This window comes from Micrococcus flavus, assembly GCF_014204815.1.
Taxonomy (GTDB): domain Bacteria; phylum Actinomycetota; class Actinomycetes; order Actinomycetales; family Micrococcaceae; genus Micrococcus; species Micrococcus flavus.
The window spans coordinates 333,684-390,280 of record NZ_JACHMC010000001.1; the positions used below are offsets into that span (position 1 = coordinate 333,684).

The following is a 56,597-nucleotide window of genomic DNA, read 5'->3' on the forward strand; positions in this document are numbered from 1 at the left end:
TCTGCGAGACGTCGATGAACCCGGAGGTCACGCCCGCCACGCCGAGGCCGGTGGCCGCGCCCGCCGGGTCGAGCTCCCGGAGGGAGTGCACGAGCTCCTCGGTGGAGACCGCGTTCGGGCCCTCCTCCGGGATCACCTGGTACATCGCCATGGTGCGGTCCTCGTTGAACGCGGCGGGCACCACCGTCCGGGCGTGCTCGACGCCGGCCAGCTGCTCGCCCACGGCCAGCTGGGCCTCGACGGCCTCGTCCTCGGTCAGGTCCGCGGGCAGGTCCGCCGTCACCACGAGGGGGCCGTTGTAGCCCTCGCCGAACTTCTCCGCGGTGAGCTCGTACGAGACCTGCGAGTCCGAGCCCACCGGCTCGGAGCCGCCGTCGGGCAGCCCCAGACGCATCTGGGCGAAGGGCAGCGCCACGAGCACGAGCGCGGCCACGGTGGCCAGCACCGTCCCGAGGGCCACCGGGGTGGACATCGTGGGGCGGCGGTGCGCGGCGCGCACGGCCCGGGCGGCGTGGCTGCCGGCGCCGTGGTCGGCCGCCGCGTCCGCGGTGAGGGCGGCCCGCTCGCGGCGCGAGAGGATCCGCATCCCCGCCAGGGAGAGCAGGGCCGGGGTGAGGGTCACGGCCACGAGCACGGCGACCGCCACGCACACCGCGCCCACCGTGCCCATCAGGCCCAGGAAGGGGATGCCGGTGACGTTGAGGGCCACCAGGGCGATCACCACGGTGACGCCCGCGAACACCACGGCGTTGCCCGAGGTGCCGTTGGCCAGCCCGATGGACTCCCGCACGGGGACCCCGCGCTGGAGCTCCTGCCGATGGCGGTTGACGATGAACAGGGCGTAGTCGATGCCCACGGCCAGGCCCAGCATGACCCCGAGCACGGGGGTCACGGACATCATCTCGACGGCGCCGGAGAAGGCCAGCGCGCCCGCGGCGCCCACGCCGACGCCGATCATCGCGTTCACCAGCGGCAGGCCGGCGCCGATCAGGGTGCCGAGCATCAGCATGAGGACGATCGCGGCCACGACCAGGCCCACGATCTCGCCGGGGCCGATCAGCTGGGGCACCGTGGCGTTGAGCTGCTGCGTGGGGATCACCCGCACGCCGGGGATGTCCGCCTCCTCCAGGGTCCCGGTCACGGCCTCCTTGTCCTCGGTGGTGAGGTCGAGGCTGGGCTTAGCGAAGCTGACCGTGCCGAGGGCGGCGGAGCCGTCCTCGGAGACCGTGCGGTAGTCGCCCGCGAGCTCGAGCATGCGGGCGCCCTGCGCGGCCTGCACACGCCCGTCCTCCAGCTCCTCGCGGCCGGTGACGAGGTCCTCCTCGGCCTGGTCGAGCTTGGCGGCGTTGGCCTCGATCTCCTGTCGGCCGGCCTCGAGGTCGGCCACGCCCTGCTCGTACTGGGCACGGCCCTCGTCGATCTTCTCCTGCTGGGCGGCGAATTCGGCCTCGGCCGCCTCGCGGGCCTGTTCGCGGCCGGCCTCGAGCTGGGCCCGCCCGTCCGCGAGCTCCTGCTCGGCGGCGTCGAGACGGGCCTCGCCCGCCGCGAGCTGCTCGGCACCCTCGTCCGCCTGGGCCTGGGCCTCGGCGAGCTGCTCGGCCCCGGCGTCGGCCCGGGCCTGGGCCGCCTCCAGTTCGGTGCGGCCGGCGTCGATCCGCGCCTGCTCCTCCGCTGTGGCGGCCTCCGCCTGGGCCTGCGCCTGCTCGGGGGAGGCGCCGGCGGCCACGGCCTGCGCCACGGCCTGCTCACGTCCGGCGTCGAGCCGGGCCTGGGCCTCCTCGAGGTCGGCGCGTCCGGCGTCGATCTCGGCCTGACCGGCCTCGAGCGTCTCGCGCTCCTCGGCCAGACGGGCCTGCCCCGCCTCCAGCTCCGCACGGCGCTCCTCGAGCTCGGCCCGGCCGGCCTCGAGCTCGGCCCGGCCGTCCTCGAGGCGCTGCGCGGCCTCGGTCAGGGGTGCGGTGGCCTCAGCGGGCAGGGCGGCGAGGCCCTCCTCCTCGAACCGGGCGCGGGCCGCGTCGAGCTGCTCCTGACCCTCGTCCAGCCGGGCCTTCGCGTCCGCGAGCTCCTGCTCGCCCTCGTCGGCCTTCTGCCGCGCCTCCTCGAGCTGGGCGCGTCCGTCGTCGATCCGCGTGCGCCCGTCCGCGAGCTCCTGCTCGCCGTCGGCGATCTCCTGCCGGCCCTCCGCGAGCTCACGCTCCGCGTCCTCCTGCTGGTCGGCCACCTCGAAGGGGTCGAGGACGTCCGCCACGGGCTCCTGCCCGGCGACCTGCCCGAGGGCGGCGGCCACGCCGTCCTTCTGCTCCTGCGTGAACGGGGCGCCGTCCTCGGTGACGAAGAGGACCTGACCCGTGCCGCGTGCGGCGTCCGGGAACTGCTCCTTGAGCCGGTCCGTGACCTGCGCGGTGGGCGTGCCGGGGATGGTCACGGCGGACGTCAGCGTGCCGCCGAACGCGAGGAACGCGCCCACCGCGAGGGCGAGCGCGAGGAGCCAGGCGAGGATGGCCACGAGGGGGCGGCGGGCCGAGCCGAGCCCGAGCCGGTACAGCAGTCTTGCCATGGGAGCACTTCCGAGGGTGGGGGAGACGCCACGGTCCGAGCGGACCGGCGTGGGTCCAGCCTAACAACAACCGGAGCACTACGCTCCGTTTTTGTCCGGAGGCGAGGCGTGACGTCCCCCACGGGGTCGGCCCGGACTCCGGCGGGCGTGCCGCGACGCGGCCTCAGGCGGGCGTGCCGCCCTTGGCCTGCTCCTTGGTCAGCCACTCCTGGATGCCGACGGCGGCCTCGCGCGCCCGCCCCACCAGGAAGCCCAGCTGCGCCGCGTCCGCGGACACGGACAGCAGCAGCTGGCCCAGCGGGGGCTGCACGAAGCTGGCCAGCACCACGTGGCCCCGCCCGGTGGACAGGCTCACCATGGTCTGCTGCGGCGAGGCGGCGCCCTCCGCCACGATCTCCGCCTGGGAGGAGGCGATCGCGTACATGGACGAGTTCAGCGCCGCGAGCCGGCCCACGTCGGCCTGCGGCACCCCGAGGGAGGACAGGTTCATGCCGTCGGCCGTGCAGAGCATGGCGCTGCGGATCTCGGGGTCCGCGGCGAGCAGCGGCACATGCTGGAAGCGGGGGTCGAGGGCGCGGCGGGCGACGTCCACCGCGCGCTCGGGGTGCGCACCCTGCAGGCGGGTCAGGGCGCCGACGGTGCGGGCCCACACGGACTCGTCGCCGAGCAGCTCGAGCCACCGCCCGATCTGGAAGGCGGCGTCCGGGCGCTGACCGAACACCCACAGGACGATCCGGGCCCGGTGGGCCGTGACCGACTCGCGGGCCGAGGAGAAGCGCACCTGCCCCGGCGTGCCGAGCAGGGCCACCCGTCGGCCCGCGGGGTCCGGCCACTCGCCGTCGTCGATGCCCACGGTGGTGGTGGTCTTGCCGTCCTGCGGGGCCTCCGTGCAGGACGGGGTGGACTGGCGCACGTCCGTGCCCACCACGGGCACGTCGGACAGGGCGGTGACCGCGGTCGTCTTGCCCACGCCCGCCGTCCCCATCTCCCAGAGGAGACCCCATGGCCAGCCAGGACGAGCTGACGCGCATCATCGACAACATCAACTCGGACGTGAACGGCTTCATCGGCGCCGCGATCGTGGACATGGAGACCGGCATGCCACTGGCGTCCCGCTCCACCCGCTCCGACTTCGACCTCGAGGTCGCCTCCGCCTACAACGCGGAGATGGTCAAGGCCAAGCTCAAGACCATCCAGGTCCTCACCATCGGCACCAGCCTCGAGGACATGCTGCTCACCCTGGGCGACCAGCTGCACCTGGTGAAGATGCTCGACGAGCGCACCTTCCTGTACGTCGCCGCCGACCGCGCCGCCACCAACCTGGCGCTGCTGCGCTCGGCCGTGAACCGCCACTCCGCGAGCTTCCGCTGACCGGCGGCGCTCCGGCGCGCCGACCCCGGCCCGTCGCCCCGTCCGCCCCTCACCGGGCCGGCGGGGCCTCGTCGTCTCCGGCGCCGGCCGCTCACCCGCGGACGTGCACGTCCGCGGCCCGCTCGGGGTCCTCCGCCGCGAGGTAGCGGGCCTCCTGCCCGGCCCACCGCTCCCAGTGGGGGCGGTACGCCTCGCCGTCGCGGGCGAGGGCCCGGGCGCGCCGCGTCGCCGGGTCCAGGTCGGCCCAGACGCGCAGGTCGAGCCGGTGCCGGGCCGCCCCGCACAGGGCGCCGACGCCCTCGCAGACCACCAGGTCGACGCCGGTCGGATCCAGGACGCGCTCCGGCCCCGGGCCGGACCGGTACCAGTCCCAGGACCGCCAGCGGGCGGCGCGGCCGGCGGCGAGGGCGGCCACGGCCCGGGGGTAGGGGCCCTCGGGGGCGAGGGCCGCGGCGAGGCCGTCCCATCCGGGGTACAGGTCCTCGAGGGGCAGGATCGCCACGCGCGCGGCCGGAGCGAGGCGGGCGGCCAGGGCCGAGGCCAGCGTGGACTTCCCGGCGCCCGAGCGGCCGTCGATCCCCACGAGCACGGGGTGAGGCGCTCCGTTCACGGCCGGGACCCGCCGTGGGCGGCCGGAGCGGGGAGCGTCGCGGCCGGCCCCTCCGCGGGGGACGACGGGCGGTCGCCGCCGAGGGCGACCGTGGCGGCGACGATCACCCGGAGTGCGGCGTCGAGGTCCTCGTCCGAGAAGTCGTCCAGCGCGCCGCTGATGCGGGCGGCCAGTGGGAGGAACGCGGCGCGGCCGTCGGCGACGGCGGAGTCCGTGTGGTCCACGATCACCCGCCGCCGGTCCGCCTCCGAGCGCCGGCGGACCGCGTGGCCGGAGGCCACCAGGCGGTCCACCGCGGCCGTGGCCGCGGGCTTGGACAGGTGCAGGCCACGGCCCAGGTCGGTGACGGTGGTCTCCTCCCCGGCGGCGGCGCGGCGCATGAGCACCGCGAGGGCCCGCAGGTCGGTGCGGCCCAGGCCGAGGCCGCGGCCGGCGTCGTCCGCGGCCTGATCGGAGCGCTCGCTGAACGCGCGGAGGGCACCCACCACGGCCTGATGCCGAGGCGGGAGGGGTCCGCCGCTCGCGCTCATGGGTCCGCAGTCTAGTCCTGTGACGCAGATCGTTCGACCGTCGAACCTTTTGGTAGCCTCTCCACCATGTCCCAGAGCCCCGACCTCACGCCGTACCGCACCACCGCGGCGCGCGCCGCCGTCCGCCCCTCCGTCCCCCTTCCCGACGCGGCCTCCCACCCCGCCGGAACGCACCACGACGACGGCGTGGAGACCCCCTCCGCCCGTCGGCGCACCCGCTGGCTGCGGGCCGGCGTCGCCGCCGCGCTGTTCCTCGTGTGGCTGGCCGTGATGGGCCTGGGCGGGCCCACCTTCGGCAAGATCTCGGAGGTCTCCTCGAACGACCAGTCCACCTTCCTCCCCGCGACGGCCGAGTCCACCCTGGCCGGCGAGCGGGTCGCCGCGTTCCGCGACGGGGAGGCCGTGCCCGCCGTGATCGTGGGAGAGGCCTCCACGGCCGATCCGGCCGCCGCATTCCCGGCGCTCGCCGCCCTGGGCGAGCGCCTCGGGGAGGTCGACGGCGTGGAGCGCGTGGTGGGCCCCGTGCCCAGCGAGGACGGCGAGGCGGTCCAGTACCTGGCCTTCCTGCCCGCCGGCGAAGACGCGGAGCGGGAGGTCGCCGACGTCGTGGCGGACCTGCGCGCCGTCCTGGACGATCCTGCGGCGGCGGAGTCCGGGCTGGCCGGGACGGTCGCGGCGGACGCCGAGTGGCACGTGGCCGGCCCGGCGGGCCTGGCCGCGGACCTCGGCGGCGCCTTCGCGGGCATCGACGGCCTCCTGCTGCTCGTGGCCCTCGTGGTCGTCTTCGTGATCCTGGTGTCCGTGTACCGCTCGGTGCTGCTGCCCGTGCTGGTCCTGCTGACCTCCGTGGCCGCCCTGTGCGCGGCCATCCTGGCCGTGTTCTGGATGGCCCGGGCGGACTGGATCCAGCTCAACGGCCAGGCGCAGGGCATCCTCTCCATCCTGGTGATCGGCGCGACCACGGACTACTGCCTCCTGCTGGTGGCGCGCCACCGCGAGGAGCTCGAGCGCCGGGGGAGCGTCACCGAGGCCCTGACCGCCTCCGTCCGCGGCTCCTTCGGCGCCGTCTCCGCCTCCGCCGCCACCGTGGCCGCGGCCCTGCTGATCCTGCTGGTGTCCGACCTCAACTCGAACAGCTCGCTGGGCCCGATTGCGGCCTCGGGCATCGTCTTCGCGTGGCTGGCGGCGCTCACCCTGCTGCCGGCGATGCTGCAGCTGCTGGGCCGCGCCGCGTTCTGGCCCACCGTCCCCTCGCCCGCGAACGCCCGGCGCCGGGCCGAGCACCGCGCGGCGAAGGGCCGGGCCCACCGCCAGCCCGAGGACGCCCAGGGCCGGCCGATCGCCGGACTCGAGGAGGACCACGGCGTCTGGACGCGCGTGGCCGCCTTCGTGGCGCGCCGCTCCCGCCCGGTGTGGATCGTCACCGCGCTCCTCCTGGCCGCCTTCGCCGCCGGCGTCACCCAGCTGCAGGCCTCCGGCATCGCGCAGACGGACGTGCTCCTGGGCGAGTCCGACGCGCGGGACGGCGAGGAGGTCCTCGCGGCCCACTTCGCCGCCGGCGTCGGCTCCCCGGCGCAGATCGTCGCCCCCGAGCAGGACGCGGACCGCGTCCTCGACGCCGTGGCCGCCCACCCGGGCGTCGCCGAGGCCTCGTTCGAGACGGGGGCACCGGCCGGACCGCCCGCCGCCGGCGTCGCGCCCGGTGCCGACGCCGAGGGCGGCCCCCCGGCCGCCGGACCCGAGCCCGAGCCGCTCGTGCGGGACGGGCAGGTGCTGATCAGCGCGACCCTCACCGACCCCGGCGAGTCCCTCGAGGCCCAGCAGACCGTGGAGGGCCTGCGTGCCGCCCTGGATGCGCTGGACACCGCGGGCGAGGTGCTCGTGGGCGGCACGGCCGCCCAGGCGCTGGACACCAACGTCACCTCGCAGCGGGACCTCGTGGTGGTCATCCCGCTCGTGCTGCTCGTGGTGCTGCTGATCCTCATGGTGCTGCTGCGCTCGGTGCTGGCCCCGGTGCTCCTGGTGGCCGCCACGGTCCTCAGCTTCGGCACCGCGATGGGCGTCTCGGCCCTGGTGTTCGACCACGTGCTGGACCTCCCCGGCGCGGACCCCACCGTCCCGCTCTACGGGTTCGTGTTCCTCGTGGCCCTCGGCATCGACTACACGATCTTCCTGATGACGCGCACGCGGGAGGAGACGCCGAGGCTCGGCACCCGCGCCGGCGTGCTGCGGGCCCTCACCGTGACGGGCGGGGTGATCACCTCGGCCGGTGTGGTGCTGGCCGCCACGTTCGCGGCGCTGGCCGTCATCCCGCTGGTGTTCATGGTGCAGCTGGCGTTCATCGTGGCGTTCGGCGTCCTGCTGGACACCCTGATCGTCCGCTCGCTGCTGATCCCGGCCCTCGTCCGGGACATCGGCCCGCGGGTGTGGTGGCCCTCCCGCGCCGCCTGAGCAGCGCTCCGACGACGACGGCGCCCCCTCCGGATCGGAGGGGGCGCCGTCGTCGGTGGGCCGGCGTCGGACCGGCCGGCACCGGGGTCACTTCCTCGCGTCGGCCTTCTTGGCGCCCGGCTTCTTCGCGGCGGCCTTCCTGGCCTCCGACTTCTTGACGCGGGCCTTCTTCGCGGGGGTCTCCGCGGCGGGCTTCAGGTCCTCACGGTCCCGCACCCGGTCGGCGGCCTCGTGCAGCGCCTCGGCGTCGCCGTGCTCGAGCTCGCCGGCGGCGTTGGTCAGGAACGAGCGCATGAACCACTGGAAGAGCTCGAGCTCGTTCACCTCGCCGATCAGCAGGTCCTCGGTGACCGGGTCCAGGTCCCCGACCGTCTCGATGGCGGAGCGGTGGTCCGTGATGACGCCGTCGTACACCACATCCAGGGCGGCCAGGTGCTCGCGCACGCCCGCGCGGTCCAGGGAGTAGTCGTCCCACGTGCGGTCCGCCACGATCGCGCCGGGCGTGCCCTGCGGGGAGACGCCCAGGGTGGCCATGCGCTCGGCCACCTCGTCCACCATGGCGCGGACCTTCTCGATCTGCGGGTCGAGCATCTCGTGGACGCCGATGAAGCCGGGGCCCACCACGTTCCAGTGGGCATGCTTGAGGGTGAGCTGCAGGTCGTTGAGCGCGTGCAGGCGGCCCTGCAGCAGCTCGGCCACACGGTGGCCCTCCTCGAGTGCGAGGCCGGGGACGGTGTACGCGGCGTTCGTGGTCATCTTCTTCGCGGCCATGGGAGGTCTCCTTCGGTGCTCCGGGGGACGGTCGGCCGAGGGGACCACCGTCCTGGGTGTGATGGGCCCACCCCAGCACGTGGGCGGGACGCGGGCAAGGAGCACGGGCCTGCGGCGGCGTTCGCCGGTGGCGGACCATCGGCCCTCGGTGCCGCGGGAATGGATCGGCCGGGGCCGCGGTTGTGCCCCGTGACAGATGAAATTGAGCGAGGATCGCTCAGGTTCTTTGACAGCCACCGCCCCGGGTGGCAACCTGAGTCCGGATGGCTCACATCGGGCCGCGGCACCCCGCGGCACGGAGCCCGATCCCCGTCAGACAGGAAAGGACACCCCATGTCTCGTGCAGTCGGCATCGACCTCGGCACCACCAACTCCGTCGTCTCCGTGCTGGAGGGCGGCGACCCCGTCGTCATCGCCAACGCGGAGGGCGCCCGCACCACCCCGTCCGTCGTCGCCTTCTCCAAGGGCGGCGAGGTCCTCGTGGGCGAGGTCGCCAAGCGCCAGGCCGTGAACAACCCGGACCGCACCTACGCCTCCGTCAAGCGCCACATGGGCACGGACTGGACCACCGAGGTGGACGGCAAGAAGTACACCCCGCAGGAGATCTCCGCGCGCACGCTGATGAAGCTCAAGCACGACGCCGAGGAGTACCTCGGCGAGAAGGTCACGGACGCCGTGATCACCGTGCCGGCCTACTTCAACGACGCCGAGCGCCAGGCCACCAAGGAGGCCGGCGAGATCGCGGGCCTGAACGTCAAGCGCATCATCAACGAGCCCACCGCCGCGGCGCTGGCCTACGGCCTGGAGAAGGGCAAGGAGGACGAGCTCATCCTGGTCTTCGACCTCGGCGGCGGCACCTTCGACGTGTCCCTCCTCGAGGTGGCCAAGGACGAGGACGCCTTCTCCACCATCCAGGTGCGCGCCACCTCGGGCGACAACCGCCTGGGCGGCGACGACTGGGACCAGCGGATCGTGGACTGGCTGCTCCAGCAGGCGAAGTCCAAGGGCGCCGACCTGTCCAAGGACAAGATCGCCCTGCAGCGCCTGAAGGAGGCCGCGGAGCAGGCCAAGAAGGAGCTCTCCTCGGCCACCTCCACCAACATCTCCCTGCAGTACCTCTCCGTGACCGCGGACGGCCCGGTGCACCTGGACGAGCACCTGTCCCGCGCCAAGTTCCAGGACCTCACCAAGGACCTGCTCGAGCGGACCCGCAAGCCGTTCCAGGACGTCATCAAGGAGGCCGGCGTGAAGGTCTCCGACATCGACCACGTGGTGCTCGTGGGCGGCTCCACCCGCATGCCGGCCGTCTCCGACCTCGTGAAGGAGCTCACCGGCGGCAAGGAGCCGAACAAGTCCGTGAACCCGGACGAGGTCGTGGCGATCGGCGCCGCCGTGCAGGCCGGCGTGCTGGCCGGCGAGCGCAAGGACGTGCTCCTGATCGACGTGACCCCGCTGTCGCTGGGCATCGAGACCAAGGGCGGCGTGATGGCCAAGCTCATCGAGCGCAACACGGCCATCCCCACCAAGCGCTCCGAGACCTTCACCACGGCCGAGGACAACCAGCCCTCCGTGTCCATCCAGGTCTTCCAGGGCGAGCGCGAGTTCACCCGGGACAACAAGGCCCTGGGCACCTTCGAGCTGACCGGCATCGCGCCGGCCCCGCGCGGCATGCCGCAGATCGAGGTCACCTTCGACATCGACGCCAACGGCATCGTGCACGTCTCCGCGAAGGACAAGGGCACCGGCACCGAGCAGTCGATGACCATCACGGGCGGCTCCTCGCTGTCCAAGGAGGACATCGACCGGATGGTCAAGGACGCCGAGGCCCACGCGGACGAGGACAAGCAGCGCCGCGAGGCCGCCGAGCGGCGCAACCAGGCCGAGCAGGCCGCGTACTCCGTGGACAAGCTGCTCGCGGACAACGCGGACAAGCTGCCCGAGGACGTGAAGACCGAGGTGCAGGCGGACGTCGACGCCCTCAAGGCTGCCCTCGAGAAGCAGGACAACGACGACGAGGTCAAGGCCGCCTTCGAGAAGCTGCAGGCCTCCCAGGTGAAGATCGGCGAGGCGCTCTACAGCCAGCAGGCCCCCGCCGAGGGCACCCCCGAGGGCGCCGAGGCCGGCACCGGCACGGGCGACGAGGACATCGTCGACGCCGAGGTCGTCGAGGACGAGGACGACAAGAAGAACTGACCCGCCCCATGGCCCGGGGCGCAGGCCCCGGGCCTCCGGCGGCACCGGCGGGTCGGTCTCGACGGCGTGAGCCCGTCGGGACCGGCCCGTCGGCCGTCCCCGAGCACTTCCGGCGCCGCGTTCCGCGCGGTGCGAGACGAAAGGACCACCCCATGAGCACGGACCGCAACGACCAGCACCCCGTCCCCGGTGAGGACGGACCCGGCCCCGAGGAGCCGGTGATCCGCGACAACCGCCGGATCGACCCCGAGACCGGTCAGGCCCGCACCGCGGCCGGGGGCGCCGACGGCGACGCCCTCTCCCAGGCCGAGCAGATCCTCGACGAGGCCGGCGCCCAGGCCTCCGCCGAGGGCGAGGCGCCGGCGGAGGGCCAGGACGCCCCGGCCGCCTCCGACCGCGAGGCGGAGCTGCTCGAGGACCTGCGCCGGCTGCAGGCCGAGTACGTGAACTACAAGCGCCGCGTGGACCGCGACCGCGCGCAGGCCCAGGATGCCGGCATCCTCAAGGCGGTCTCCGCCCTGATGCCCGTCCTGGACGACGTCGACGCGGCCCGGGCCGCGGGCGACCTCGCCGACGGGCCGTTCGCGGCGATCGCCGCGAAGCTCGACACCGCCCTCGCGGGCCTGGGCCTGGAGCGCCAGGACCAGGAGACGCTGGCCGGCGTCGAGTTCGACCCGGCCGTGCACGAGGCCGTGATGCGCCAGCCGCACGCGGAGGTGCCCGCGGACCACGTGGTCCAGGTCTTCCGCAACGGCTACGTCCGGGACGGTCGCGTGCTGCGCGCCGCCCAGGTCATGGTCTCCGCCGGCCAGGACTGACCCCGGTCCGCCCACCGCGGACCCGCGACCCCACCCGAGATCGACAGAGAGGAGGCACCATGGCCTCGCAGGACTGGCTCGACAAGGACTTCTACGCGGTCCTGGGGGTGTCCAAGGACGCCTCCGAAGCCGACATCAAGAAGGCGTACCGCAAGCTCGCGCGCACCCACCACCCGGACCAGAACCCGGGGGACGCGGCCGCCGAGCAGCGGTTCAAGGAGATCTCGGAGGCGTACGACGTCCTGAGCGACCCCAAGGACCGCCAGGAGTACGACGCGCTGCGCGCGATGGGCGGCGGAGGCGCCCGCTTCACCGCCCCGGGCGGCTCGGGCGCGGGCGGCTTCGAGGACGTGTTCGGTGACATGTTCGGCGGCGGCGCCGGCCCCGGGTCCTTCCGGACGTCCTCCGGCGCCGGCGGCCCGGACCTGTCCGACCTGTTCGGCGCCTTCGCCGGCGGCGGGTTCGGCGGTGCGCAGGGCTTCGGCGGCCCGCAGGGCTTCGGGGGCGGCTACGGCCAGCCCCGGCCGACGAAGGGCGCCGACCGCACCGCCACCACCACCATCTCCTTCCGCGGCGCGGTGGAGGGCACCACGGTGTCCCTGCGCGCAGCGGACGGGGAGACCGTGGAGGTGCGCATCCCGAAGGGCATCCGCGACGGCCAGAAGGTGCGGGCCCGCGGCAAGGGCTCGCCCGGCACCGCCGGGCGGGGCGACCTGATGGTCACCGTGCAGGTGCGCGAGCACCCGTTCTTCCAGCGCGACGGCGACGACCTGCGGGTGCAGGTGCCGGTCACCTTCGACGAGGCGGCGCTGGGCGCCACCGTGGAGGTCCCCACCCTCGCGGGCCCGGTCAAGGTCAAGGTCCCGGCCGGGTCGCAGCCCGGGCGCGTCCTGCGCCTCAAAGGCCGGGGCGTGGCCTCCGCCAAGCACACCGGCGACCTGCTGGTGGAGCTGCAGGTGGCCGTGCCCGCCGAGCTCTCGGACGAGGCGCGTGCCGCCGTCGAGGCCTACGCGGCCGCCACCGCCGACCTCGACGTGCGGAAGGACCTGGCCCGGAGGGCGCAGTGGTGAGCCCGGCGACCCCGCGCGAGGAGCAGGGGGCGCCCCGCGCCCCCCGCCCGGGCGGCACGGGACGCCACGACCCGGTGTTCGTGATCTCCGTGGCGGCGGAGATGTCCGGCATGCACCCGCAGACTTTGCGCCAGTACGACCGGCTCGGCCTCGTGGTGCCCCAGCGTCAGGGGGGCCGACACCGGCGCTACTCCCGCGCCGACGTCGAGCTGCTCGGCACCGTGCAGGCGCTGAGCCGGGAGGGCGTCTCGCTCGAGGGCATCCGGCGGATCGCGGCCCTGCAGCAGGAGGTCGAACGCCTCCAGGAGACGGTCGTGGAGCTCGCCTCCCAGGTGGACCGGCTGCACCACACCTCCCGGCTGGCCCGCGTGTTCTCCGTGGGCGTGGCCGGGGAGGTCTCCGCTCGGTACGACTCCCCGGCCGGTGCCCGCGACCCGGGCGACGACCGCGCGGCGGGGGCCGACTCCTCGGATCGCACCGGAGGCGCAGGCTCCGCCGTCCGCCGCCCCGCCGACCCCGCGCGGCGGGTGCTGCGCGCGTTGCCTCCGGCTCCGGCACGCCACGGCCACGCCTCCGCCTGGCGGGCCCTCACGCGGGGCTGACGCTGTGGGCGGCCCGGCGTCCTGGGGACCCGATCCCCGCGCGGAGCTGCAGGAGCGGCTCCGCACCGACGTCGCCCGCCGTTCCGCGCTCTCCCGGCGCCAGGCCCGCGCCCTGGACGGGGTCCTGCACGCCCTGCGCCCCGACTCGATGCACGCGGACATCCCGCCGCGCACGCTCGTGGACTACGACCTCGACGCGCCGGACGGCCCCGTGGCCGCGATCGCCGTCGGCGAGCTCGACGCCCCGACCCACATGACCTGGCAGGTGTCCGGCATGGGCATCACCGCCCACACGGCCGCGTGGGGCAGCGCCCGGGAGGCGGGGGACCTGCTGCTCGCCCAGCGCCGCGCCGGCGCCCCCCGGCCGTGCGTCGTCGCCTGGTTGGGATACCCGGCCCCGCCGTGGTGGCGTGTGCTGGGAGAGGGCCCCGCCCGGCGCGGCGCCGTACGGCTGCACGCCCAGCTGCAGACATGGGCCCGCCGTCCCCGGCCTCCGCACGCGGCCGTCGGCCCCGCCGTCCACACCGCGATGGAGGCGCACTCGTACGGGACCCTCGTGGCGGCCCACGCGCTCGCGGGGGAGGCGGCCGGCGCGGCCCCCCGGCCGCGGGTGGACGTGCTGGCCCTCTCCGGCGCGGTGGGCCTGCCGCGGCGGCTGGCACGGACGCTGGCGGGGCCGGACCGGGCCGTGGGGACGGTCTTCGAGGCCCGCGCGCCCGGGGACCGGCTCGCATGGGTCGGACGGGTGCTGGCCGGCCGATCCCCGTGGGAGGGGGCCGCGGTGCTGCCGGTCCGTGCCGACGAGACCGCCGGGCTGACAGGCATCCGCGGGCACAACAGCGCCCGCTGGCGTCCCGAGGCCGGCGGGACCGCGCCGCGGGGGTATCGCGATCCGGGCACCGTCACCCTCACCGCCCTGGGGCGGGTCACCGCCGGACGGGGCCTCGACCCCCGGCCCTGAGCGGAGCGGGCGGACGGGTCACCCGCGGGCGGTGCCGTCCGTGGCGGGAGCGCCGTCGTCCGGCGGGGTCCAGCCGTCCGCCCACGTGCCGGTCTCATAGTCGTAGTCGACGTCCTGGCCGTCCTCGTCCGTGCGGCGGTACCAGTCGGTGACCCGCGGGGCGGTCGAGTCGAACTCGGCCCCGGCACCCCGGCCCGCGGGGGCGCGCCGAACGGCGATCTCGAAGTCGTCGCCGTACTGCTCGATGCCGCGCCGGGCCGCGTTGGACAGCGAGGTGGCCGCGTAGTCCCCGCGGATGGAGGCCGGGTCCGTGGCGAGGTCCTGGAAGAACGCGGCGATCATCAGCAGCAGGACCACCGAGAACGGCAGGGCGATGAGGATGGTGAGGTTCTGCAGCGCCGAGAGGGTGTCCTCGCCGCCGGCCAGCAGCATGACCACCGCGATGCCCATCATCATCACGCCCCAGAAGGCGATCACTGCGCGCCGCGGGGACGGGTCGCCCCGGGAGGACAGGGTGCCCATGACCACCGCGGCCGAGTCCGCGGACGTCACGAAGAAGATCGCCAGGATCACCATGACGATCACCGGGGTGATCCCGGAGAGCGGCATCAGGTCGAACAGGGCGAACAGCTGCGCCTGCGGGGAGAGCGTGCCGTCGAATCCCGGCGTGTCCTGACGGCTGAGCCAGATGGAGGTGCCGCCGAGCACGGTGAAGGCGAGCACGAGGATGGCGGTGGGCACGGCCATCACCACGAACACGAACTCACGCAGGGTCCGGCCGCGGGAGATCCGGGCCAGGAACACGCCCACGAACGGGGTCCAGGCGATCCACCACGCCCAGTAGAAGGCGGTCCACCAGGACTGGAACTCCACGGTGGACGCGCCCCAGGAGAGCGAGCGGCCCATCATGTCCAGGAAGCCGTCCGCGTACGCGAGGACGCCCGAGGGGATGAGGTTGAGCAGGAACAGCGTGGGGCCCGCCACGAACACGAAGAGGACCATGCCCAGGGTCAGCACGATGTTGGTGTTCGAGAGGTACCGGATGCCACGGGACACCCCGGAGACCGCCGAGACCACGAACGCCGCCGTCAGCACGGCGATGATCCCGATCAGCAGGGCGTTGGTGACCTCGCCCGCATCGGTCACGATCTGGATGCCCTGGCCGATCTGGATCGCCGCCAGGCCCAGGGTGGCGGCCGTGCCGAAGACCGTGGCCACGATCGCGAACATGTCCACGATCCGCCCGGCCAGGCCGTCGGTGTGGCGCGCCCCGAACAGGGACCGGAACACCGAGGAGATCAGCGTGACCCGGCCGCGCCGGTAGGAGCTGTACGCGATCGCGCCGCCCACCAGCGCGTACATGGCCCACGCGCTCAGGCCCCAGTGGAAGTGGGACTGGGCCATCGCCTGGTGGAGCGCCTCGGGCGTGCCGGCCGGCACGGTGTGCGGCGGCGGGGAGAGGTAGTGGGACAGCGGCTCGGACGGCCCGTAGAAGAAGACGCCCACGCCGATCCCCGCGCCGAACATCATGGCCACCCAGGAGAAGCGGGAGAACTCCGGCGCCTCGTCGTCCCTGCCCAGGCGGATCCGGCCGAACCGGGACAGTCCGATCACCAGCATCGCGACGACGGACAGCCCGGCGACCGCGTTCAGAAGCCACCCGGTGGTGGTCATGGCCCACGAGAACGCGGCGGAGGACGCCGCGCCCACGGAGGCCGGCGAGCTGATGCCCCACACCACGAAGGCGAGGACCAGGACGGCGGTCACCCCGAACACCACGGGGTCCACCCCGAAGCGGTGCCGGTTCTCGTCCACGCCGATGCCCGGCACGAGACCCGGGTGGGTGCCGTGGGGGTAGGCGGGCTCGGGCCCGCCGGCGGGGTCCGCCGCAGGGTGCGGGGTGGCATGCGACACGTCGGTCTCCGTTCGTGGGGTCGTCGCGGTCAGCGACGACGATAGGCCAGGTCGAACACCAGGCGACCCGCGCGCAGGGCCTTGCCCTCGAACTGCGTGAGGGGGCGGCCCTCGAAGCGGGGGGCCCAGCCGCCGTCGTGGTCCACGGGGTCCTCGGCGAGGGAGGCCGCCACGGCCTCCCCGAGCCCGGCCCGGTCCGGCAGGGACGAGGCCGGGTCGGTCTCGTCGAAGCCGCGGGGCAGGGGCTGTGCGCCGACCTCGAGCTCACGGCCCTCGCGGCGCACGCGTGTCAGCGGGGACTCCTCGCCCGCGGCGCGGCCGGGGTGCAGGTTCTCGAACTCGGCGTGCGCCGCCATGACCTCGCGCATCTGCACGGCGTAGCCGGACCAGTCCGTGGCCAGGCGGAGGACGCCGCCCGGGGCCAGGACGCGGGCCACCCGGTCCGCGAAGGCCGCGTTCACCAGGCGCCGCTTGTGGTGGCGCTTCTTGTGCCACGGGTCCGGGAAGAAGACCCAGACCTCCTGGACGGAGCCCGGGGCGAGGAGGTGGTCCATCAGCTCCGGGGCGTTCGCCTCCACCGCGCGCACGTTCGACAGGCCCCGGTCCTCCACCTGCGCCATCAGCGCGGCCAGGCCGGGGATGTAGACCTCCACGGAGAGCACGTTCCAGTCCGGCCGGTCGGCCGCGCCCTGGGCCGTGGACTCGCCCAGGCCGGAGCCCACGTCCACCAGCAGGGGAGCGTCCCGCCCGAAGACGGCCGCCCAGTCCAGCTCCGCGTCCGGGGCCACCGAGGTGGCGGCGCGGTGCCGGGGCACGTCCACCAGCACGGTGTCCGCGAGCCGGTCCCACACCGCCTGCCGGCCCGCGTTGAGGCGGGCGCCGCGGCGGACGAAGGAGACGGGCTCGCGGCGGTGCAGCTCCGGGTCCTTGTCCCGGTTGTGGTCGTGCGGGTGGGCGGGGGCAGGATGCTGGTTCATCCCGGCGATCCTCCCACGCCCGGCCGGGCCGGGATCACGGATGCAGGCCGCCGCGCACGGTGGAGCCGGAGGGGACGCCGCCGGTGAGGGTGTCCACCGTCACCAAGGTGTAGCCCTGCGCGCGCAGGTGGTCGATCACGGCCGGCACGGCGTCCACCGAGGTCGAGTGGATGTCGTGCATCAGGACGATCCCGCCCGGGGCGGCCTCCGCCCGGACCGCCGTGAGCGTGCTCGCGGGGTCGCGGTGCTCCCAGTCCCGGGTGTCCACGGTCCACGTGACGGACCCGGAGCCGGGCACGGTGCCGAACGCCGCCAGCACGGCCTCGTTCAGGGCGCCGTAGGGGGCACGGACGGTGCTCGGCTCCGCGACGCCCGCACGGATCGCGGCGGCGGTGGAGCGCAGCTCCTCCGCCACCGCCTCTGGGGTGAGCGTGGTGAGGTTGGGGTGCGACCAGGTGTGCCCGCCCACCTGGTGGCCCTCGGCGGCCATGCGCGCGATCAGCGCCGGGTTCAGCTCGGCGCTCCGCCCGATCACATAGAACGTGGCCGGCACCTCCTCCGCGGAGAGCAGGTCCAGCAGGCGGCCGGTGTGGCGGCCGGGGCCGTCGTCGAACGTCAGGGCGATGCACCGCGTCACGCGGCAGTCCACATCGGGCTCCGCCACGGGGTCGGCGTGCGTCGCCGGGGCCGTGGGGGACGCGGGAGCAGGCGCGGGGGAGGAGGCCGCCGCGGAGGACGACGGGCGGGCCGAGGCCTCCGTGGCGGAGGCGGACGGGGCCGGCTTCGGGGCGGCGGGCGCCTTCGGTGCCACGTCCGCGGCGGACACCTTCTCGACCACCGGCGGGGCCGCCGAGGCGACCACCACGGGGGTGTCGGCCGGGGCCACCCCCGCCTTCGGGCCGCCGAGGTCCGCGGAGGCGGGGGCCTTCGCCGCGACGGGCGCCGGCCGGGTCGGGCGTGACGGCGCGGCGGCACGGGTCGAGGCCGCGGGGCCGGAGGTGTCGGCCTCCCCTGCGGCCGCGGCTGCGGCCGTGGCCGGGGTGTCAGCCGTGGGCGAGCCGCCGGCGGGGGTCTCACCGGCCTCGGCGGCCTCGGCCGGGGCGGCGGAGACGGAGGGGGCGGAGGCCGCGTCGCTCTCCGGGGCCGCGGGAGCCGAGGCCGCGGTCCCGGCAGAACTCGCCGGCGTGGCAGCGGCGGACGCCGCCGCTGTGGTCGCGGGGGCGGGCGGCGTCGTCGGGGACTCCTCCGGGTCCGCTCCGCCGCAGGCGGTGAGGACGAGCGCCAGGGCCACGAGGCCGAGCGGCACGCGGAGACGGGAGGAGGGGGTCATACGGGCATGCTCCTGGGTGGGGCCGAACGGGGAGGGGGCGCCGCACCTGCGTGCCGCGCCCCCGTCCTTCCATTCCGGCACCCTCGGATCGGCCAGGGGAGGTCACGATGCGGGCACGATCACCGGCACTGCCCGCGGCCCCCTCCCCCGGGGGCGGGGTCACCCGATCTCGTTCGGCTCCAGCGTGGCCGTGGGCGAGGCCGTGGCCTCCACGACGGCAGAGGCGGAGGAGGCCCCCGACTCCGACGCGGGCGTGGGCTCCTCGGCCTTCGGGCTCGCACGACGCTCGGAGGCGGGGCCGCCCACCGGCTGGTCCGTGGGCCGTCCCCGGGTGCCGGAGCGGGTCTCCGATCGGGCCGCCGCGGTCGTGGCTGTGGCGGACGGGTCGGTCGTGGCTGTGGCGGACGGGTCGGGCGTGGCCGTGGGAGCGGTGTCGGACGGCGGCGGGGCGGGCGTCGACGGATCCACGGGCACGGGCACGGGCACGGGCACAGGCTCGGGGGCGGGCGCCGTCGTCGGGTCGGGCTGCGAGGACGAGGGGGGTGCCGGAGTGGGCGCCGTCGCGGACGACGTCGGAGCGGGGGACGGGGTCTCGCCCGGGGCGGTCGGCGTCGGGTCCTCCGCCGGGGCCGAGGGGCTGGTCGGCACGGGCACCGGCACCGGTGCCGGCGTGACGTCGGTCGGCGTCGGGGCCGGGGCCGACGTGGTGGGTCCGCCCGGGGCGCCCGAGGTGCCGCCGGACGAGGACGGTGCCGGCGGGGCGGGGGGCGCGGAGGAGGCGGACCGGCTGGAGGTGGACGGAGCCGGGGTGGACGGTGCCGGGGTGGAGGCCCCGACGTCCGTGCCGGCGTCGGAGCCCGAGGAGGACCCCGGAGCCGGGGCGGACCCCGGATCCGTCGCCGACCCCGGCGCCCCGGACCCGATCGGCCCGCCGGGGGTGCTGCTGGTCGTCCCGGGTGCGGGGGCTGCGCCACCGGGGACGCCCGTGGGGCTGCCCGGCGCGGTGGCGGGGGTGGAGGAGGACGGCGCCCGCTCGGGCAGGCGCACGGTGCCGGGCGTGCGCGCGGCGTCCTGCGCCGCGAGGCCGACCTCGGAGAGCCACGGGCGCACGATGTCCGCCGGGATGCGGGCGGTGAGGATGCCGGCGTCCGCCGGTGCCATGGCGGCCTGGTCCACCTCGAGCAGCGCGCTGCCGTCCGGCAGCAACGCGAGGGCGTCCCACACCCGGGCGTTCTCCACCCGGTCGGGCTGCTCCACGGCGGAGGTGAGACGGTCCTGCACGATCGCCGGGTCCGTGGTCATGCGCTCCCGCACCTCGTTGCGGAAGTCGTCCCAGCCGCGGTCGGTGAACAGGTCCCGGGTGGAGGCCACCCGGTCCTCGCGGGCCGAGTACCAGACGGTCTGCACGGCGGAGACGGAGCGGTCCCCGCGGCGCTCGGTGGCCAGGAGGCGGGTGGCGGCCGCGTCGGTGCCCGCCACCGCCAGGCGCGGCTGGATGTCCAGGACGGGGTCCGCGGCGCGGTCCGTGTCCCGCTCGTAGGCGGCCACCTGGTCCCGCACGGCGCGGTCCATCGCCCCGGTCCAGGCGGGGGCCCCGGGCACGCTCAGCCAGGCCGCGTGGTACTCGGGATCCTCGCCCTCGAGCACGGCGAGCGAGGCGCCGGGGACCTTCTCGAGGCCCAGGGAGGGCACGTCCAGGGTGAAGGGCGTCATGTCCATCGAGGGCAAGGCCTCGGTCGCGGTGGCCATCGACGGCGCGGGCACCGGCTCGGCGTCGTCGCGGCCGCAGGCCGTCAGGGCCAGCAGCCCGGCCATGAGGAGGCCGGCGCCGGCACGGGCACGGGCGGTCAGGAGGGGGCTGAGGGAGGACATGATGTTCACTTCCGGCGGTGGAGGGACAAAATCTCCGCCTCGACGCGGGCGGCGGCGGCGTCCGGGGACTCGTGCTCGCGGGCGGCGTCGTGGGCGCGCGCGCGGTCGCGGCGCAGGCGCAGCACGACCCACACGGCCAGGGATCCCAGGATCAGGACCATGACGAGGTTCGAGAACATGTCCGCGTAGTCGGAGATGAGGTGGAAGTTCTCGCCCAGGGCGTACCCGCCGTATACGAAGATCGCGTTCCAGATCAGGGAGCCGAGCGTGGTGAAGAGGGTGAACTTCGCCAGGTTCATCCGCTCGATGCCCGCGGGGATGGAGATCAGGGAGCGGAATACGGGCACCATGCGTCCGAAGAACACGGTCCAGTAGCCGTACCGGGCGAACCACTTCTCCGTGCGCTCGACGTCCTCGACGTCCACGAGCGGCATGCGGTCCGCGATCCGGTACATCCGCCGTCGGCCCAGGGCCGCACCGATCCCGTAGAGCGCCAGGGCGCCGACGACGGCGCCCAAGGTGGCCCAGAGCAGGGCGGCGTGGGGGCTGAACGCGCCGTTGGCGGCGGTGAACCCGGCCAGCGGCAGGATCACCTCCGAGGGGATGGGCGGGAAGATGTTCTCCGCGAGGACGGCCAGGCCCACGCCCACGGGGCCGACGGCCTCCATGATCGACACGACGGCGTTGCCCAACCAGCCGTAGTCGGCGGGCTGCGCGGCGGCGGTGGACAGGGCCCAGAGGGTGGGGCTGGCGGTCATGGCGTCCATTGTTCCACCATCGGGCCGTCCCGTGGTCGGGGCGGGGAGGGACGAGGGCCCGCGGTGCGCACCGGTTGATAGGGTGGGAGGGCTGACCGCTCAACCGATCGTTCGCGCCGCACTCACCCCGTGACGCGCCGCGGGCTCCACTGGAAGGAAGACTCCATGAGCATCATCCAGATTCCGCTGCGCCTGACCTCCGGCGCGTTCATCCTCAACTCCGGCCTCGGCAAGCGCACGCTGGGCGAGGAGCAGGCCGCGTACCTGCAGGGCATGGCCGTCAAGGGCGTCCCGGCCCTCTCCAAGCTGACCCCCTCGCAGTTCAAGAACTTCCTGGTGGCCGCCGAGGTGGGCACCGGCGCCGCCCTGCTGGCCCCCTTCGTGCCGGGCTGGCTGGCCGGCTCGGCCCTGACCGCCTTCTCCGGCGGCCTCATGTCCATGTACCTGAACACCCCGGAGATGACCGAGGCCGACGGCGTCCGCCCGTCCCAGGACGGCACCGCCGTGGCCAAGGACGTCTTCATGCTCGGCTCCGGCCTGGCCATCGCCGCCGACTCCGTGGTCAACCGCCCGGGCAAGCGCCGCAAGGCCGCCAAGAAGCGCGCGAACCTCATCGCCGACGCCCGCGAGGCCAAGGTGCAGGCCATCCGCGAGGCCAAGGACGAGAAGGTCGCCGCCATCTTCGCCGCCCGCGACCAGCAGACGAAGGCGCTGCGCGAAGCCCGCGAGGAGCTGGCCAAGCTGCGCAAGAAGGCCTGAGTCCCTCCCCGCATGCGAAGGGGCCCCGCACCGGCGTGCCGGTGCGGGGCCCCTTCGCATGCGGGGGGCCTCTGTCAGAGGTCCACCTCGGTGGGGTGGAGGACGCGACGCAGGAAGTCCTGCGTGCGGGGCTCCTGGGGGTCGGCGATGACGGCGGAGGCCGGGCCGGACTCCATCACCACGCCCCCGTCCATGAACACCACGCGGTCCGCCACCTCGCGGGCGAAGCCCATCTCGTGGGTGACCACCAGCATGGTCATGCCCTCCTCGGCCAGGTGGCGCATGATCGAGAGCACCTCGCCCACGGTCTCCGGGTCCAGCGCCGAGGTCGGCTCGTCGAACAGCATCAGCTGCGGGTCCATGGCGAGGGCGCGGGCGATCGCCACGCGCTGCTGCTGGCCGCCGGAGAGCTGGTCCGGGTAGCGCTCGGCGAGCTCGCCGAGGCCCACGCGCGCGAGCTGGCGCGCGGCGACCTCGCGGGCCTCGGCGGCGGAGCGCTTGAGGACCTTGGTCTGCGCCACCGTGCAGTTCCCCATCACCGTCAGGTGCGGGAAGAGGTTGAACTGCTGGAACACCATGCCCACGTGCTGGCGCAGGGCGTCCAGGTCCACGTCCTCGTCCGTCACGGTGAACTCGCCCACCTGTACGGTCCCCGACTCCGGGGTCTCGAGCAGGTTGACGCAGCGCAGCAGCGTGGACTTGCCGGAGCCCGAGGGCCCGATCAGGCACACCACCTCGCCGGGCGCGATCTCGAGGTCGATGCCCCGCAGGACGTGGTTGGCGCCGTAGGACTTGTTGAGCCCGGCGATCGTGACGCCGGCGGCGTCGACGGCGGACACCGGGGCGGCGGGGGTCTGCTGGGTCGTCATCACGAGACCTTCCGGGAGGAGCGGGCCTCGAAGCGGCGCGCCAGGAGGGACAGGGGGACGGTGATCACGAGGTAGCACAGGCCGGCCACCAGGATCGGCGTCATGCCCGCGTCGAGGGCGGAGATGCCGTCGCGGCCGAACTTGGTGAGCTCGTACTCGTGGGCGGCCAGGCCCAGGACGTAGACCAGCGAGGAGTCCTTGGTGAGCAGGATGACCTCGTTGGTCAGCGGCGGCAGGACGATGCGGAACGCCTGGGGGATCACGATGGTCACCATCGCGCGCCAGTGCGGCATGCCGAGGGAGCGGGCCGCCTCCATCTGGCCCTTCGGCACGGCCTGCAGGCCCGCGCGCAGCGTCTCCGCGATGTACGCGGCGGACACCATGCCCAGGGCCGCCATCACGACGACGGGGATCGGCCAGGTGACGCCGAACGCGAAGGGCACGCCGTAGCCGAACGCCAGGAACACCAGCAGGGCGGGGACGCCGCGGAAGAACTCGACGTACGCCGTCGCCAGCCACCGGTAGGGCGCGAACGAGCTCATCCGCATGAGGGCGAGCAGGATGCCGCCCAGCAGGCCCACCACGAACGAGGTGGCCGTGTAGAACAGCGTGTTGCCGAGCCCCACGAGGAGGATGTTCGGGAACATCGGGGCCACGGCCGCGAAGTTGAACACGTTCTCGGCGAGGGTGGACCAGTCGATCAGGAAGGCCAGGATCACGAGGGCGAGGACGAGGATCGCCGCCTGGACGGCGATCGACACGGTGCGACGGCGGCGCGCGCGGCCGGGGCGGGGCGCGGCGGCGGTCGGAGCGGGGGCCTGGGTGCTCACTGGTAGTCCTCCTGCACGGTCCCGAACCACTTCTGCTGCAGCTCCGTGAGGGTGCCGTCGTTGCGGAGGTTCTGGAGGGAGCGGTTGATCGCGGAGCCGAGCTGCGCCTTCTCCGGGGCCACGGCCATGCCGAGCTGCTCGCCGGTGGGCAGGGCCTCGACGACCTCGAAGCGCGGGTCGTCCTTCAGGGTGTAGAGGATGACCGACTGGTTGCCCAGCACGGCGTCGACGGTGCCGGCCTGCAGCGCCTGGACCTGCATGCCGCCGTCCTCGAACTGCACGGTGTCCAGGCCGGCCTGCTGGGCGTACTCCTCGCCCGTCGTGGCCGCCTGCACGCCCACGCGGGCGCCCCGGGCGGACTCCACGTCGGTGATGCCCGACTCCTTGTTCGCCACCAGGACCAGGTCGTCGTCGAGGTAGGGGAGCGTGAACGCCATGACGCGCTGGCGGGGCTCGGTGATGGAGATGGACGAGGCGTTCAGGTCGCAGCCGGTCAGGGAGGCGCCGGACTCGACGGCCTCGAACGAGGTGTCCACGATCTCCAGGCCGAGGCCGAGGTCCTCGGCGAGCGCGCGGACCAGCTCGATGTCGTAGCCGGTGAGCTCCCCGTCCTGTTCGAACTCGAACGGCGGATAGGGGACGTCCGAGCAGACCGTGAGGGTGCCGGGGCTGACGAGACCATAGGTCTCCGAGAGGTCGCCCTCGGCCGTGATCCCGGCCGTGGCCGAGTCGCCGCCGATGACGGCGCAGCCGCTGAGCGCCGCGGCGCTCGCGCCGAGGGCCAGGGCGCCGAGGGCGCGTGAGGTGAGACGAGACATGGGTGCCTTCCGAGGCGGCCGGGGCCGACCGGGGTCAGGGGCCCGCAGGGGCGGGCCTGTGAGGGACAGGGCGCCATCCTAGTGTCCGCCGCCACAGGCGAGGCGTGGTGAGACAGCCGAGGTCCGAATGTGTCAGCCGCGCTCGGCGGCGAGCGAGGCGAGGGACTGCAGGTGCTGGGCCACGGCCCAGGCCTGCGGCCAGCGGGTGGCCCGGTCCGCCAGGGCGTCCCGACGGCGCACGGTGCGGCGCACGCGGATCAGGCGCACGCGGGTGCCCTCGCCGCTGAGGACCTCGTGCCCCGGGTAGTCCACGGGGTGCTCCGGGGCGGGGCCCGCGTCCGGGGTGAGGACGAAGACGTAGGCGCCGGCCAGGGCTCCGGAGTAGTCGCGCGCATCCGGCGCGCGGGTGCCGTCCTCGCCCAGCGGGCCCGTGCGGTGCTCGTCCAGGACCTCGACCCACCGGATGCGGTGGGCGCCGTCCGGGCCGGCGGACTCCGAGGGGAAGAGCTGCCGGATGGAGCGGTGCGACCCGCCGCGGCCCGCCTTCTCCCGCACGGAGGTGACCACGCCGAAGGCGTCGTCGACCTCGGCCTCGGCGGGCTGGGCGGTGACCGCGCGGATCTGCTGCGCGTCGCGCAGCAGGCGTATGACGTGCTCCCGGGGGGCGGAGACGAACCACTCGGCGCCGAGTGCGCTCAGGCGGCCCGCGCGGCCTGCCATGGCGCCGGAGGTGCGGATGCCGTCCGGCGGGGTGAGGGCGTCCGCGGGCGTCCGGCAGCCCGCGGGGGTGACGGCCAGCTCCGCGTCCGGCAGGCGGACGTCCGAGGCGTCCCCGGCGGCCCGCAGGGATCGCCGCAGGGCGTCCACGTCCACGCCGGCGACGGCCACGAGCGCGGAGACGGTGCCGGCGGGCTCCTGCAGGAGGTCCAGCGCCCAGCCGGTCTCGGAGAGCGGCTGCCCGCGGCCGGGCAGCATCCCCTCGGAGGAGGAGGACAGCGGGACCGTGGACGCCCCGCCCCGGTCGAGCACGGCCAGCGGGGCACGCGGGATGCGGCCCTCCCGGGCCACGTCCGTCCCGACGGCGCGCAGCTGACGGCCCGCGCGCACGGCGGCGCCGCGGCGGGCGGCCTCGAGGGACAGTCCGTGCCGGGAGGCGACGAGGGCGGCCGGGCCGCCGGAGGTCAGGACGCCGAGGAACAGGTGCTCCGGGTCGACCCGAGGGGCCGAGACCCGCATGGCCTCACGCCACGCGCCGGAGAGGAGCACGGCGGTGCGGCGCCAGTCGGCGGTGTCCTGGGCCATGGCATTCCTTTCACCGGCGGGGCGGCCGGATCAGCGGGCGGCCCTGTCCCAGAGGGTATCGAATCCGTGAGCCCGTCCGCGCACGTCGGGCGCCGACCGGGCCCGGTGTGCGCGTCAGCGACCGATCTCGTGCTCGGTGTCGGGGCGGGGCCCGTCGGGGGCGGCGTCGGGGTCCACCCGCGTGCGCCCGAGGCGGGCCTCCTCGTGCTCGGGAGCCGCGTGGAAGGGTGTGCCCGAGGTGAGGTCCGCGGGGGAGCGGCGGGGGGCGTCGACGGAGAACAGCGTGCCCTCCTCCGCCAGCAGCGGGGTGCGGCGGGCCGTGAGGGGCTCACCCGAGCGCGCGGCCTCCGTGACCAGGTGGCCCAGCCGCCGGTAGCGACGCTGGGTCCGGTCCAGCTCCTCGAGCATCCCTGTGTGCCGCGTGGCCAGCTGCAGCTCGTCCGCCGCGTCCGCGCCGACGGCCAGCTGCCGGGCGCGCAGCACCTCCGCGTCCAGGGCCGCCCCGGCCATCATGACGATGCAGGCGAGCCACCCGAGCGCCAGGATGCCGATGGCCGAGTTGATCCGGCCCACGATCTCCAGCTCGCCGAACCGGTCCGTGATCCAGCCGAGCACCAGGGTGGCCGCGAACAGCATCACCACCACGCTGACCGCCCCGAGGGACAGGGGGCGGTAGCGCGGCGGCCGCACGTTCGGGCCGCGTCGGTAGGCCAGGGTCACCGCGAGCATGATCAGCACGAGGATGACGGGCCATTTGACGAGGTTCCACGTGCGCACGGTCTGCTCCGCCAGGCCCACGGCCTCGCCCAGCCGGGCGGAGAGGTCCCCGCCGAGCACCACCAGCACGATCACCAGGACGAGCCCCAGCATCAGCGCGAGCGTCTCGACGAACAGCACCAGCCGGAACCGCAGGAGCGTGCGCCCCTCGCGCGTGTCGTAGATGCGGTGCATCGCCCGGTGGAAGGCGCCCACGGCGCCGGAGGCGGAGAACACGGCCCCCAGCGCGCCCAGGGTGAGTGCGAGCGGCCCCGTGGCGGAGGCCCCGAGGCCCAGGATCCAGTCCCGGACGGCGTCGGAGGACAGGGCCGGCCACACCTCGGAGGCCAGGCCCGCCGCCGCGTCCACGGTGGTCTGGCGCAGGCCCAGGAGGGAGACCAGGGAGACCAGCGCGATCAGGGTGGGCAGCAGGGAGAGGGCGCCGAAGAAGGTCATGGCGGCGGCCACGTCCCACACCTGGATGTCCAGCAGGCGGTTCCACGTCCGGCCCAGGACGTAGAGGAGGGAGGGGCGCGGGCGCTCCCACGTGCGCAGGGGGCCGCGTCGGCCGGGCGGCGGGGGAGCGGCGGTGGACATGCGGCCACGGTAGCGCCCTCGGCCCCGCGGATCCGGACCGGGCCGCGGCCCGGGCCGTGCCCGCGGGGCGCGGCGGTGCCTAGGCTGGGAGGCCAGGGAGCGGCCCGGAGCCCGCGGACGGGCGTCGTCGTCCGACGCCGCCGGCCGCCGGGGCGCCCGATGTCGAGAGCCCAGGAGGACCCGTGTCCGAGCCCGCGAAGAACAGCCCGTCCCAGGAGCAGCCGGACCGGACCCGAGGGCCGCAGGCCCCCGCGGGCGCGGACGCGGCGATCGAGGCGGAGGTCAAGTTCGAGCTCGCCGAGGGCGCGGAGACGCCCGACCTCACCGGTCTGCTCACCCCCGGGGAGACGCGCGAGCACCGGCTGCGGGCCGTCTATCTGGACACCCCGGACCTGTTCCTGCTGCGCACCAGGGTGACCCTGCGCCGCCGGGAGGGCGGGGACGACGCCGGCTGGCACCTCAAGCTCCCCACCGGCACCGATCGGCTCGAGGTGCACGCCGGGCTCACCGAGGGTGACGGCCGCTGGCGGGTGCCGGCACCGCTGCGGGAGGCGCTTGACCGGCACCTGGGGGAGGCGTGGACCGGGCGCACGGGGGCGGACGCCGGCCTCGTCCCCGCCGCGGTGCTCACCACCCGCCGGGCCGAGACCGACCTGGCCGACGCGGACGGCGAGGTCGTGGCGGTGCTCTGCGACGACGTCGTGCACGCCCTGCCCGCGGACCGGCGCTGGCGCGAGCTCGAGGTGGAGCTGCGTCCCGGGGTGGACGGCGCCCTGCTGGAGCGGGTGGTGGAGCACCTGGCGCGACAGGGTGTGGCGGTGGCCGAGAGCCCCTCGAAGCTCGCCCGCGCCCTCGAGGACGACGTCTCCCGGATCGAGCGGGGCAAGGGGCCGCGCCGCACGGGGCCGGCGGCGCGCGTCGTCCTGGCCTATGCCGCGGAGCAGGTGGCCGTGCTGCACGGGCGCGAGGAGGACCTGCGCACGGACGAGCCCGGGGCGGTCCACAAGGCCCGCGTGGCCACCCGGCGGCTGCGCAGCGCGCTGCGCACCTTCCGCGACCTGTTCGACCGGGACGTGACCGATCCCCTGCGCGACGAGCTGCGGTGGTACGCCGGCGTCCTGGGCGGCCCCCGGGACGCCGAGGTGGTCCGCGCGCGTGTGCTCGAGCAGATCGATGCCGTGCCGCGCCGGGACGACGAAGGTCCCGTCAAGCGCAGCGCCACCGCCGAGCTGGACCGCGTGCACGCCGAGGCCCACGCCGCGCTGGTGGAGGCCCTGGACTCGATCCGCTACGCCGCCCTCCTGGACCGGCTCGCCGAGTTCCTCGCCGCCCCGCCGCTGCGCGGGAGGGCGGGCCGCCGCGCCGTGGACGTGCTGCCCCGGCTGGTGGACCGCGCCGCACGGCGGGCGCAGCGGGAGCACGCCGCGGCCCGCGCCGCCGCGGGTGACGAGCGGATGCACCTGCTGCACGAGACCCGCAAGCGCGCGAAGGCCGTGCGCTACGCCCACGAGCTGCTCGCGCCGGCCTTCGGTGAGGGGGCTGCCCGCCAGGCCGGGCTGTGGGAGCAGGTCACCGAGGGTCTGGGCCAGGTGCAGGACATCGACGTGGCGCTCGAGGCGCTGCGCGGTCTGCGCCGGGCGGCCGAGGCCGCGGGGGAGCCCACGTACACGTACGGGTACCTGATCGGGTGGCAGACCGCCCTGCAGGGCCCCGCCGTGGCGGCGGGCGAGCAGGCCCTCGAGGCGGCCCTGGCCGAGGCGCTCGCGGAGGCCTGAGGGGCGGCGGAGGACCCGATCCCGATGGAATAACCGCCCACCCGGCGAAGTTGAGCTGAACAGACTCAAGACCGACCCCGAAGGAGCACCCACCCATGAACGCCACCCCGCAGTTCACCACCAAGAGCCAGGAGGCGCTCTCGGCCGCGGCCATGAACGCCACCACCGCCTCCAACCCGAGCATCGAGCCCGCCCACCTGCTCAAGGCCCTCATGGACCAGCGGGACTCGGTGGCCGTGGCCGTGCTCAAGGCGGCCGGCGTGGACCCGGACGTGGTGTCCACGGCCGCCTCCACCGCCATCCACGGGCTGCCCAAGGCCTCCGGATCCACCGTGTCCGAGGCGCGGCTGGCCCCGGCCGCGGCCGCCGCGGTCAAGGCCGCCCAGCGCCAGGCGGACTCCCACGGGGACGCCTACGTCTCCACGGAGCACCTGCTGCTGGGCCTGGCCGCGGACGCCGGCGACGCCGGCCGCGCCCTCCGGGACGCCGGCGCCTCCCTCGAGGCCCTCCAGGCCGCCTTCACCCAGGTGCGCGGGGACGGCAAGGTGACCACCCCGGACCCCGAGGCCACCTTCCAGTCCCTGGAGAAGTACGGCACGGACCTCACCGAGGTCGCCCGCTCCGGCAAGCTGGACCCGGTGATCGGCCGCGACGCCGAGATCCGCCGTGTCGTCCAGGTCCTGTCCCGCCGCACCAAGAACAACCCCGTGCTCATCGGCGAGCCCGGCGTCGGCAAGACCGCCGTCGTCGAGGGCCTGGCCCAGCGGATGGTGGCCGGGGACGTCCCCGAGTCCCTGCGCGGCAAGACGCTGATCAGCCTGGACCTGGGCGCTATGATCGCCGGTGCCAAGTATCGCGGCGAGTTCGAGGAGCGCCTGAAGGCCGTCCTCGAGGAGATCAAGGCCGCCGAGGGTCAGGTCGTCACGTTCATCGACGAGATCCACACCGTCGTGGGCGCGGGCGCGTCCGAGGGCGCCATGGACGCAGGCAACATGCTCAAGCCCATGCTGGCCCGCGGCGAGCTGCGCCTGATCGGCGCGACCACCCTGGACGAGTACCGCGAGAACATCGAGAAGGACCCCGCCCTGGAGCGCCGCTTCCAGCAGGTCTACGTGGGCGAGCCCAGCGTGGACGACTCGATCGCCATCCTGCGCGGGCTCAAGGAGCGCTACGAGGCCCACCACAAGGTGGCCATCGCCGACTCCGCGCTCGTGGCCGCGGCCGCGCTGTCCGACCGGTACATCACCGGCCGCCAGCTGCCGGACAAGGCCATCGACCTCGTGGACGAGGCCGCCTCCCGCCTGCGCATGGAGATCGACTCCGCCCCGGAGGAGATCGACGTCCTGCGCCGCCAGGTGGACCGCCTGACCATGGAGGAGCTCGCCCTCGAGGGCGAGACGGACCCCGCGTCCGTCGAGCGGCTCGAGGCCCTGCGCGCCGAGAAGGCGGACCGCGAGGAGGAGCTGCGCGCCCTCACCGCCCGCTGGGAGTCGGAGAAGGCCTCCCTCAACGAGGCCGGCGACCTGCGCGTGAAGGTGGACGAGCTGCGCTCAGCCGCCGAGAAGGCCCAGCGCGACGGCGACCTCGCCGAGGCCTCCCGCCTGCTGTACGGCGAGATCCCCGCGTTGGAGAAGCAGCTCGAGGACGCGGACCGCCGCGCCCAGGAGCACGCGGGGGACGACGTCGAGACGATGGTCTCCGAGGACGTCACCGCGGACGACATCGCCGAGGTGGTCTCCGCGTGGACCGGCATCCCCGCCGGCCGCATGCTCGCCTCCGAGTCGGAGAAGCTGCTGACCATGGAGGACCACCTGGGCGAGCGGCTGATCGGCCAGAGGGACGCCGTCACCGCCGTCTCGGACGCGGTGCGTCGCTCCCGGGCCGGCATCGCGGACCCGGACCGGCCCACCGGCTCGTTCCTCTTCCTGGGCCCCACGGGCGTGGGCAAGACCGAGCTGGCGAAGGCGCTCGCGGAGTTCCTCTTCGACGACGACCGCGCCATGGTCCGGATCGACATGTCCGAGTACTCCGAGAAGCACGCCGTCTCCCGCCTGGTGGGCGCCCCTCCCGGGTATGTCGGCTACGACGAGGGCGGCCAGCTCACCGAGGCCGTGCGGCGCCGCCCGTACTCGGTGGTGCTGCTGGACGAGGTGGAGAAGGCCCACCCGGAGGTCTTCGACATCCTCCTGCAGGTGCTCGACGACGGCCGCCTCACCGACGGCCAGGGCCGCACCGTGGACTTCCGCAACGTCATCCTCATCCTGACCTCGAACCTGGGCAGCCAGTTCCTGGTGGACCAGTCCCTCGAGGAGCAGGTGCGCCGGGACCGGGTGATGGACGTGGTGCGCGGGGCGTTCAAGCCCGAGTTCCTCAACCGCCTGGACGAGGTGGTCATGTTCGACGCGCTCGGCGTGGCCGAGCTCGCCCGGATCGTGGACCTGCAGGTGGATGCGATGGCCGCGCGCCTGACCGGCCGCCGGCTGACCCTCGAGGTCACCGAGGCCGCGCGGGAGTGGCTGGCCCTCACCGGCTACGACCCGGCCTACGGCGCCCGCCCGCTGCGCCGGCTGGTGCAGCGCGAGATCGGCGACCGGCTGGCCCGGTCCCTCCTGGCCGGTGACGTCCAGGACGGGGACACCGTGGTGGTGGACCGCGCCCAGGGCGAAGACGTCGACGGCCTGACCGTCGCCACGCGCCGGGCCTGACGCGGATCAGGGGGCCGTGGTCAGGACCGCGGCCCCCAGACCGTGGGCCACGGCGGCGGTGAACCCCGTGGAGAGGACGATCGCCACGACCTGCCACGCCATGACCCGCTGCGGGGAGGCGCCGAAGGAGGCCATCGTGGGGGCGGCCACGTGCCCCGGGATGAAGAACCACGGGCCCAGCAGGCTCAGGCCCGCCACGCCTCACGCCCCGAACCGGCGCCGCGCACCCCGGAGGCGGCCCAGCGGGCGTGGGAGGCCGGCTGGATCTGACCTGGCGATCGGCCGTGGTGCAGGTGCGACGGCGCCCGTCCCGGGAAGGGGGCGGGCGCCGTCGTCGTGGGGACGCCGGGCAGGTGCGGCCGACGATCCGGGTCAGCGGGCGCCGAGGGCGTCCGTGTCCTGCTGCAGGGTGCCGATCGCGTGGGCCACCGCGCGGGCCGAGTGGGTCAGCGTGGTGAAGGAGACGTTGTCGATGTCGTCCTGGGGCGTGTGGTAGTTGTCGTCGTACAGGGAGAGCAGGCCCGTGGAGGGGATGCCCTCGGCCACGAACGAGGCGTAGTCGGAGCGGCCGTTGCTGCCGGCGGCCACCCACTCGTGGCCGTCCCGCTCGAGCTGGGAGGACAGCAGGGTCTCGCCGCCGCCCGACCAGTCGCCGGTCAGCACCCCGAGCGTGTCCTGGTGGTCCAGCGGGGCCACCATGTCCAGGTTGATGTACAGGGAGATGTCCTCGCGCGCCTCGGCCGGGAGGGTCTGCACGTAGTGCTCGGAGCCGAGCAGGCCGATCTCCTCCGCGCCCCACAGGGCGAAGCGGACCTGGGACTCGGCCTTGTTGGCCTTGGCCGCCTGGCGGGCGACCTCCAGGACGACGGCGGAGCCGGAGGCGTTGTCGTGGATGCCGGGGCCGGCGGGCACGCCGTCCAGATGGGCGCCCAGCATGACGACGTCGTCCTCGCTGCCCGTGCGGGTCTCCGCGAGCACGTTCCAGGTGGGACGCTGCTCCACGAGCTGCTCGAGGTCGAGGGTGACGGTGGCGCCGCCGGCGCGGGTCTGCGCCAGCAGCTCCTGGCCCAGCTCGCGGGTCACGCCCACCGTGCCCACGTAGTCCTCGGAGGGGGCGCCGAGGGTGCCGCTGAGGTCGCCGTCGGCGTTGTTGTAGATGATCACGGCTTCCGCGCCGGCCGCGGCTGCCGTCAGGGACTTCTGCGCGAACGTGCACTCGCCGCGGGAGACCAGGGCGACCTGGCCCGTCAGGTCGACGCCGGTCCAGGCCGCGGGGGAGCAGCCGGTGGCCGCGCCGGTCGGGGCGGTGAGCGGGGCGTCGGTGACGAGCGCCGAGGGCGAGTATGTGAACACCGTGTGTCCCAGCTCGCGGGAGACCGGGCTGGTCTGCGCGAGGGAGTCGCGGAGGGTCTCGGTGTAGGTGATCTCGAACTCCTGGAGCTCGACGTCGTAGCCGGCCTCTTCGAGCTCGTCCACCGCGTAGTCGACGGAGGCGCGGTAGCCCGCGGTGCCCGCGGCCCGATTGCCGTGCTCGTCCGCGATCGCCTGGAACGCCTCGATGTCCGCGCGCAGACTCTGCTCGCTGATGGAGCGCACGAACTTCTCCGGGGAGTTCGGGTTGCCGCCCGCACGGCTGAGACCGGGGCCCAGGCCGGCGTTCCCGGCGTGGGCGGGCGGACCGGCGAGGGCGGCTGGCGGGGCCGCCAGGGTGGCGGCCAGTGCTCCGGCGGCGAGGAGGGCGGACGTGCGACGCATGGTTCCTCCTGGGGTGCGGGGTGGGGGTGTGTCCGGACGCGGCGGGCGTCCGGTGGGACGGGCCGTCCGGGATGGATGTGATGCAGGCAACATAGCGGAGGGTGCCGCCGGTGCCCAGTGCGCCGTCATGTCGGGGTCACGCCGGAGTCGCCGGGCACCGGCGGAGGACGCGGCGCCGTCGTCGCCACGGAGGACGACCTCGGCGCGGGCGGAGCGGGGAGGGGCGCCTCCGAGCGCCTGGTCACCGCGCGTTCATGTACCCTGGTGCGCACGAACCATATTGACCAGTGACACCCGGCGGGCCTCTGTGCGCCCGGATCCCGGGAGACGAGAGATGCGAAGGGGGTCACGCTCATGGGGCGCGGCCGTCAGAAGGCGAAGGCCACGAAGCAGGCACGGGAGATCAAGTACATGTCTCTCGGAACGGACCTCTCGGCACTGGAGCGCGAGCTCACGGGCGGGCGCACCCGCGTCCCGGCCCCGGAGCCGGAGGTCGAGCAGGAGTCCGAGTACGAGGACCCCTACGCGGACCTCTACTCGGACGAGGACGAGGACGACGTGCCGGGCCGATGACGCCTGCCACGCATCCCGCACTGGACGGGCACCGGGCCGCGCTGCGGTCCATCGCCCGGGTGGTGGGGGAGAGCGCACCGCTGCAGGACCCCGAGACCGCGTCTCGGGGTCTTCTGCGGGTGCTGGGCGAGGGCCGGCCCCTGGTGATCACGGGCGCCGGCGTGTCCACCGACTCCGGGATCCCCGACTACCGCGGGCCGAACGGCTCGCTGCACCGGCACCGGCCCATGACGTACCAGGAGTTCCGCGACGATCCCGCGGCACGCCACCGGTACTGGGCGCGGTCCTTCGTGGGCTGGCGTCGCATGGACCGGGCCCGCCCCAACGCCGCGCACCGCATCCTGGCGAGGTGGGCCGCCGAGGGCACGGTGGCCGGGATCCTCACCCAGAACGTGGACGGTCTCCACGCCGAGGCCGGGCGGGACGCCGGCATGGACCCGGACCGGCTGATCGAGCTGCACGGCGACCTCGCGCGCGTGGCGTGCCTGCGGTGCGGCCACCGGGAGGGTCGCCGCGCCCTGGACGCGCGGCTCGAGGCGGCCAACCCGGGCTACCTGGAGCGGGTGGAGATCGACCCGGACGCCGTGAACCCGGACGGCGACGTCACGCTCAGCCCCCGATGGGTGCAGGAGTTCCGCATGGTCGGGTGTCTCGCCTGCGGGTCCGTCGAGCTCAAGCCGGACGTCGTGTACTTCGGTGAGAACGTGCCGGCCGAGCGGCGGGACGCGGCCCGCGCGCTGGCCTCCGCGGCCGATGGCATCGTGGCCGTGGGCACCTCCCTGGCCGTGATGAGCGGGTTCCGGTTCGTGCTCGACGCCGAGCGCGCCGGCAAGCCGGTGGCGCTCGTGAACCTGGGCCCCACGCGGGCCGACCCCAAGGCGCAGTGGCGCTGGCGTGCCCCCGTGGCCGAGGCGCTGGCCTGGCTCGACGCCCGCCTCTGACCTCCCCGGAACGTTGTCGTTCGGGAAACGGCGCCAGGCCAGGCGTTTTCGTTCGGGAAACGGCGGGTCACCGAGCGTTCTCGGGCGAGAACCGGCACGCCTGTCCCTCTCTGCGCTGGGGTCGCCCCTCCGATAACCGGCATAATGGATACGAGTATCATGGCCGGCATGGACCGCCCCCCGAAGTCAGACGATCAACGCCGCACGCACGAATCCGCCGACGTGATGACCGGTCCGCGGTGGGCACGGGGGCTGCTGTTCGTCGTGCCCGCGGTCTGGCTGGGGCTGCTCATCGGCATCTCATTGATCGAGGCGCCGCTGAAGTTCACGGCGCCGGGGATCACCATTCCCCTCGGCCTCGGGATCGGCCGCCGCGTGTTCGCGGCGATGAACGGCGTGGAGGTGGTGCTCGCCGTCGTCCTGCTGGTGGCGCTGACGCGCTCGTCCGGTCGCCCGCGCGCGCTCAGCCGGACTCCGGGCGGGCGATTGTGGCTCGCCGGGATCGTGGCGACGGCGACGCTCGCCGTGAAGGTCCTGGCCATCAGGCCCTTCCTCAACCGGCGCACGGACGCGGTGCTCGCGGGGATCGACGACGGCGGCTCCACCTGGCACTACTTCTACATCGCCGCAGACGGGGTCCTGATCCTGACCATGGTGGTCCTGCTGGTCGCCGCGACGCGTGCCCTGCTGCCGCCGGACGGAACGGCGTCGCTCAGCTGACGTCGCGGAGCTGACCCCGCGCGCCCCCGCCCCCCTTCCGTTCGAGAAACGGCACGTCTGCCGCCGCTTCTGTGCACAGAACGGCGCCGCCGCTCCTGCACAGGCCTCCCGCTCACGCCGTTCCTCCACACGGCGCGGGGGACCGGCGACGAGCCGTGATCGCGTCGAGCCACGCTGGCCCCATGACCAACGCCGCCTCCCCGCCAGTCCCTCCCGTGCCCCCTCATCCCGGAGGTGCGGACGACCTCCTCACCCGGGCGGGGCTGCGGGCCGCCGGCCTGCCCGAGGGGCGTGTGCGCTCCCGCGGCATCAGGCGGGTCACCCATGGCGTCCATCGTTCGGCCGCGCACGTGTCGGGCCGGTGGGTCGACCTCGGATACCCCGCTCCACCGGCACCGTTCTCTCCGGAGGACACCGCCGTGGTGGTCGAGGCCTCCGGGGGAGTGGCCTCCCATGCCACCGCGCTGCTGCTGCACGGGGTGCCGCTGCCGCCCTGGGTCTGCGAGGACGGGACCGTCCACATCTCCCGGCCGCATCCGCGGGGCGCGAGCGTCCGGGCCGAGGTCACCTCCCACGCCCGCACGGTGCCGGCCGTCGACGTCACCACGCTGCACGGCATCCGGGTGACCGGTCTCGAGCGCACGTGGGCCGACCTGGCCTCCCTCGTGCCCCCGCGGCTGATCGACCCCGTGGTCGCGGCGGGCGACGCCGTCGTGCGTCACCCGTGGACGGAGGGCGGACGGACAGCACCGCGGACCACGACGACGGCCCTTCGGTCCGCCCTCGACCGCGCCGGCCGCTTCAAAGGGGTCCGGACGGCCCGCGCCGCGCTCGACCTGGTGCGGGTCGGAGCGGACTCACCGCAGGAGACGGCGCTGCGACTCGCGCTGCTCCATGCCGGGCTGCCGGAGCCGCAGCTCCAGCTGGTGCTCCATCCGGACCGGGACCGCTCGCCCGATGCCGACCTCGGCTGGCGGGCCTGGCGGCTGGTGATCCACTACGACGGCGACTCGCACCTCGACCCGGGACAACGCCGCGTGGACCAGTGGCGCAACGACGGCTGGGACCGTGCCGGGTGGGCGCAGATCGTGGCCACCGTGGACGACGCACGGGACGACTTCCGGCGGGTCGTCGCCGACGTGCAGGCGCACCGGGCTCGGCTGGGTGGGCGGGTCTTCGGGACCTGCTGATGGGGCCGTTTCCCGAACGAAAGCACCGCGGGGGTGAGCTGTTTCCCGAACGAAAGCGCCCCGAGAGGTGCCGTTTCCCGAACGAAAGCGTCCGGCGTCAGGAGGCGTAGGCGCCCTGCATGAGGACGGCGCCGCCGTCGACGCCCTTGGCGCCCTGCACGTAGTCCTCGCCGGCGCCCTGGGCGCCCGCGGTGACCTCGCCGATCGAGCCCATGGTCCACGCCGGGATGCCGGCGGCCTCGATCGCGGCGACGGCCCGGTCCGCGGCGTCCGCCGACACCACCGCCACCATGCCCACGCCGAGGTTGAGCGTCCGCTCGAGGTCGGCCTGCGGGACCCGGCCGAGCTGCCCCACGAGCTGGAACACGGGCGGCAGCGCCCACGTGCCGCGGTCCACGGTGGCCATCAGGCCCTGCGGCAGCACGCGCGCGAGGTTCGCGGCGAGACCGCCGCCGGTCACGTGGGAGAACCCGCGCAACGGCAGGTCATCGCCGCCGTCCGTCCCGTTGAGGGCGTCCATCAGGTCCAGGCAGGCCCGCGTGTAGATGCGGGTGGGCTCCAGGAGCTCCTCGCCGAGGGTGCGGCCGAGCTCGTCCACCTCGCGGTCGAAGCTCCAGCCGGCGGCGTTGACCACGCGGCGCACCAGCGAGTAGCCGTTGGAGTGGATGCCGGAGGAGGCCATGCCGATCACCACGTCCCCGGCGCGCACCCGCTCGGCGCCGAGCACACGGTCCGCCTCCACCACGCCGGTGGCGGCGCCGGCGACGTCGTACTCGTCCACGCCCAGCAGGCCCGGGTGCTCGGCGGTCTCGCCGCCCACCAGCGCGGTCCCGGCGAGCCGGCAGCCCTCGGCCACGCCTCGCACGATGTCCGCGATCCGCTCGGGGACCACCTTGCCGCACGCGATGTAGTCGGTCATGAAGAGGGGCTTCGCGCCGACCACCACGATGTCGTCCACGACCATGCCGACCAGGTCCTGGCCGATGGTGTCGTGCTTGTCCATGGCCTGCGCGATCGCGACCTTGGTCCCCACGCCGTCCGTGGAGGTGGCCAGCAGCGGCTTCCGGCACCCGGTGAGCGCGGAGGCGTCCCACATGCCGGCGAAGCCCCCGACGCCGCCCAGCACCTCGGCGGTGTGCGTCGCCTTCACGGCGTCCTTCATGAGCTCGACGGCGCGGTCGCCCGCCTCCACGTCCACGCCGGCGGCGGCGTAGGTGATGGGGGCGCCGCCCGGGGCGGCCTCGGCGGGCTGGGCGGTGTTCTGGGCATCGGTCACAGCGGGGTCCTGTCCGTCTCGGTGAGCAGCTTCTCGTCCTCGGCGTCCGGGCCGGGCTCGCAGCCGGTGGACGTCACGGTGGTCACGATCCCGTCCTCGCCCACCACGGGGGTGGCGGCGGTGGTGGGGGCGCCGGTCTCGAGCACGGCCTTGCCGCGCTCCTTCTCGTCGACGAGCTCGATGGGGTAGCGGCCCGTGAAGCAGGCCGTGCACAGGCGCTCGCGCGGCTGCTCGGTGGCCGCGATCATGCCCTCCTCGCTGATGTACGCCAGCGAGTCCGCGCCGATCGAGGAGGCGATCTCCGCCACTCCGGCGCCGTTGGCGATCAGCTCGGCGCGCGTGGCGAAGTCGATGCCGTAGAAGCAGGGCCACTTCACGGGCGGGGAGGAAATCTTGACGTGCACCTCGGCGGCGCCGGCCTCCTTGAGCATCCGCACGATGGCCCGCTGCGTGTTGCCGCGCACGATCGAGTCGTCCACGACGACGACGCGCCTGCCCGCCACCACGCTGGGCTGCACGTTGAGCTTGAGGCGGATGCCGAGCTGGCGCAGGGTCTGCGACGGCTGGATGAAGGTGCGGCCCACGTAGGCGTTCTTCACGAAGCCCTGCCGGAACGGCAGCCCCGAGGCCTCCGCGTAGCCCACGGCGGCGGGTGTGCCGGACTCGGGGACCGGGATCACGACGTCGGCCTCCACCGGGTGCTCCTGCGCCAGCCGGCGGCCCATCTCCACGCGGGACTCGTACACGGAGCGGCCGTTGATCGCGGCGTCCGGGCGGGCGAGGTAGACGTACTCGAACACGCAGCCGGCCGGCTGCTCCTCGGCGAAGCGGGTCGAGCGGATCCCGTCCTCGTCGATCGCGATCATCTCGCCGGGCTCGACCTCGCGGATGAAGGAGGCTCCCACGGTGGCCAGGGCGGCCTGCTCGGAGGCCACCACCCAGCCGCGCTCGAGGCGGCCCAGCACCAGCGGGCGCACGCCGTGCGGGTCCCGCGCCGCGTACAGGGTGTGCTCGGTCATGAACACGAAGCAGTACGCTCCCCGGACCTTCGGGAGCAGCTCCAGGGCGGTCGCCTCCACGGAGATGCCCGGCTCGCCGTGCAGCAGGGCCGTGACGAGCGCGGTGTCCGTGGTGTTGCCCTGCTTGATCTCGCCGCGGGTGTGGGCGCCGTCCGTGGACTCCACCATGCGCAGCAGCTCGGCGGAGTTCACGAGGTTGCCGTTGTGCGCCAGGGCGACCGTGCCGTCGTCGGCGGTGGCGCCGAGCGTGGGCTGGGCGTTGGCCCACTTGTTCACGCCGGTGGTGGAGTAGCGGCAGTGGCCCACGGCCATGTGGCCGGTCAGGGCGGACAGGGTGGGCTCGTCGAAGACCTGCGAGACCAGGCCCATGTCCTTGTACACGGCGATCCGCTTGCCGTCCGAGGCGGCGATGCCCGCGGACTCCTGACCGCGGTGCTGCAGCGCGTAGAGGCCGTAGTAGGTCAGCTTGGCGACGTCCTCGCCCGGCGCCCACACCCCGAAGACGCCGCACTCGTCCTGCGGGCCGGCGTCCTGGGGGTCGAGCGCGGCGGTGAGGCGGCCGTCGCCGCGGCGGGTGCGAGCGGAGATCACGGCTCGGTGGTCCTTCCATCGGAGGGGTCCGTGTCGCGCCGGGGGCGCAGGGCCTCCGCCTCGGCGCGGTGCAGGGTGACGTCCGCCTGGGCGGGGTCGTCGGTGCGACGCAGGGTCACGGTGCGCGCGGTGCGGCGGGATCGGCGGTCCAGCAGGAGCCACACGAGCAGCCCCACCAGCATGCACGCGGCCATGGCGGCCACCAGCATGTAGCCGAACGTGGATCCGAAGCTCAGGGGCGCCCCGGAGTACGGGTCCACCGGCGGCCTGGGGGCCGCATGGACGAGGGTGGTGCCGATCAGGGCGAGGAGGAGGCCCGCCAGGACCGAGACCAGTACGGCGGCGGAGAGCCGGGGAGCACGGCGGAGCGTGTACTCCTGCTCGTCGGGGGCCGGGACGGGGCTGCGCTCGGGGCCGGAGGTCATGGGGGCCAGTCTATCGAGCCGGGCGGGCGCGCCGGTCACGGCCGCACCAGCGGCAGGTGCGCGGAGACGTCCGCACGCGTGCCGGAGGCGGACACCCGCCCGGCCGCTCGCGCATCCGTCCACGCGAGCAGCCCGGTGGCGAGCGCCAGCCACGTGGCCGCGTCCGTCTCCACCACGTTCGGCGGGGTGCCGCGCGTGTGCCGCGGCCCCGGGATGCACTGCGCGACGCCGAAGGGCGGCACCCGCACCTCCACCGAGTTCCCGGGGGCGCGGGTGGCCAGCTCCTCGAGGGCGAAGCGCACCGCGGTGGCGCGCGTCGAGCGGGGCAGGGCCGCGGCGGCGTCCGGGTCCTCGGCGTGCGTGCGCGCCCACGTCAGCAGGGCCGCATGGCCCTCCGTGACCGGCACGCGCCTCTTCGGGACGGAGCCGGTGGTCACGCCTCCACCACCGCGCGCACGGCCGCGGACAGCTCCACGGAGCCCACCGGATCGCCGCGGCCGAGGATCTTCGGGCGCACCTGCCCCACGACGGCCGCGAGCCGCTCGGCGTCCACGTGGTCCGGGGCGAACCGGCCCATCAGCGCGAGGGCCACGAGGTCGCCGGCGCGTGTGCCGCCGTCGAGGGCCTTGACGGCCACGGCGGTGCCGTCCGGGGCGCCCATCACCGTGACGCCGTCCGCGCCCAGCTTGGCCAGCAGGCCCAGTTCCCGCATCACCACGGTGTTCGAGTTCGTCTCGCCGTGCACGGCCCACGGGTGGGCGAGCATCGCCTCGGCGACGGCGGCCGCGTGCGGCTCCGCGTCCGGGCGGGAGGGGGCGCCGGAGACGCGGCCGATGCCGCGGGCCAGACCGGTCAGGGACACGACCGCCGCCGGCGCGCCGCAGCCGTCCACGCCGGTGTGGGCCACGGGCTCACCGCAGTACTCGGCGATCACGGCCTCCACCTCACGCTGGACCGGGTGCTGCGGGTCCAGGTAGGTGCCGACGTCGTGCCCCGCGGCCGCGCACGCGGCGAGGAAGCCGGCGTGCTTGCCCGAGCAGTTGTAGGCCAGCGGGGTCCGGCGGGCCTCCGAGCCCGCCTCGGCCGCGTACCGGACGAGCTCGTCCGCGTCGGCCGGCCAGTCCGGGGGGCACTGCAGGGCGGAGGCGTCCAGGCCGGCGTCGGCGAGCATGCGCGCGGCGAGCTCCTGGTGGCGCACCGTGCCGCGGTGGGAGCCGCACGCGATGGCCAGCGCCTCGCCCTCCAGCCGCGCGCCGTGCCGCAGTGCGGCGATCGCCTGGAACGGCTTGAGCGTGGAGCGCGGGTAGACCGGCGCGTCCACGGGCCCGAGCGCGGCCAGCACGGCGCCGTCCGGGCCCGTGACGACGGCGGCGCCCGCCGTGCGGGACTCCACGAACCCGTTGCGGACCACGTGGACGAGCTCGACGGCGTCGGCGAGGGCGAAGGTCTGGCCGGCGGGGGCGGCGGGGGAGGTCATGCCGACCATCCTAGGGAGGGGCCGGACCCTGTTGGCGTCGGCCCCATGAGCCTGCGACCCCGGCTGAAGCGGACCCTCACACGGGCCATGGCCCACCCCGCCGGGGCCCCGCTCCGCGCCGGGCACACGCTCCTCGCGCACACCGAGCTCGCCGTCCTCACCGCGCGGGACCGCGTGTTCGTCCCCGCCCCCACGCCCGCCGAGCGCGCCGACGTCGCCGAGCACCTCACGATCGTGGTCAAGACGTTCCTGCGCCCGGACGTGTGCCGGCGGTTCCTGCGCTCGGCGCGGACCGTGTTCGACGGGCGGATCGTCGTCGTGGACGACTCCCCGGAACCCCTGACGCCCCCGGACGGGCGCGTGGACGTGATCGCCCTGCCCTACGACTCGGGCGTGGCCGTGGGCCGCAACCGCGGCCTGGCCGCGGTGGACACCGAGTTCACCCTGATCACCGACGACGACCACGTGTTCTCCCGCGTCACCCGCCTGGGCCCCGTGCTCGACGACCTGCGGCGCAACCCCGAGGTGGACATCGTGGGGATGGGGCTGATGAACCTGCCGGAGCGGCGCGTCGCGGACGTCGGGACGCGGCGCATGACCGAGGGCTCCCTCGAGCCCCTGCGGGAGCACGGCGAGGTGATCGACGGCCTGCCGGTGCGGCTCATGGTGGCCCAGAACTACGTGGCCCGCACCGCGCCCCTGCGCCGGATCGGCTGGGACGAGGGCGTGCGGATGATGGACCACCGGGACTTCTTCCACCGCGCCTCGGGGCGGCTGGTCGCCGTCGTCGACCTCTCCGTGGGCGCCTACCACCTGCGCACCCCGCACCGGCGCGACGACATGGCGCGCCGCGGGGACCTCGCGAAGGACCGCGCCTACCTGCGCCGCACGTGGGCCGCGGTGGCCGCGGGCGAGGCGCCCAGCGACGTCACCTCGTTCCGGGGCTGACCTCGCCGATCAGCTCAGGCGACCGTCCACCATGGTCAGCGTCCGGTCCACGGCGTCGAGGAACTCGACGTCGTGGGTCACCATGAGCGTCGCCGCGCCCTCCTCGCGGGTCAGCCGTCCTAGCAGGTGGACGACGGCGGCCGAGCGCTCGCGGTCCAGCGCGGAGGTGGGCTCGTCCACCAGCAGCAGGGCGGGGGAGCCCATGAGGGCGCGCACGATGTTCACGCGCTGGCGCTGACCGCCCGAGAGCTGATGCGGGCGCTGGTCCGCCTGCCGGCCGAGGTCCACGCGCTCGAGCATCTCCTGCGCGCGGTCCCGGGCGGCGCGGCGGTCCGCGCGGGTGGCGCGCGGGTCCAGACGGACCGTCAGCTCCAGCTGCTCACGGGCCGTGAGGGAGGGCAGCAGGTTGGGCTGCTGGAAGACGACGCCGATCCGCTCGCCGCGCAGCCGGGTGCGGGCCGCGCGGGACAGGGCCGTGAGCTCGGTGCCGGCCACGTGGACGGTGCCGGAGGTGGGGGAGACCAGCCCGGCGGCCACGGCCAGCAGGGAGGACTTGCCGGAGCCGGACGGGCCGATCAGCGCGGTGAACGTGCCGGCGGCGAGGTCCAGCGAGACCTCGTCGAGGGCGCGCAGGGTGCGCCCCTCGCCGTCGGGGTACTCCAGCACCAGGTCCCGGACGGACAGGGCGGGGGCGTCGGGCCGGGCGGCACCGTGCGGGCGGCGGTAGGCGGAGAGGTCAGGGGTGTGGACGGTCACGGTCATGTCAGTTGCCTCCGAGGGCGATCAGGGGGTCGATGCGGGTCACGCGGGCCACGGCCAGCGCCGAGCCGGCGAGGCCGAGGGTGAGCACGCCGAGGGCGGGCAGGACGGTGGTGGTGGCGTCGAGGACGAATGGCACGGCGCGGGCGGCGAACGCCCCGGCGGCCATCGCCACACCGGTGCCGAGCGCCACGCCGAGCGCGAGGACGATCCCGCCCTGGAGGAGCGCGTCGCGCAGCACCCAGCCGGTGGAGCCGCCGAGCGCCTTGAGCACCGCGATCTCACGGGTGCGCTGGATGGTCCAGATGGACAGGAACGCCACCACCACGAGCGCCGAGATCCCGTATAGGAACCCCTGCATCATCGTCAGCGAGCCGTGCTCCGAGGAGTACGCGGGCAGGGCGGCATACGCGCCCTTCACGTCCGCGGCCACGGTGCGGGCGGCGGCGTCGCCCGCGGCGGTGACGGCGTCCGCGTCCGCGCCGGGGGCCAGGGTCACGAGGGCCGCGGTGCCCAGCACGTCCGGGTCGGCGGTGTGGGACAGCGCGCGCCAGTCGGTCGCCGTCGACCAGGCGACGGGCGTGTGGGAGTACCAGGAGTCGTCGACGACGCCGGCCACCGTGTACATGCGGCCACCGGACTCGACCCGGCCACCGGAGCCGACCCCCGCCTGGTCGGCCAGGGTGCGGGAGAGCACGAGCTCGCCGTCGCGCAGGCCGGCCGGGGCCTGCGGGGCGCCCGGGTCCAGGCCGAGGAAGGCGGCGGAGGCGACGCCGGCGACCTCCTCCCCGTCCCGGCCGGTCAGCCGCCCCTGGGACACCCCGAGCGGCTCGACCCGCTCGACGCCGTCCGTGCCGGCCCACGCCTCGCGCTGGGCGGCGGTGAGCTCGGCCTGGGTGAAGGAGGCGGTCGGGTCCTGGCCGGCGGCTCCGCCGAACACGATGCGGTCCGTGCCGCGCGCCCCGAGCTCGTCCAGGGCGGCGGTGTTCTCGTGGCCCAGGCCCGCGGTGAGGCCGGAGAGCATCACGAGCAGGACGGTGATGAGCGCGACGACGGCGCCCATGAGGCTGAAGCGACCGGTGGCGAACCGCAGGTCGCGCAGGGCGAGGAACATGGGGTGGGATCCGTTCTTCTCGGAGGGGGTGTGCGTGATACCTCCAGCCTCCCGCCGGGGTGTCGCACGCGGATCGCCCGCCGTGGAGGGTCCCCGGTCAACCGATCGGTTGATCCGGCCCTGCCGTCCCTGCGGCCCGCCCCCCGCGTTTTCGGGCGCGGAATAGGCCCTGTTTCGCGCTCGAAAGCACCCATTCGCCCGATTCCGTCCACGAAAACGAGGGTCTCGGTGGAGCTGCGCGCCGCCTACGCTGGCGTCATGCATGCCGCCCCCCCGCCCCGCAGCGCCCGCCTGGACACGCCCGCCCTGCTCGCCGCGCTCCGGGTGGTGCTGCACGTCTCCTTCGCCGGGCTCCTGACCCTGGGCCTCGCCCGCGCGCTGACAGGCGGCGACGGCGCCCCGCCCGCCCCGGGCTCCGCGCCCCTGCTCGGGGGCCTCACCGTGGTGCTGGCCGCCGTGTACCTGGCCGGGACCGTGCGCGAGCGCCGGCTCTGGTCCGCCGGCCGCGCCCCGGGCGCCGGTGCGGCCCTCGGCTGGCTCGCCGCCGTCCTGGCGCTCTGGGCCCTGCTGGTGCTCCACCATGCGGACTTCACCTGGCTCGCGTTCCCCCTCTTCTTCGTGTGTCTGCACGTGGTCGGGGTCCTGCTCCGCCGCCCCGCGCTCGCGGTGGCGCTCGTCGCGGCGGTGACCGGCGTCGTCGTGGGCGCCGGGCTCCTGCGGACGGGGGCGCCGTCCCCCGGCGCGGTGCTCGGGCCGGTGATCGGCGCGGGGGTCGCCGTGGTGATGAACCTGGCCTACCGGGTCCTCCTGGCCGACGCCGCCCACCAGCGGGCCGTGGCCGAGGACCTGCGGGCCACCCGCGCCGAGCTCGCCGAGTCCGAGCGGCACGCCGGCGTCCTCGCCGAGCGGGAACGGCTCTCCCGCGAGATCCACGACACCCTGACGCAGGGCCTGGCCTCGATCGTGCTGATCTCCCGCGCCGCCCAGGACGCCGTCCGCGCCGGGGACGTCGCCCTCGCGGACGAGCGCCTGGAGACCGTGCGGGCGACGGCGGCCGAGAACCTGGCCGAGTCACGCGCCTTCGTGCGCGGGCTCCGCGCGGCGGGGCCGGCCCCGGGACCCGACGGGGGCGATCCGGCCGTCGCCGAGCACCCGCTGGCCACGGCGCTGGCGTCGGCGGTGCGGGGCTTCCGCGCCCGCCAGCAGGCGGTGGGGGAGCCCGTGGACGCCGAGCTCACCGTGGTGGGCGAGCCCGTGCCCGTCGGGGAGGCCGTCGAGACCGCACTCGTGCGCGCCGCCCAGTCCTCCCTGGCCAACGTGGCCCAGCACGCCCGCGCACGTCGCTGCCGGGTCACCCTGACGTGGCTGGACGGGGAGGTCGCCCTCGACGTGGCCGACGACGGCGTGGGCGTCGACCCGGCGGCGGCCGCGGTCCCGAGCGGCGCGGGCGCCGTGGGGTGCACCAGTACGGCGGGTGGGACCGGCGTCGGGCTGGCGGGGCTGCGCGAGCGCGTGGCCGGCGTCGGCGGCGAGGTGAGCGTGGAGAGCGCCCCCGGCGAGGGGACCGTGGTGGCCGTGCGCGTGCCGCTGGGCCGCGCCGGCGGGGGGAACGCGCAGAGCGGATCGGACGTGGAGAGGAGCCGCCCATGAGCGTGCGCGTGATGCTGGTGGACGACCACCCGGTGGTGCGGGCGGGCGTGCGCGCCGTGCTCGAGGCGGACCCGGAGCTGACCGTGGTGGCCGAGGCCGGGGACGGCGCCGCCGCCCTGGCCGCGGATCCGGCCGGGGTGGACGCCGTGCTGATGGACCTGCAGATGGGCGAGGGGATGGACGGGGTGACCGCCACGCGTCGGATGCGCGCGGCCCACCCGCACGTGCCCGTGCTGATCCTCACCACGTTCGACACCGAGGCGGACATCCTCGCCGCCCTCGACGCCGGCGCTGCCGGCTATCTGCTCAAGGACGCCCCCGCGGAGGAGATCGCAGCGGCGGTGCACCGCGCGGTGGCCGGGCGACCGGCGCTCGCGCCCGAGGTGGCCGAGCGGCTGATCGGGCGCAGCACCGGGGTCGGCGCGGCCCAGGCCCTGAGCGGGCGGGAGATCGAGCTGCTCGAGCTGATCGCCCGCGGGGACACCAACCGGGAGGCCGCGCGCGCCCTGTTCCTCTCCGAGGCCACCGTGAAGACGCACCTGGTGCACATCTTCCAGAAGCTCGGCGTGGGCACCCGCACCGAGGCGGTGCACGCAGCGCGGGAGCGCCGGATCATCCGCTGAGGTGGTCGGTGTCGGACCCGGGCGCGCCGGGCGTGCGCCCGGGGCGGGTCAGCGCCGGCGGACCGCCCGGATGATCACGGCGGCCGCGACCGCGGCGCCCGCCACGATGGCCAGGGCCCATCCCAGGGCGAGGTCGCCCCTGCCGACGCCGAACAGCCGCAGGGTCCAGAAACCGATCAGCGCGCACACGAACGTCACGCCGACGAACGTGTAGACCGAGCGGAGCCCGTGTCCGGGACCGCCGGCACCGCGGCGGCCGGCGTCGTCGCGTCCGTGGTGGAGGGGAGGCAGGGTCATGACCTCCACCCTAGGGCGTCCGGGCGCGCCGTAGGCTGGGGGCGTGAAGATCCTCGTGCTCGGCAACGGCGGCCGCGAACACGCGCTGCTGCGCGCCCTCTCCCGTGATCCCCAGGTCCGCGAGCTCCACGCGGCCCCCGGCAACGCCGGCATGGCGGACGCGGCGACCCTCCACCCGGTGGTCGCCACGGACGCCGACGCCGTCGTCGCCCTGGCCGGCCGCCTGGCGGTGGACCTCGTGGTCGTCGGCCCGGAGGACCCCCTGGCCGCCGGCGTGGCCGACGCGCTGCGCGAGGCCGGGATCGCGGTGTTCGGTCCGTCGCGCGCCGCGGCCCAGCTGGAGGCGTCGAAGGCGTTCGCCAAGGAGGTCATGACGGCCGCCGGTGTGCCGACCGCGGGTGCGCGCGTGTGCACCACGCAGGCCGAGGCGGAGGCCGCCTTCGCCGAGTTCGGTGCCCCGCACGTGGTCAAGGACGACGGCCTGGCCGCCGGCAAGGGCGTGGTGGTCACCTCGGATCGGGCCGAGGCGCTGGCGCACGCCGCGGCGTGCTTCGCCGCCGGCGGCGCCGTGGTGGTGGAGGACTTCCTCGACGGCCCCGAGGTCTCCCTCTTCGTGCTCTGTGACGGCACGGACGCCGTCCCGCTGACCCCCGCTCAGGACTTCAAGCGCATCCACGACGGCGACGCCGGCCCCAACACGGGCGGCATGGGCGCCTACACCCCGCTGGAGTGGCTGCCGGCGGGCTTCGTGGACGAGGTCATGGACCGCGTGGCCCGGCCCGTGCTCGCCGAGATGGCCCGCCGGGGGACGCCGTTCACGGGCGTGCTGTTCATCGGCCTGGCCGTCACCGCGAAGGGCCCCGAGGTCATCGAGTTCAACGTGCGCTTCGGCGACCCCGAGACGCAGGCCGTCCTCGCCCGCCTGGAGACCCCGCTCGGCGGGCTGCTGGCCGACGCCGCCGCAGGCCGCCTCGGCGCGGACCGCGCCCTGGACTGGAGCGACGACGTCGCCGTGGACGTGGTGCTGGCCTCCGCCGGGTACCCCGCGACGTCCTCGTCCGGCGACGTGATCACCGGCGTCGAGGACGCGCTGGCCCTCGAGGGCGTGGACGTGCTCCACGCCGGCATCGCCCGGACCGAGGATGGAAATCTGGTGACGGCCGGCGGACGGGTGCTCGCCGTCGTCGGGCGGGGGGAGGACCTGGCGCAGGCGCGGGCCCGGGCCTATGCCGGCGCCGAGTGCATCCGGTTCGACGGCGCCCAGCACCGCACGGACATCGCGCTCAAGGCCGAGCGCGGAGAGATCGCCGTGCCCGCGCGTGCGGGCGGGACCGGTGGGACGGGCCAGGGCGTCGCGAGGGGCGGGTTCGCCGGCGCGCAGGCGCTCGACCTGCCCGGCTGGCGGCACGTCTACTCCGGCAAGGTCCGCGACCTCTATGAGCCGGCCGACGCCGCACCGGGGGAGTCGGAGACCCTGCTGGTGGTGGCCTCGGACCGGATCAGCGCCTACGACCACGTGCTCGAGCCGCCGATCCCGGACAAGGGCGCCGTGCTGACCCAGCTGAGCCTGTGGTGGTTCGAGAGGCTCGCCGAGGGCGAGGACGCCGTCGCCCACCATGTGGTGTCCACCGACGTGCCGGAGGCCGTGGCCGGGCGCGCGATGGTGGTGAAGCGGCTGGCCATGCACCCCATCGAGTGCATCGCGCGCGGCTACGTGACCGGCTCCGGGCTGGCCGAGTACCGCGAGCACGGGACGGTGACCGGCATCCCGCTGCCGGAGGGTCTCGTGGACGGGTCCCGGCTCGAGCCGGCGGTCTTCACCCCCTCGGCCAAGGCGGAGGTCGGCGAGCACGACGAGAACATCACGTACGAGCAGACCGTCGAGCGGGTGGGCGAGGACGTGGCCGCGGCGCTGCGGGACGCGACCCTGGCCGTGTACACGCGCGCCGAGGCAATCGCCCGCGAGGCCGGGATCATCCTGGCCGACACGAAGGTGGAGTTCGGTGTCGACCCGACGGGGGAGCTGGTGCTCGGGGACGAGGTGCTCACCCCCGACTCCTCCCGCTTCTGGGACGCCGAGGACTACGAGCCCGGCCGCGCCCAGGCCAGCTTCGACAAGCAGTTCGTCCGCGACTGGCTGACGAGTCCGGCCTCCGGGTGGGACAAGGCGTCGGGCGAGGCGCCGCCGTCGCTGCCGGCCGACGTCGTGGAGAAGACGCGCGCCCGGTACGTGGAGGCGTATGAGCGCCTGACCGGCCGGACCTTCGTGGCCCCGGGGGCCTGATCTCACGCCCCCGAGCGCTTTCGAACGTGGAAGAGGGCCTATTCCGCGTTCGAAAGAGGCCATTCGCCCGATTCCACGTTCGAAAACCCCGGGGGGGGTGGGGTGTGGTGGGTCGGACCGGTCCTGCACAGCCTGATGGACCCCGGCGTGTCGTCCCCGCTCGCGGCCCCGCGACCCGCTGACCGCAGCTCGCGCCTGCACGCTGGGCCCATGCCCCGCACCGCCTCGCCCCTGCCCGCCGCCCTCGCCGGATCCGTCTTCACCTGCGCCGAGGCGGAATCCGCCGGTGTCGGGCCTGACCGGCTGCGGTCGACGGCGGTCCGCCGGGTCACCCAGGGTGCCCACCGCGCGGTCGCCGACCGTCCCGGGACATGGGCCGATCTGGGCCTGCGCGAGCCGGTCGCCGAGCTGCCGCCCGAGGAGGCCGCGGTCGTCGTCGCCTTGACGCGCGGGGTGGCCAGCCACGTCACGGCGCTGCGCCTGCACGGGATGGTCCTCCCCGCATGGCTCGCGGAGGATCGGCGGCTCCACGTGAGTCGCCCTCACGGGAGGGGCCGCAGCGGTCGGGCCGGCGTCGTCACCCATCTCCGGGACGTGCCCGCGGCCGATGTCACCGAGGTGCGCGGGATCCGGGTGACGACACCGGAACGCGCCTGGGCGGATCTGTGCTCGCTCCTGCGACCGGGGCAGATCGAGCCCGCTGTGGTGGCCGGGGACGCGCTGGTGCGCCATCCCTGGGTGGACGGCGTCCGCACGGCTCCGGTGACCACGCCGCGACGGCTGCGCGAGGCCCTCGATCGTGCCGGGCGCTTCAAGGGCGTCCGCACGGCGCGGGCGGCACTCGAGCTGGTGCGGGTCGGGGCGGACTCCCCGCCGGAGACGGAGCTGCGACTCGCCCTGCTCGACGCCGGTCTGCCGGAGCCGCGGCTGCAGGTGCAGCTGGTCACGAGCACGGGTGAGCAGACGGACGCAGACCTCGCGATCGACGAGGCTCGCGTGGTGCTCCACTACGACGGCGGCCACCACCGCACTCCCGACCAACAGGCCCGCGACGCCCGGCGAGACCGGCTCTGGCAGGAGGCGGGACGACTCTCCCTCTCCGTGTCGGTGCTGGATCGGCGTGACGGCTACCGCGGCGTCGTCCGCGCGGTGCTGCGCCGCTGGGCGCAGGTGCGCGCCGGCGTCGTCTGAGGCCCTCCGGACGCCAGCCCCCCCGTTTTCGAACGTGGAATCGGCCGAATGGGCGCTGTCGAACGTGGAATAGGGCCGATTCCACGTTCGAAAACGCCAGGGGGGCGGGGAGAGGGCAGGGGGGAGAGGTCCGGCTCAGGCCTCGCCCGTGACCAGGGAGTCCTCCCACGCCCGGTGCAGCGCCGCGAACCGGCCGCCCGCGGCCACCAGCTCTGCCGGCGCCCCGTCCTCCACGATCCGCCCGTCGTGCACCACGAGCACGCGGTCCGCGATCTCCACGGTGCTGAGCCGGTGCGCGATGATCAGCGCCGTGCGGTCCCCGAGCAGCCGCTCGAGCCCGGCCTGCACGAGCCGTTCGCTCGGCAGGTCCAGGGAGCTCGTCGCCTCGTCCAGGATCAGCACCGCCGGATCCGCCAGGAACGCCCGCGCGAAGCTGATCAGCTGCCGCTGCCCCGCGGACAGGCGCCCGCCGCGCTGGTTCACGTCCGTCTCGTACCCCTCGGGCAGCTCCCGGATGAACGCGTCCGCGCCCACGGCCTGCGCGGCGGCCTCGATCTCCTCGAGACTCGCGCCGGGGCGTCCGAGCGCGATGTTGTCCGCCACGGACCCGGAGAACAGGAACGCCTCCTGGGTCACCATCACCACATTCCTGCGCAGGTCCTGCTGGGACAGCTCGCGCAGCTCCACCCCGTCCAGGGTGAGAGAGCCGGAGGTGAGGTCGTAGAACCGCGCGATCAGCTTCACCAGCGTGGACTTGCCCGCGCCGGTCTGGCCCACCACCGCCACGGTCTGCCCCGCGGGCACGGTCAGGTCGAACTCCGGCAGCACGACCTTGCCGGGGCCGTACCCGAACACGGCGTCGCGGAACTCGATCCGCCCGCTCGCCTCGCCCTCCCCGACGGGCGCCGGCCCGCTGCCGTCCGGGCGGGGCAGGGGCGTGGGGTGCGCGGCCTCGACGACGCCGGGCTCCTCCTCCAGCAGGCCCGAGACCTTCTCGAGGGCGGCCGTCGCGGACTGCAGCGAGGAGTAGAACATCGCCACCATCTCCATCGGCTGGAACACGCGCCGGCCCGCGAGCAGCAGCGCCACGAGCACGCCCACCTCCAGGTCCCCGGACAGCACCCGCAGGCCGCCGGTCACCAGCAGGGCGGCCACCGTCAGGTTCCCCACCGCGATCAGCGTCGGCTGCAGCACGCCGAACAGGTTCAGGGACTCCACCATGTCGTCCCGGTAGCGGGTGGCCAGCTCGCGGTAGCGGCGGTCGCCGTCGCGCTCGCGGCGGAACGCCTGCACGGCGCGGATGCCGGTCATGGTCTCCACGAAGTGCACGATCGACCGGGCCGAGGACACCCGCGACCGCCGGTACACCTCCTCGGAGCGCACCCGGTACCAGTGCACCACCGCGACCACGGGCACGGCGGCCCCCAGCAGCACCAGGAAGGACGGCGGGTCCAGGATCAGGATGGACACGGCTGTGAACGTCATGAACATCAGGCCGGAGACCAGCGCGGAGACGCCCTGGTCCAGCAGCTCGCGCAGGGCCTCGAGGTCCGAGGTCTGCCGGGAGATCACCCGCCCCGAGGTGTACCGCTCGTGGAAGCTCAGGCTGAGGCGCTGGGTGTGCCGGAACACGCGCAGCCGCAGGTCCAGGAGCATCGCCTGGCTGGCCTTGGCGGTGAGCCACGTGTAGACGCCCAGCAGGAGCCCGGAGGCCAGCGCGGTGAGCACGTACGCCCCGCCCACCAGGGCCAGCACGCCGGTGACGGGCTCGCCGCCGCGCACGCCCGCCACCACCTGGGGCAGGCCCCAGTCGATCGCCCACGCGATGAGCAGCGGGGCGGCGGCACGGGCCGCGTTGGACACGACGACGAGCACCGCCGTCAGCGTCAGCGTCCCGCGCACGGGACGGCCGAGCTCGGCCAGCAGCCGCCAGGAGCGGCGACGGACGTGGCGGCGCTCGGCGGGCGTGTAGTCGTCGGCCTCCTCCGCGCCGACGCCGGTGACGCGGGTGGCCTCCGCGGTGCTCATGACTGCTCCTCGGGTCGGCTGGAGATGATGTCGCGGTAGGCGGCGCTGCGGCGCAGCAGCTCGGCGTGCGTGCCGACGTCGGCCACGCGCCCGTCCTCGAGGACCGCCACACGGTCGGCGAGGGCCACGGTGGAGGGCCGGTGGGCCACGATCAGGGTGGTGGTCCCGGCGAGCACCTCGCGCAGCCGCGCGGTGACGGCCTCCTCGGTGCGCACGTCGAGGGCGGAGAGCGGGTCGTCGAGCACGAGGATGTCGGGGCGGGCCGCGATCGCGCGGGCCAGGGCCACGCGCTGGCGCTGCCCGCCGGACAGGCTCAGCCCCTCCTCGCCGATCTCCGCGTCGACGCCGTCGGGCAGGTCCGCCATGAAGCCGGCCTGCGCGGTGTCCAGGGCGAGGTCCAGCAGCGCGCGGGCGGCGGGGGAGTCGAGCCCGTCCGCGACGGTCTCGGCCGGGGCGCCGAGCAGGACGTTGGCCCGCACCGTGTCGGAGAACAGGGTGGCGTCCTCGAACGCGATGGAGACGCGCCGCCGCAGCTCCTGCAGCGGGTAGTCCCGCACGTCCACGCCGTCCACGAGCACCGCGCCGCCCGTGACGTCGTAGAGGCGGGGGACGAGCTGGACCAGCGTGGACTTGCCCGCGCCGGTGACGCCCACGAGGGCGAGCGTCTCGCCCGGGACCAGCGTGAGGTCCACGCCGCGGAGCAGCTCGTCCGCCTCACCGTCGCCCGCGTCCGGGAACCGGAAGCGCACGTCCCGGAACTCCAGGGCCCCGTGCGAGGGCGGCAGCACGACGCCGGGCCGCTCCCCGTCCCCGGTCCGCGCACCGGCCTCGGCTGACCGGGACCGGGCGGGGCGCGCGGGGCGACCCGACGCCTCCGCCCGCCCGGCGCGGGCCGCGGCGGCGGCGCGGCCGGCGTCGAGGGCCTCCTCCTCGTCCCGGTCCGCCCCGGCGGGCGAGGTGACGGTGGCGGGGGCGGAGAGGACGTCCAGGTGCCGGTCGATGGCGGTCTTGGCGGCGAGGGTCATGCCCATGAGCTGGCCGATCGACTCCACGGGACCGGAGAGCACGGCGGCCGTGGCGAAGTACGCGGCCAGCGCGCCCACGGTCAGCTCGCCCTGGGCCACGAGCCACACGCCCAGCGCCAGACCCAGCCCGAGCACCGCCTCCGGCAGGGCCACGATCAGCGCGATGAACCTGGAGAGCACGGACGCCTTGCGGACCTCGGTGCCGCGCAGGGTCTCCGCGCGCCCGCGGAAGCCCTCGAGCGCGTGTGCACCGCGGCCGAAAGCCTTGAGCACGCGGATGCCGTGCACGGACTCCTCCACCGTGGTGGCGAGGTCTCCGGCCTGGTCCTGGGAGAGGCGGGAGGCGGAGCGGAAGTCGTTGCGGAACCCGAACGAGAGCCACATGATCGGCACCGCCGCCGCGAGGTACAGCAGGGCCAGCTGCCAGGACAGTCCGAACAGCAGGACCATGCCCACCAGGATCGTCACGGCGTTGACCACCAGCATCACGGAGCCGAAGGCGATCCACCGCCGCAGCAGGGACAGGTCCGCCTGGGCCCGCGAGAGCAGCTGCCCGGAGGGCCATGCGTCGTGGAAGGCCGCGGGCATGCGCTGCAGCCGACGGTAGAGGGTGATCCGGGCCCGGTTCTCCACGTCCGCGGCGGGCGGGAGGATGAAGAAGCGGCGCAGGTACACGAAGAGCGCCTCGGCCAGGCCCAGGCCGGCGAGCAGGGCGGCGGCCCACCACACGTCCGCGCGGGCGGCGTCCGTGGGCGGGACGTTGTGCACCACGTCCGCGAACACCGAGTTCACGAGCACCTGGATCACCTGGGGGATCGCCAGGGCCACCAGGCCGGCGAGCATGGCGCTGAGCAGGCCCGCGGCCCACCGGAGGCCGACGCCGTCCAGGTACGGGGCGATCCCGCGCAGGGCGGCGCGCAGGGGCAGGGCGGTGGAGGAGGGGCGGGGCACGGGGGGACTCTACCGGGTGAGGCACCTCAGCCCGCACGGGTCGCCTCAGGCGCGGGGGAGCAGGTCCAGGACCACGGCCTCGGGGCGGCAGAAGGTGCGCACGGGGGCCGAGGGCGCCGTCCCGATCCCCGCGGACACCTCGAGCGGGACCGTCGGCCCCGCCGCCGTCCACGGGGACACCCCCGAGGCCTGGGATCGGGGGAGGTCGCAGTTGGTCACGAGGGCGCCCACGAACGGCAGGCACACCTGGCCGCCGTGGGTGTGGCCGGCCAGCAGCAGGTCCGCCCCGTCGGCGGTCATCGCGTCCAGCACACGTCGGTAGGGGGCGTGGGTGACGCCGAGGCGCAGGGCGGGGACGCCGTCGTCGTCCGGGCCGAACCCGGACCAGCGGTCCAGGCCCAGGTGTGGGTCGTCCGTGCCCGCGGCGCGCACGCGCACCGCGTCCGGTCCCGCGCCGAGCACGACGTCGGCGGACCGGTCCGTCAGGTCCGCCCAGCCCGCCGCACGGAAGGCAGAGAACAGCTCCTCGGTGGGCAGGCGGGAGCGCGAGGCCTCCAGCTCCGAGGGCCCGCGCAGGTACCGCAGCGGGTTGGCCGGCTTGGGGGTGTAGTAGTCGTTCGACCCGGGCACGAACACGCCCGGCCGCTCCAGCAGCGGGGCCAGGGCGTCGAGCAGGAGGGGGATGGAGGCGGCGTGGGAGATGTTGTCCCCGGTGTCCACCACCAGGTCCGGCTCGAGGTGGGCGAGCCCGCGCAGCCAGTCCAGCCGCCGGCGGTGCCGGGGGAGCAGGTGGATGTCCGAGAGGTGCAGCACGCGCACGGTCCGGGTGCCGGGGGCCAGCACGCGCAGGGTGTGCGTGCGCACCGTGCGCGCCTCGGCCTCCGTCAGACCCCACGCCAGACCGAGGGCGCCGAGTCCCGCCATGCCGACGGCGGCCCGGGCGCCGGAGCGCGCGAGCCGCCGAGCGGACGGACGGGGGAGGGCCGTCACCGGATGCCCTGGGAGGCCTCGTACTCGGCGCGCTTCTCGGCGCTGGAGAACGGGGTCTCGCCGGCGTCCTCGCCCAGCGTCGAGGTCGGGCCGTCCGCACCGCGGTCGATGTCCTCGGGACGGAAGAACGTGCCGTCCGGGTGGTCGCCCTCCTCGCCCGGGTCCAGGGACTTCGGGCCGTCGTAGGTGGGCAGGCGGCCGGGCACGTACGTGCGCTTGGCCAGGTCGTTGAACTCCAGCCAGGTGCCGCCGTTCACGGTGACGCCGTAGAAGTCCTCCTGCACCTCGCCGTTGATGGTCTCGCCGCGCATCGTCTTCTGGCTGGTGTAGCGGCCGGCCCATACGGCGGTGGCGAGCTCCGTGGTGTAGCCGACGAACCAGGTGGAGGACATGTTGTTGTTGGTGCCCGTCTTCCCGGCGAACTCGTAGCCGGTGCCGTCCGGGGCGATGTTCCAGGTGGCGATGTGGCGCAGCACCGGGGTCAGCTCGGCCACGTGCTCGGGGTCCAGGACCTGGCGGCACTCGGGGCCGCCGATCTCGTACTGGTTGCCCGCGCTGTCCGTCACCTCGGTGAGGGCGCGGGGCTCGCAGTAGAGGCCGTTCGCGGCGAGGGCGGCGTAGGCGCCGGCCAAGGACGTGGGGGCCAGGCTGTCCTTGCCCAGCAGGAACGAGGGCTCGGCGGGGCTCAGCGGGGTGCCGTCCCGGCCGTTCACGATGCCCAGCTGGGTCATGGTGTTCGCGACGTCGCACAGGTCCATCTGGTAGCCGAGCGCCACGGTGGGGGTGTTGACGGACCAGTAGAGGCCCTCGTCCACGCGGTCCCGCTTCTTCATGCCGTCCACCACGTTGTTGATCTCCCAGCCCTTCGAGCCGCCGCCGGCGGTGGTGAAGCCGCCAGGCAGGCAGGAGGCCGCGAAGCGCGACGTGGAGGGGTAGACGTCCTTGGAGCCGTCCACGGAGTCGATCAGGCTGTTGCCGTACCGCAGCCAGGTCAGCGCCACGAAGGGCTTCAGCGTGGAGCCGGCCGAGAAGCCCTCGCCGCCGCCCCATTCGGCGTCGACGTTGAGGTTCAGCGAGGTCTTGCCCACGTCGTCCGCGAGGGAGTACTCGGTGTTCTGCGCCATGGTCACGATGTCGCCCGTGCCCGGCCGCAGGGACAGCAGGGAGTGGCCGGCGCCGAGGGACTCGTCGTTGGGGATGATGCGGCGGGTGAGCTCCTCCGCCTTCTTCTGCAGAGCGGAGTCCAGCGTGGTGCGGATGGTGAGGCCGCCGCGGTCCAGGAGGGCCTGACGGGCGGCGACGTCGGGGCCGAAGGTGGGGTCGGCCAGGATCTGGCGCTCGACGTAGTCGCAGAAGTAGGCGCCGAAGGCGGCGTTGAGGCAGCCGGTGGGCTCGCCCTTCATGACCGCCTCGAGCGGTTGGGCCTTCGCGTGCTCGGCCTCCTCCGCGGTGAGGTAGCCGTTCTTCTCCATCGCGTTGAGCACGAGGTTGCGCCGCTTGGTGGTGCCCTCCGGGTTGCGGGCCGGGTTGAAGCGCGTGGGGGACTGCACCATGCCGGCCAGGGTGGCGGCCTC

48 protein-coding genes (2 of these 48 cut by a window edge) are annotated in these 56,597 nt (G+C 74.8%); 19 read left to right on the top strand and 29 right to left on the bottom strand.

The annotated features are described in order from the left end of the window. On the bottom strand, positions 1 to 2,557 hold the 5' portion of the coding sequence (locus BJ976_RS01635; protein WP_135029876.1) for an MMPL family transporter. Its footprint begins 668 nt before the window's first position; only the first 2,557 of its 3,225 coding nucleotides appear in the window; the start codon lies at positions 2,555 to 2,557; its stop codon lies off the left edge, out of view. 163 nt (positions 2,558 to 2,720) lie between these two features. Further along, a complete protein-coding gene (locus tag BJ976_RS01640; RefSeq protein WP_135029874.1) occupies positions 2,721 to 3,527 on the bottom strand; it encodes a hypothetical protein in 807 nt (268 codons plus the stop codon). Positions 3,528 to 3,559: 32 nt separating this feature from the next. Here BJ976_RS01640 and BJ976_RS01645 point away from each other — a divergent pair, with 32 nt between their 5' ends. Beyond that, entirely contained in the window at positions 3,560 to 3,928 is a 369-nt protein-coding gene (locus BJ976_RS01645) for a roadblock/LC7 domain-containing protein (protein WP_135029872.1), read from the top strand. A 91-nt stretch (positions 3,929 to 4,019) separates the two neighbouring features. On the opposite strand, the gene BJ976_RS01650 is transcribed toward BJ976_RS01645, so the two are convergent. After that, the gene (locus BJ976_RS01650) at positions 4,020 to 4,538 is read right to left on the bottom strand and encodes a nucleoside/nucleotide kinase family protein (protein WP_135029870.1); all 519 of its coding nucleotides are present in this window, start codon (positions 4,536 to 4,538) and stop codon (positions 4,020 to 4,022) included. Then, on the bottom strand, positions 4,535 to 5,068 hold the full coding sequence (locus tag BJ976_RS01655; protein WP_135029868.1) for a MarR family winged helix-turn-helix transcriptional regulator: 534 nt from the start codon (positions 5,066 to 5,068) through the stop codon (positions 4,535 to 4,537). Before BJ976_RS01655 ends, BJ976_RS01650 begins: the two co-directional genes overlap by 4 nt. A 66-nt stretch (positions 5,069 to 5,134) precedes the next feature. Between BJ976_RS01655 and BJ976_RS01660 the strand changes: the two genes are divergently transcribed. Continuing rightward, entirely contained in the window at positions 5,135 to 7,519 is a 2,385-nt protein-coding gene (locus tag BJ976_RS01660) for an MMPL family transporter (RefSeq protein WP_135029866.1), read from the top strand. A gap of 87 nt (positions 7,520 to 7,606) precedes the next feature. On the opposite strand, the gene BJ976_RS01665 is transcribed toward BJ976_RS01660, so the two are convergent. After that, positions 7,607 to 8,290: a Dps family protein gene (locus BJ976_RS01665; RefSeq protein WP_135029864.1), complete on the bottom strand. Its 684-nt coding sequence runs from the start codon at positions 8,288 to 8,290 to the stop codon at positions 7,607 to 7,609. A 333-nt stretch (positions 8,291 to 8,623) separates the two neighbouring features. Between BJ976_RS01665 and dnaK the strand changes: the two genes are divergently transcribed. From dnaK to BJ976_RS01690, 5 genes are all read left to right on the top strand, one after another. Continuing rightward, on the top strand, positions 8,624 to 10,483 hold the full coding sequence (gene dnaK, locus BJ976_RS01670; RefSeq protein WP_135029862.1) for a molecular chaperone DnaK: 1,860 nt from the start codon (positions 8,624 to 8,626) through the stop codon (positions 10,481 to 10,483). 152 nt (positions 10,484 to 10,635) lie between these two features. After that, a complete protein-coding gene (locus tag BJ976_RS01675; protein ID WP_135029860.1) occupies positions 10,636 to 11,301 on the top strand; it encodes a nucleotide exchange factor GrpE in 666 nt (221 codons plus the stop codon). A 59-nt stretch (positions 11,302 to 11,360) separates the two neighbouring features. After that, positions 11,361 to 12,371 (top strand): DnaJ C-terminal domain-containing protein, encoded by a 1,011-nt coding sequence (locus BJ976_RS01680; RefSeq protein ID WP_135029858.1) that lies wholly within the window; start codon positions 11,361 to 11,363, stop codon positions 12,369 to 12,371. Further along, positions 12,368 to 12,973 (top strand): heat shock protein transcriptional repressor HspR, encoded by a 606-nt coding sequence (locus tag BJ976_RS12150; RefSeq protein ID WP_308421560.1) that lies wholly within the window; start codon positions 12,368 to 12,370, stop codon positions 12,971 to 12,973. The genes BJ976_RS01680 and BJ976_RS12150 overlap by 4 nt, the downstream gene beginning before the upstream one ends. Before the next feature lie 4 nt (positions 12,974 to 12,977). Beyond that, positions 12,978 to 13,934, top strand: a complete 957-nt coding sequence (locus BJ976_RS01690; RefSeq protein WP_229667283.1) for an alpha/beta hydrolase — start codon at positions 12,978 to 12,980, stop codon at positions 13,932 to 13,934. Between the two features lie 18 nt (positions 13,935 to 13,952). Here the strand turns inward: BJ976_RS01690 and BJ976_RS01695 are convergent, their stop codons facing one another. The 5 genes from BJ976_RS01695 to BJ976_RS01715 all read right to left on the bottom strand — a co-directional run bounded on the left by BJ976_RS01695 (position 13,953) and on the right by BJ976_RS01715 (position 20,785). After that, positions 13,953 to 15,848, bottom strand: a complete 1,896-nt coding sequence (locus BJ976_RS01695) for a BCCT family transporter (protein WP_135029856.1) — start codon at positions 15,846 to 15,848, stop codon at positions 13,953 to 13,955. Positions 15,849 to 15,877: 29 nt separating this feature from the next. Further along, complete coding sequence (gene trmB / locus BJ976_RS01700) at positions 15,878 to 16,825, bottom strand: tRNA (guanosine(46)-N7)-methyltransferase TrmB (RefSeq protein WP_135029854.1); 948 nt, start codon at positions 16,823 to 16,825, stop codon at positions 15,878 to 15,880. A 34-nt stretch (positions 16,826 to 16,859) separates the two neighbouring features. Further along, the gene (locus tag BJ976_RS01705) at positions 16,860 to 18,155 is read right to left on the bottom strand and encodes a polysaccharide deacetylase family protein (RefSeq protein WP_135029852.1); all 1,296 of its coding nucleotides are present in this window, start codon (positions 18,153 to 18,155) and stop codon (positions 16,860 to 16,862) included. A 159-nt stretch (positions 18,156 to 18,314) separates the two neighbouring features. Further along, positions 18,315 to 20,027 carry a hypothetical protein gene (locus BJ976_RS01710; RefSeq protein ID WP_184231803.1) on the bottom strand — a complete coding sequence of 571 codons (1,713 nt, stop codon included), beginning with the start codon at positions 20,025 to 20,027 and terminating at the stop codon, positions 18,315 to 18,317. Between the two features lie 5 nt (positions 20,028 to 20,032). Beyond that, positions 20,033 to 20,785 carry a DedA family protein gene (locus BJ976_RS01715; protein ID WP_135029848.1) on the bottom strand — a complete coding sequence of 251 codons (753 nt, stop codon included), beginning with the start codon at positions 20,783 to 20,785 and terminating at the stop codon, positions 20,033 to 20,035. Between the two features lie 165 nt (positions 20,786 to 20,950). Between BJ976_RS01715 and BJ976_RS01720 the strand changes: the two genes are divergently transcribed. Continuing rightward, the gene (locus tag BJ976_RS01720; RefSeq protein WP_135029847.1) at positions 20,951 to 21,544 is read left to right on the top strand and encodes a hypothetical protein; all 594 of its coding nucleotides are present in this window, start codon (positions 20,951 to 20,953) and stop codon (positions 21,542 to 21,544) included. 74 nt (positions 21,545 to 21,618) lie between these two features. Here the strand turns inward: BJ976_RS01720 and BJ976_RS01725 are convergent, their stop codons facing one another. From BJ976_RS01725 to BJ976_RS01745, 5 genes are all read right to left on the bottom strand, one after another. Then, on the bottom strand, positions 21,619 to 22,413 hold the full coding sequence (locus BJ976_RS01725; protein WP_135029845.1) for an amino acid ABC transporter ATP-binding protein: 795 nt from the start codon (positions 22,411 to 22,413) through the stop codon (positions 21,619 to 21,621). Further along, complete coding sequence (locus BJ976_RS01730) at positions 22,413 to 23,243, bottom strand: amino acid ABC transporter permease (RefSeq protein WP_135029843.1); 831 nt, start codon at positions 23,241 to 23,243, stop codon at positions 22,413 to 22,415. Before BJ976_RS01730 ends, BJ976_RS01725 begins: the two co-directional genes overlap by 1 nt. Then, a complete protein-coding gene (locus BJ976_RS01735; protein ID WP_135029841.1) occupies positions 23,240 to 24,061 on the bottom strand; it encodes an ABC transporter substrate-binding protein in 822 nt (273 codons plus the stop codon). The genes BJ976_RS01730 and BJ976_RS01735 overlap by 4 nt, the downstream gene beginning before the upstream one ends. 132 nt (positions 24,062 to 24,193) lie before the next feature. Beyond that, a complete protein-coding gene (locus BJ976_RS01740) occupies positions 24,194 to 25,363 on the bottom strand; it encodes a Clp protease N-terminal domain-containing protein (RefSeq protein ID WP_135029839.1) in 1,170 nt (389 codons plus the stop codon). 114 nt (positions 25,364 to 25,477) lie between these two features. Further along, positions 25,478 to 26,716, bottom strand: coding sequence for a YihY/virulence factor BrkB family protein (locus tag BJ976_RS01745; protein WP_135029837.1), 1,239 nt, complete (start codon positions 26,714 to 26,716; stop codon positions 25,478 to 25,480). A gap of 182 nt (positions 26,717 to 26,898) precedes the next feature. Here BJ976_RS01745 and BJ976_RS01750 point away from each other — a divergent pair, with 182 nt between their 5' ends. Together BJ976_RS01750 and clpB are read left to right on the top strand one after the other, a co-directional pair. Next, the gene (locus tag BJ976_RS01750) at positions 26,899 to 28,491 is read left to right on the top strand and encodes a CYTH and CHAD domain-containing protein (RefSeq protein ID WP_135029834.1); all 1,593 of its coding nucleotides are present in this window, start codon (positions 26,899 to 26,901) and stop codon (positions 28,489 to 28,491) included. A gap of 95 nt (positions 28,492 to 28,586) precedes the next feature. Continuing rightward, positions 28,587 to 31,196 (top strand): ATP-dependent chaperone ClpB, encoded by a 2,610-nt coding sequence (gene clpB, locus BJ976_RS01755; RefSeq protein WP_135029832.1) that lies wholly within the window; start codon positions 28,587 to 28,589, stop codon positions 31,194 to 31,196. A gap of 6 nt (positions 31,197 to 31,202) precedes the next feature. Here clpB and BJ976_RS01760 read toward each other — a convergent pair whose 3' ends face one another. Further along, complete coding sequence (locus BJ976_RS01760; protein ID WP_135029830.1) at positions 31,203 to 31,394, bottom strand: hypothetical protein; 192 nt, start codon at positions 31,392 to 31,394, stop codon at positions 31,203 to 31,205. Positions 31,395 to 31,568: 174 nt separating this feature from the next. Next, positions 31,569 to 32,951, bottom strand: coding sequence for a M20/M25/M40 family metallo-hydrolase (locus BJ976_RS01765; protein ID WP_135029828.1), 1,383 nt, complete (start codon positions 32,949 to 32,951; stop codon positions 31,569 to 31,571). Positions 32,952 to 33,305: 354 nt separating this feature from the next. Between BJ976_RS01765 and BJ976_RS01770 the strand changes: the two genes are divergently transcribed. The 4 genes from BJ976_RS01770 (at position 33,306) to BJ976_RS01785 (ending at position 36,375) form a co-directional block, all read left to right on the top strand. After that, positions 33,306 to 33,524, top strand: coding sequence for a DUF3073 domain-containing protein (locus BJ976_RS01770; protein WP_135029826.1), 219 nt, complete (start codon positions 33,306 to 33,308; stop codon positions 33,522 to 33,524). Then, positions 33,521 to 34,465, top strand: coding sequence for a Sir2 family NAD-dependent protein deacetylase (locus BJ976_RS01775; protein ID WP_135029824.1), 945 nt, complete (start codon positions 33,521 to 33,523; stop codon positions 34,463 to 34,465). Before BJ976_RS01770 ends, BJ976_RS01775 begins: the two co-directional genes overlap by 4 nt. A 225-nt stretch (positions 34,466 to 34,690) precedes the next feature. Next, entirely contained in the window at positions 34,691 to 35,185 is a 495-nt protein-coding gene (locus tag BJ976_RS01780) for a hypothetical protein (protein WP_135029941.1), read from the top strand. A gap of 419 nt (positions 35,186 to 35,604) precedes the next feature. Next, positions 35,605 to 36,375 carry a putative endonuclease domain-containing protein gene (locus tag BJ976_RS01785; RefSeq protein ID WP_239286767.1) on the top strand — a complete coding sequence of 257 codons (771 nt, stop codon included), beginning with the start codon at positions 35,605 to 35,607 and terminating at the stop codon, positions 36,373 to 36,375. Positions 36,376 to 36,472: 97 nt separating this feature from the next. Here the strand turns inward: BJ976_RS01785 and purM are convergent, their stop codons facing one another. From purM to BJ976_RS01810, 5 genes are read right to left on the bottom strand one after another with little or no spacing between them, the layout of a single operon-like run. After that, positions 36,473 to 37,651, bottom strand: coding sequence for a phosphoribosylformylglycinamidine cyclo-ligase (purM, locus tag BJ976_RS01790; protein ID WP_135029822.1), 1,179 nt, complete (start codon positions 37,649 to 37,651; stop codon positions 36,473 to 36,475). Continuing rightward, positions 37,648 to 39,261 (bottom strand): amidophosphoribosyltransferase, encoded by a 1,614-nt coding sequence (gene purF / locus BJ976_RS01795; RefSeq protein ID WP_135029820.1) that lies wholly within the window; start codon positions 39,259 to 39,261, stop codon positions 37,648 to 37,650. Before purF ends, purM begins: the two co-directional genes overlap by 4 nt. Then, positions 39,258 to 39,686: a hypothetical protein gene (locus BJ976_RS01800; protein WP_135029818.1), complete on the bottom strand. Its 429-nt coding sequence runs from the start codon at positions 39,684 to 39,686 to the stop codon at positions 39,258 to 39,260. The genes purF and BJ976_RS01800 overlap by 4 nt, the downstream gene beginning before the upstream one ends. A 35-nt stretch (positions 39,687 to 39,721) precedes the next feature. Then, the gene (locus BJ976_RS01805; RefSeq protein WP_135029816.1) at positions 39,722 to 40,123 is read right to left on the bottom strand and encodes a sterol carrier family protein; all 402 of its coding nucleotides are present in this window, start codon (positions 40,121 to 40,123) and stop codon (positions 39,722 to 39,724) included. Beyond that, the gene (locus tag BJ976_RS01810; protein ID WP_135029814.1) at positions 40,120 to 41,163 is read right to left on the bottom strand and encodes an asparaginase; all 1,044 of its coding nucleotides are present in this window, start codon (positions 41,161 to 41,163) and stop codon (positions 40,120 to 40,122) included. The genes BJ976_RS01805 and BJ976_RS01810 overlap by 4 nt, the downstream gene beginning before the upstream one ends. Positions 41,164 to 41,208: 45 nt before the next feature. Between BJ976_RS01810 and BJ976_RS01815 the strand changes: the two genes are divergently transcribed. After that, positions 41,209 to 42,111, top strand: coding sequence for a glycosyltransferase (locus tag BJ976_RS01815; RefSeq protein ID WP_135029812.1), 903 nt, complete (start codon positions 41,209 to 41,211; stop codon positions 42,109 to 42,111). 9 nt (positions 42,112 to 42,120) lie between these two features. On the opposite strand, the gene BJ976_RS01820 is transcribed toward BJ976_RS01815, so the two are convergent. Further along, positions 42,121 to 42,873 carry an ABC transporter ATP-binding protein gene (locus BJ976_RS01820; protein WP_135029810.1) on the bottom strand — a complete coding sequence of 251 codons (753 nt, stop codon included), beginning with the start codon at positions 42,871 to 42,873 and terminating at the stop codon, positions 42,121 to 42,123. A 1-nt stretch (position 42,874) separates the two neighbouring features. Next, entirely contained in the window at positions 42,875 to 43,984 is a 1,110-nt protein-coding gene (locus BJ976_RS01825; RefSeq protein WP_135029808.1) for an ABC transporter permease, read from the bottom strand. Positions 43,985 to 44,242: 258 nt separating this feature from the next. On the opposite strand from BJ976_RS01825, the gene BJ976_RS01830 reads away from it, so the two are divergent. Beyond that, complete coding sequence (locus BJ976_RS01830; protein ID WP_135029806.1) at positions 44,243 to 45,634, top strand: sensor histidine kinase; 1,392 nt, start codon at positions 44,243 to 44,245, stop codon at positions 45,632 to 45,634. Continuing rightward, entirely contained in the window at positions 45,631 to 46,257 is a 627-nt protein-coding gene (locus tag BJ976_RS01835; protein ID WP_135029804.1) for a response regulator, read from the top strand. The genes BJ976_RS01830 and BJ976_RS01835 overlap by 4 nt, the downstream gene beginning before the upstream one ends. A gap of 48 nt (positions 46,258 to 46,305) precedes the next feature. Here the strand turns inward: BJ976_RS01835 and BJ976_RS01840 are convergent, their stop codons facing one another. Beyond that, positions 46,306 to 46,554, bottom strand: coding sequence for a hypothetical protein (locus BJ976_RS01840; RefSeq protein WP_135029802.1), 249 nt, complete (start codon positions 46,552 to 46,554; stop codon positions 46,306 to 46,308). A gap of 43 nt (positions 46,555 to 46,597) precedes the next feature. Here BJ976_RS01840 and purD point away from each other — a divergent pair, with 43 nt between their 5' ends. Both purD and BJ976_RS01850 read left to right on the top strand, forming a co-directional pair. Beyond that, positions 46,598 to 48,838, top strand: coding sequence for a phosphoribosylamine--glycine ligase (gene purD / locus BJ976_RS12155; protein ID WP_135029800.1), 2,241 nt, complete (start codon positions 46,598 to 46,600; stop codon positions 48,836 to 48,838). 210 nt (positions 48,839 to 49,048) lie between these two features. Beyond that, the gene (locus BJ976_RS01850) at positions 49,049 to 50,029 is read left to right on the top strand and encodes a PDDEXK family nuclease (protein ID WP_135029798.1); all 981 of its coding nucleotides are present in this window, start codon (positions 49,049 to 49,051) and stop codon (positions 50,027 to 50,029) included. A gap of 135 nt (positions 50,030 to 50,164) precedes the next feature. Here the strand turns inward: BJ976_RS01850 and BJ976_RS01855 are convergent, their stop codons facing one another. From BJ976_RS01855 to BJ976_RS01870, 4 genes are all read right to left on the bottom strand, one after another. Next, a complete protein-coding gene (locus BJ976_RS01855) occupies positions 50,165 to 52,057 on the bottom strand; it encodes an ABC transporter ATP-binding protein (protein WP_135029796.1) in 1,893 nt (630 codons plus the stop codon). Continuing rightward, positions 52,054 to 54,033, bottom strand: a complete 1,980-nt coding sequence (locus BJ976_RS01860) for an ABC transporter ATP-binding protein (protein WP_135029794.1) — start codon at positions 54,031 to 54,033, stop codon at positions 52,054 to 52,056. Before BJ976_RS01860 ends, BJ976_RS01855 begins: the two co-directional genes overlap by 4 nt. 45 nt (positions 54,034 to 54,078) lie before the next feature. Next, the gene (locus BJ976_RS01865) at positions 54,079 to 54,957 is read right to left on the bottom strand and encodes a metallophosphoesterase (RefSeq protein WP_135029937.1); all 879 of its coding nucleotides are present in this window, start codon (positions 54,955 to 54,957) and stop codon (positions 54,079 to 54,081) included. Between the two features lie 62 nt (positions 54,958 to 55,019). Then, on the bottom strand, positions 55,020 to 56,597 hold the 3' portion of the coding sequence (locus BJ976_RS01870; RefSeq protein WP_135029792.1) for a transglycosylase domain-containing protein. It continues 702 nt past the right edge of the window; 1,578 of the gene's 2,280 nt are visible here — the last part of the coding sequence; its start codon lies off the right edge, out of view; it ends in the stop codon at positions 55,020 to 55,022.

Bases quoted from the DNA above. Each gene is read 5' to 3' on its own strand.
- BJ976_RS01645 (WP_135029872.1), top strand. From the start codon at position 3,560: ATGGCCAGCCAGGACGAGCTGACGCGCATCATCGACAACATCAACTCG.
- BJ976_RS01655 (WP_135029868.1), bottom strand. From the start codon at position 5,068: ATGAGCGCGAGCGGCGGACCCCTCCCGCCTCGGCATCAGGCCGTGGTG.
- BJ976_RS01660 (WP_135029866.1), top strand. From the start codon at position 5,135: ATGTCCCAGAGCCCCGACCTCACGCCGTACCGCACCACCGCGGCGCGC.
- BJ976_RS01665 (WP_135029864.1), bottom strand. From the start codon at position 8,290: ATGGCCGCGAAGAAGATGACCACGAACGCCGCGTACACCGTCCCCGGC.
- dnaK (WP_135029862.1), top strand. From the start codon at position 8,624: ATGTCTCGTGCAGTCGGCATCGACCTCGGCACCACCAACTCCGTCGTC.
- BJ976_RS01675 (WP_135029860.1), top strand. From the start codon at position 10,636: ATGAGCACGGACCGCAACGACCAGCACCCCGTCCCCGGTGAGGACGGA.
- BJ976_RS01680 (WP_135029858.1), top strand. From the start codon at position 11,361: ATGGCCTCGCAGGACTGGCTCGACAAGGACTTCTACGCGGTCCTGGGG.
- trmB (WP_135029854.1), bottom strand. From the start codon at position 16,825: ATGAACCAGCATCCTGCCCCCGCCCACCCGCACGACCACAACCGGGAC.
- BJ976_RS01705 (WP_135029852.1), bottom strand. From the start codon at position 18,155: ATGACCCCCTCCTCCCGTCTCCGCGTGCCGCTCGGCCTCGTGGCCCTG.
- BJ976_RS01710 (WP_184231803.1), bottom strand. From the start codon at position 20,027: ATGTCCTCCCTCAGCCCCCTCCTGACCGCCCGTGCCCGTGCCGGCGCC.
- BJ976_RS01715 (WP_135029848.1), bottom strand. From the start codon at position 20,785: ATGACCGCCAGCCCCACCCTCTGGGCCCTGTCCACCGCCGCCGCGCAG.
- BJ976_RS01720 (WP_135029847.1), top strand. From the start codon at position 20,951: ATGAGCATCATCCAGATTCCGCTGCGCCTGACCTCCGGCGCGTTCATC.
- BJ976_RS01725 (WP_135029845.1), bottom strand. From the start codon at position 22,413: ATGACGACCCAGCAGACCCCCGCCGCCCCGGTGTCCGCCGTCGACGCC.
- BJ976_RS01735 (WP_135029841.1), bottom strand. From the start codon at position 24,061: ATGTCTCGTCTCACCTCACGCGCCCTCGGCGCCCTGGCCCTCGGCGCG.
- BJ976_RS01740 (WP_135029839.1), bottom strand. From the start codon at position 25,363: ATGGCCCAGGACACCGCCGACTGGCGCCGCACCGCCGTGCTCCTCTCC.
- BJ976_RS01745 (WP_135029837.1), bottom strand. From the start codon at position 26,716: ATGTCCACCGCCGCTCCCCCGCCGCCCGGCCGACGCGGCCCCCTGCGC.
- clpB (WP_135029832.1), top strand. From the start codon at position 28,587: ATGAACGCCACCCCGCAGTTCACCACCAAGAGCCAGGAGGCGCTCTCG.
- BJ976_RS01765 (WP_135029828.1), bottom strand. From the start codon at position 32,951: ATGCGTCGCACGTCCGCCCTCCTCGCCGCCGGAGCACTGGCCGCCACC.
- BJ976_RS01770 (WP_135029826.1), top strand. From the start codon at position 33,306: ATGGGGCGCGGCCGTCAGAAGGCGAAGGCCACGAAGCAGGCACGGGAG.
- BJ976_RS01775 (WP_135029824.1), top strand. From the start codon at position 33,521: ATGACGCCTGCCACGCATCCCGCACTGGACGGGCACCGGGCCGCGCTG.
- BJ976_RS01780 (WP_135029941.1), top strand. From the start codon at position 34,691: ATGACCGGTCCGCGGTGGGCACGGGGGCTGCTGTTCGTCGTGCCCGCG.
- BJ976_RS01800 (WP_135029818.1), bottom strand. From the start codon at position 39,686: ATGACCTCCGGCCCCGAGCGCAGCCCCGTCCCGGCCCCCGACGAGCAG.
- BJ976_RS01810 (WP_135029814.1), bottom strand. From the start codon at position 41,163: ATGACCTCCCCCGCCGCCCCCGCCGGCCAGACCTTCGCCCTCGCCGAC.
- BJ976_RS01815 (WP_135029812.1), top strand. From the start codon at position 41,209: ATGAGCCTGCGACCCCGGCTGAAGCGGACCCTCACACGGGCCATGGCC.
- BJ976_RS01820 (WP_135029810.1), bottom strand. From the start codon at position 42,873: ATGACCGTGACCGTCCACACCCCTGACCTCTCCGCCTACCGCCGCCCG.
- BJ976_RS01825 (WP_135029808.1), bottom strand. From the start codon at position 43,984: ATGTTCCTCGCCCTGCGCGACCTGCGGTTCGCCACCGGTCGCTTCAGC.
- BJ976_RS01830 (WP_135029806.1), top strand. From the start codon at position 44,243: ATGCATGCCGCCCCCCCGCCCCGCAGCGCCCGCCTGGACACGCCCGCC.
- BJ976_RS01835 (WP_135029804.1), top strand. From the start codon at position 45,631: ATGAGCGTGCGCGTGATGCTGGTGGACGACCACCCGGTGGTGCGGGCG.
- BJ976_RS01840 (WP_135029802.1), bottom strand. From the start codon at position 46,554: ATGACCCTGCCTCCCCTCCACCACGGACGCGACGACGCCGGCCGCCGC.
- BJ976_RS01850 (WP_135029798.1), top strand. From the start codon at position 49,049: ATGCCCCGCACCGCCTCGCCCCTGCCCGCCGCCCTCGCCGGATCCGTC.
- BJ976_RS01855 (WP_135029796.1), bottom strand. From the start codon at position 52,057: ATGAGCACCGCGGAGGCCACCCGCGTCACCGGCGTCGGCGCGGAGGAG.
- BJ976_RS01865 (WP_135029937.1), bottom strand. From the start codon at position 54,957: ATGGCGGGACTCGGCGCCCTCGGTCTGGCGTGGGGTCTGACGGAGGCC.